Here is a 53,610-nt window from a genome sequence, read left to right as displayed (position 1 = left end):
TGGTGTAAAACGTGTACGTCCACTAATTGCTCCTGATTGACCATAATCCGCCGTTTTGTCCAACGAATGGATAGTTTGCCTCAGGTGGGTCAATTTTAAGTCGGCGTTAGTGGGCCAGTTTTACATCGGCGCGGACATCCTTAAGGGAGAGAATGGCAGTGCTAATTGACGAACCTGGCAACGGTTTCGGAAAGCGTGGTCATCGCTTCACGCCGTTCCTCCAAGTAGTCGTGCCGGTTGTAGATACCTTCAACCCCTTTGAGTTTGTGATTTAGGCAACGTTCGGCCACATCCCCGGAAGTGCCTTGTCTCGCTAGCAAGCTACGGCAGGTGCGTCTGAGATCATGTACGGTGAAGTGTGGGATTTCTCCCATTAGGTTTGGTGGTTGTGTCTTCTTGCCAGCTTCATGCCCGAAGAGCTTGGTAATCGCTCTGTTTAAGGTGTCTTTACCCATGTATGGATTTTTACTTGAACGTCGGCTAGGGAACACATATTCAGAACCACAAGCTCTTACCTTTAATTCCTGTATCCAGGTCATCACTATTTCAGGTAATGGAATCGTTATCCCCACTCCTGATTTACTGCGTTCTTTCGATAAGTTCCACACCTGCTTTTCTAAATCAAATTCCTTCCAAGGCGCTTCAGCCAATTCAGACTTCCTAATGCCCAATGTAACCAGCAATGCACAAGCGAGATAGTTTTCACGGCTGAAGCTGTTGTTATTTTCACGAGCAACTTTAAAGAATTGCTTTAATTCTTCAATGGTTAAGGCTCGATCCTTACTTTTTTCAATACCACCAGCATCGGTTACCGAAAAGGCGCTGGCCGGATTGAAGGCAATTAAGCCAAGTTTGATGCCGTGATTAAAAAGCTGTTTGCAGTACATCAGCGCATCGTTGGCAATGGTTGGACGACCACTTTCGGTAATCTTTCTCAGAATATCTCTGATATCCATGGGGGTTACATCATTAAGTGGGATTTTTCCAATTTTAGGCGCGATGTCCTTTGAGAATATCCTGAGTGGGATCTCGGGGTGTTTAAGGCGTTTTTCTAACCCTGAGTACCAATCATCAAACAGGTCCTGCACAGTGTCTACTCTGGTCTGGGCAGCTTGGCGCTTTACCTGTATCGGGTCACTACCTAATCGTACTTGCTTCATCTGCTCTGCAGCTTTCAGGCGAGCATCAGCAAGTTTGAGATCGCTATACTTGGCGAGCGTCATTTCCTTGCGTTTGCCTGCATAACTGTATCTCAGCATCCAGTATGGGTCACCAGACTTTGGGATCACCAGATAGAGCCCATCGCCATCGGCATGGCGGCCAATAGCTGATTGCCTCAGTTTTGTTTCAATTTCCTTTACCGTCAGTGAGCCCATTGTGGCGACCTCCCTTTGCACTGTATCAGCCGTGGTGGGTGAAGTTGACTGCTCATCATTTTACCCACCATCTCACTATTCTGTTAAGTCCTATTTACCCACCATTTTACCCACCAATTGGCTGTGGAGGTTGGTGGGTAATATTGGACGCTAATAGACGGTGTTTAACTTATAGTCCATTAAAAACAAGTGGTTAATGTAAATATTTGACTCGGGTGGATTCTATTCCACGTTCTGGATCTGCTCTCTCATCTGCTCAATCAGCACTTTAAGCTCGACTGCGGCGGCGGTGATTTCGCTGCTGATTGACTTGGAGGCCAGGGTGTTGGATTCGCGGTTGAACTCTTGCATCATGAAGTCCAGTCTGCGGCCTTCGCTGCCACCCTTGTTGAGGATCCGGCGGGCTTCGGCCACGTGGGCTTCAAGGCGGTCCATCTCTTCGGCCACGTCCTGTTTTTGGGCCAGCAATACCATTTCCTGTTCCAGTCTGGCCGGGTCCAGTTCGCCCTGGATTTCGGCCAGGCGGTTACTGAGTTTTTCCCTTTGCCATTCCATCACCTTGGGCATGTGCTCGCGGACTATGGCGATCTGGGCTTCAACGGCATCCAGGCGGGTCAGCAGCATCTCTTTGATGGCGCTGCCTTCACGGCCGCGGGCTTCGATAAACTGATCGACGGCGCAGTCGAAGGCTTTGAGCAGTTCGGCGGCAATGGCATCCATGTCTTGCTCGGATGAGGACATGACCCCTGGCCAGCGCAGAATATCCACCGGGTTGAGCTCACCTTGGCCGGCTTGCTGTTTTACCCAGTTGGCGGCCTGCAACAGTTGCAGTGCCAAGTCCTGATTCATATTCAGCTGGGTACCTTGTTGATCGCTCAGCTCGTAGCGCAGGTTGACTTCTACCTTACCGCGATTGAGACGCTTGCGCAGTCTGTCTCGCAGCACAGGCTCCAGGCTGCGGAACTGTTCCGGCAGGCGCAGATAGGTTTCCAGATATCTCTGGTTGACTGAGCGGATTTCCCAGGAGGCTGTGCCCCAGTCGGCTTTATGCTCGATACGGGCGTAGGCGGTCATGCTGTGGATCATCAGATATTCCAGTTGCTTGAAGACGGGTGTAGCAGAGGATTATAGACAGCTTGCCCCCGGGGTTAAAGTGAAGTGTATACACTTTGTCGGTTCGATACGGATCCGCCATGGCGTCAAGCGCCGCAAGGCCCTATAATATGCAGCCAATTCAGTCCAGACGACAAAATACAGGAATTCATTATGCGTCCCAGCAACAGAACTCCGGCTCAAACCCGCCCCATTTCAATCACTCGCCAGTTTACCGCCCATGCGGAAGGTTCTGTGCTGGTCGAGTTCGGCGATACCAAAGTACTCTGTACCGCCAGTTTTACCGAAGGGGTGCCGAGATTTCTCAAAGGCCAGGGCCAAGGTTGGGTGACGGCAGAATATGGCATGTTGCCCCGTTCTACCCATAGCCGTATGGATCGCGAAGCGGCCCGAGGCAAGCAGTCTGGTCGTACCCAGGAAATTCAGCGCCTCATCGGCCGTGCTTTGCGCGCTGCTGTGGATATGAAGCTGCTGGGTGAAAACACCATAGTGATCGACTGTGATGTGATTCAGGCCGACGGCGGTACCCGCACTGCGGCCATCACTGGTGCCTGTGTGGCTCTGGTGGATGCGCTTAATTGGGCTCGTGCCAAGGGTATTCTCAAGGCCAATCCGCTCAAATTCCTGATCGCCGCCGTGAGCGTGGGGATTTTTGAAGGTGAGCCTATCTGTGACCTGGAATATATCGAAGACAGCGCCGCCGAAACCGATATGAATGTGGTGATGACAGAAACCGGCAAGATCATCGAGATACAGGGCACCGCCGAAGGCGAGCCGTTCAGCCATGAAGAGTTGCTGAGTCTGCTGGAGCTGGCCAAGCATGGCATTCGTGAGATTATCGATGTGCAGAAGGCTGCATTGAGTTAAGTTTTTTTAAGGACCCCATGAGGGTCCTTTTTTTCGTACTCCAGAGAGTACTTGTTCGTACCCGTGAGCCTTAAGGGCTTACCCATAATCACAAGAGGAGAGATCGTGAAAGCCTATCAGCGCGAGTTTATTGAATTTGCCCTTGAGCGTCAGGTGTTGAGATTCGGTGAGTTTACCCTGAAGTCCGGCCGCAAGAGCCCATACTTCTTCAATGCCGGTCTGTTTAACACTGGCCGGGATCTGGCCCGCCTGGGCCGTTTTTATGCTGCTGCGTTGGTGGATGCCGGTATCGATTACGATCTCCTGTTTGGCCCGGCCTACAAGGGGATCCCCATCGCCACAACCACGGCTGTAGCCTTGGCCGAACACCATGATCTGGATATTCCTTACTGCTTTAACCGCAAAGAGAAGAAAGACCACGGCGAAGGCGGCAATCTGGTTGGCAGCGAGCTCAAGGGTAAGGTGATGTTGGTGGATGATGTGATCACCGCAGGTACCGCTATTCGCGAGTCCATGGAGATCATTCAGGCCAATGGCGCGACTCTGGCCGGGGTATTGATTGCCCTCGACCGTCAGGAGAAGGGCAAGGGCGAACTGTCTGCCATTCAGGAAGTGGAGCGCGACTTTGGTTGCCAGATAGTGGCCATCATCAAGCTGGCCGATTTGATTGCCTACTTGGCCGAGAAACCGGGGATGGAGCAGGAGTTGGCCGCCGTTAGCGCCTATCGTGAACAGTACGGTATTTAATGCCGTCCAGGATAGATATCGGCTCTTACAGAAGCTTGAGTAACTTTCTGTACAGTCCATAAAAAACGCTGCCTTGGCAGCGTTTTTTATGGCGGAGAGGCTATTTGGCCTGATGCAGAAACTCGGCGCGGGTGGCCGGGTTGGACTTGAATACGCCGCCAAGAGCCGTAGTGGTGGTGGAGCTGGTGGAATCCATCACACCGCGGGATTTAACGCAGTAATGCACCGCATCCATTTTTACCGCCACATCTTTGGTTTCCAGCAGGGTCTGCAACGCAACCAGTACTTGCTGGGTCAGGCGCTCCTGCACCTGTGGCCGCTGGGCAAAGAAACGCACTATGCGGTTGATCTTCGACAGGCCGATGATCTTCTTCCGCGGCAGATAGGCCACAGTAGCAGTGCCATCTATGGTCACCAGATGGTGCTCACAGGTGCTGGTGAGGCTGATGTCCTGCACCCGCACCATTTCATCGAAGCCCATCTTGTTGTCGATAACAGTGATCTTGGGGAAGTTGGCATAGTCGAGGCCGGAGAAAATTTCGTCGACATACATCTTGGCGATACGTTTCGGCGTATCCATCAGGCTGTCGTCGCTCAAATCCAGCGACATCAAGGTCAAAATGGCCTTCATATGGGCCTCTATTTTTTCCTTGCGCTCCTCGGCCGACAAGCCACAGGGTACCATGGGGGTCTCGAGTCCTCGCTCCAGGAGCGCGGTCTGAACCATCAAAGCTGCTTCACTCAATGCCATTGTTTTCCTCCGGCGGATAGGCGCCAAGCCAGTGCCTTCCGTTTGTTACTGTCCGCGCAAGCTGTGACGCTTTTCACATTTATCTGCGGGAAGCGGAGGATACCGCTATTTGCTGTAAATTCATACCAGAAAAGCCCCATAGCACGAAAAAAGCCGCTCCCTGGAGAGCGGCTTGGTTTACGGCTGTTAAACTTAAACGCCCAGATTCTGCTTCAGGAAGTTTAGCATTTTCTGATAATAGATGGCTCTGTGGCTTTCATCGTAGAAACCGTGGCCCTCATCATCCATGATGATTTTCTGGTAGGGGTAGTTACGCTTCTTGAGCGCATCTTCCAGGGCTTCAAACTGCTCTATCGGAGCGCGCTCATCATTGCCACCGTGCACAAGCAGCAGATTGGCCTTGAGCTTGTCGACGTTGCGAGTGGGCGACATGGCACGCAGCACGGCCTGATCCTGACCAAGCACAGTTCGCAGGTAGCTGGTCCCCGAGTCACGTTCCTGCACGTCACCTTCTTTAAACATCATTTCCAGGTCGTACACCCCGGCAAAGCCGATGGCGCACTTGAACAGATCCGGCTCCATGACCGAGCTTTGCAGCGCGCTGTAGCCGCCAAAGCTGCCGCCGACGATACAGATGCGCTTCTTGTCCACTATGCCTTGCTCTATCAGATGGCGGGTGGCGTCTATGATGTCGTACTGAATTTCACTGCCCCACTTGCGGTAGCCCGCTTGCTGGAAGGCTTCGCCGTAACCACCCGAACCGCGGAAGTTAACCTGCAGTACGGCTATGCCCTGATTGGCCAGCATCTGGTTTTGAGGATCAAAGCCCCAGCTATCCCTGACATAGTGTGGGCCGCCGTGCGGGTTGACCACCAGAGGCAACTGTTTGGGATCTTTGCCGGGTGGCAAGGTCAGGTAGGCTTGAATTGTCATGCCGTCACGCACCTTGATATCCATGGGTTTCACTTCGGCCATTTTGGCCGGATCTATGCTTCCCATGGTGCGCAGCAGGTGTCTGAGTTTGACCGCTTTGGTGTCAAACAGATAGTAGTCGCCCGGGTTGCGGTCGTTGAAGGCCAGAATGACCATCTTGTCGGCGTTACGGGTCTCGCTGACGATGCGTACCTGGTGCCCCGGCAGGCTGGCCAGCAGTTGCTTCAGATACACAGCATGCTGATCTTCAGAGTCAACAAAGGCGTAGGTTGGGTAACCGTTGGCAAATTCCACCGCGTAGAGCTGTTTGTTCTGGCCGTTGATCCAGAAGTTGTCCGGCTCGACTCTGGCATCACTGACTATCTGCTGCTTTTCACCGGTTTTCAGGTTGACCCGATACACGGCCTTGGGCTCACCGGCCAGGGAGGCGGAGGCATAGACACTGTTGGGATCTTCGGTAAAGGAGATAGGGGTAAAGTCCTTCAAACCTATGTTCAGCTTGTCTGTGTCAATCCATTCGCCGTCGTTACGGTAGAAAATACGGGTGTTGTTGCTTCTGTCCTGACCGGCAACAAAGCGCACTTCACCGTCATCATCTGTCATGAAGCTGGCCATACCTATGGGAGAGCGGGTGATTTTCTTGCGGGTGCCGCGGTAGACATCAACCTGATAGACATCCTGCAACTGTTCATAATCCAGGCTGCGACCGCCGTTCCAGGGGATGGCGTTGACCAACATGTAGCGGTCATCATCCGGCAGGGGATCGAGTACATAGGCAGTGGCCTGGATAGCGGTGTTTTTCTTCAGGTGGGAACCGGTTTGCTGCTGGCCCGAATTGTAACCGAACAGATAGGCGGCCTTGGAGCCATCGGCATTCACCGCCATCAACTCACCATAGTAGAGCGGGCGATCATCCCAGCCCTTGAGGTATTCCTTGGCGACCACGACACGTTCATCGTTGACCCAGGAATAACTGCCCACTTGGGCGTTGCCCGGGAAATAAACAATGTGCTTGGCACTGAGATCTTCAGTATTCAGGATCAGTAGCTTATCTTTTCCTTCGTGATTCATGATCACGCTGAGATAGTCACCTGAGGGGGAGATTTTGACATTGGTGTATTGCGCACCCTGGCTGAAAATTTCTGCCGGCGTGGGTGCTTGATTGCTCTGGGCCAAAGCGAGAGTGGGTGCCAGCAGTAACGTGCTAGCCAACAAAGGTTGGAACTTCATTTGACATCCTTGTATTTATTATTGGCGGTTTATGTTTGTTTGATGTTAATGAAATGCTTGGGTTTGGACAAGGCTAAATCCATAAAAAAAGGACGGTTTTTACCGTCCTTGATCCCGAAAATAGAGGGCTCAGCTCTGTAATAACTGGCTTTGAATAAACTGCCACTGCTCCTCGAAGTGAGCCGTTGGCTTGAGCTTGAATTCACTGCGAACAAACTGGGCAATACGGCCTTCGGCCACGGCCAACAGCAGGTTTGCCAGAATGGCTTCATCCAGGGCGAATTTTTGCCCTTCTCGCAGGGATTTTTCCCGCAGGATCTGCTTCAGATGGGTTTCCAACTTGGCAAACAACAGGTTGATCCTTTCTCTGAGACGCTCATTTTCGCCCAGCAGGGCATCACCGCTCAGTACCCGGGAGATCCCTGGGTTGCGCTCGGCAAACACCAATAACAGCTGCAGTGCCTGTTGGCAGCGTTTCATGGTGTCTTTCTCCTCATCCATGATGAGGTTGATGCGTGACAGCAGAGAGTCTTCAATAAACTCAATCAGGCCTTCAAACATCCGCGCCTTGCTGGGAAAGTGGCGATAGAGCGCCGCTTCCGACACGCCAACTTCCGAGGCCAGCTTGGCGGTGGTAATCCTTTGCCCCGGATTGGTTTCCAGCATTCTGGCAAGGGATTGGAGTATGTGTTCACGACGATTGATTTTTTCTTTTACAGCCATGTTTCGCTCTGTCAGTGGCAGGAATTATTGAGTGCCTGAATGGCCGAAGCCACCTTCGCCTCTGTCCGAGGTGTCAAATTCATCCACCAGTTTGAACTGGGCTTGAACGACGGGCACAAACACCAATTGGGCCAAGCGGTCACCTATCTCCAGGGTGAAAGGTGTCTGGCTGCGGTTCCAGCAGGAAACCATCAGCGGGCCCTGATAGTCAGAGTCGATCAGGCCGACCAGGTTGCCGAGTACTATGCCGTTTTTGTGGCCCAGACCCGAGCGGGGCAGGATCACCGCCGCCAGAGAAGGGTCGGCCACATGAACCGCAATTCCGGTCGGGATCAATACAGTTTCACCCGGGGCTATGGTGATGCTGGTGTCCAGCATGGCGCGTAGATCCATGCCGGCACTGCCTGGGGTCGCATAGCTTGGCAGCGGAAATTCACTGCCAATACGCGAGTCGAGAATTTTCAGTTCTATGGGTGTTTTCATGAGTTGTTTTTATGCTTCGCTATCAGGATCAGCAACTGTTTGGCCAGGCTCAACTTGTCGGTGGCCGGCAGTTCATCACAACCTGTTGCAGAAAATACTTTCAGGGCATTCCGGTCGGCGTTGAAACCCTGACCCGGAACAGACACATCGTTGGCGGCAATCATATCGAGTTTCTTGCGCTTGAGCTTGTCACGCGCATAGGTCTCCACCTCATGGGTTTCTGCCGCAAAACCCACGGTAAAGGGCCGGATAGGATGGCTGGCGACCGTTGCCAGAATATCCGGGTTACGCACCAGCGCCAATGCCATGGTTTCGGAAGATTTTTTTATCTTGGCTTCGGCGACATCGGCGACACGATAGTCTGCCACTGCGGCGCAGCCAATAAAAATATCCTGCTGTTCAACCCTTTGCATCACGGCATCGAGCATCTCTTTGGCCGATTGCACATCGACTCGGGTCACCCCTGCCGGGGTAGCTAAATTAACCGGGCCGCTGACCAGAGTCACTTCGGCGCCCATCTGCGCCGCCGCAGTGGCCAGTGCAAACCCCATCTTGCCAGAGCTGTGGTTGGAGATATAACGCACAGGATCTATCGCTTCACGGGTCGGTCCGGCGGTGAGCAGCAGCTTTTGGCCGGCCAAAAGCTGCTGCTCAAAGCAAGCGGCGGCTCGCTTGGCGATATCATTGGGTTCCAGCATACGCCCCGGGCCGACTTCACCACAGGCTTGGCTGCCGCTATCCGGGCCCCAGATACCATAGCCGCGCTCGGCCAGCACCTTGAGGTTCTCCTGAGTCGCTACGTTTTGGTACATCTGTTGGTTCATCGCCGGGCAGAGCATCACCTTAGCCGCCGTTGCCAGGCAGATGGTGGTGATCAGTTCATCGGCCATACCGGCACGAATACGGGCCAACAGGTTGGCGGTAGCGGGGGCAATGATAACCAGATCGGCCCAGCGGGCCAACTCGATATGCCCCATGGCTGCCTCGGCCGCAGGATCCAGCAGATCTGAGGCCACTGGATGGCCGGATAACGCCTGCAAGGTCAGCGGGGTGATGAATTCCATGGCGCTCTGGCTCATGACGACCCTGACTTCGGCACCTCTGTCCTGCAGACGCCGCACCAGTTCGGCACTCTTGTAGGCGGCAATGCCACCGCCAATCCCCAAGAGGATTTTTTTATGCTTCAGGCTCATAGAGACAATCAACTGATGGTAATTGGCGGCTAAGATATCACAAAGCTCCCCCGACTTGGCAGGATGCAGCTTCAAAAATCTCGACCATAATTGAAACAAAGTATAGGGCACAGGGACGGGAGCCAAGGATGGGGATCAGAGACTGGCCAACGGGCGAGGGACCGAGGGAAAAGCTGCTGCAGCAGGGAGCCAAGGGCCTGAGTGATGCCGAGTTACTGGCAGTATTACTGCGTAACGGCCTGGCGGGGCAGAGTGCGGTCGAGTTGGCCAGAGATTTGCTCGCGGCATTCGGTTCACTGCGGCAACTCTTGGTGGCACCGCTGAATCAGGTTGCTCGAATTCCGGGAATGGGGCCGGTAAAATATACCCAATTGCAGGCTGCTGCCGAACTTTCGAGGCGAATTTCCCGGGAAAAGCTGCAAAGAGGGGCGGTTTTGACAAATCCTGATTTGACTCGCGACTATTTAATGAGACAATTAGCGGACCGTGCCACCGAGGTGTTTGCGATTCTGTTGCTGGACAGCCAGCACCGAGTGATCCAATTCGTGGAGTTATTCCATGGCACCCTGGACTCTGCATCCGTCTATCCACGAGAGGTGGTTAGGCTGGTGCTGGAAAAACAGGCCGCGGCGGTCATAGTTTGCCATAATCACCCGTCCGGCGTGGCTGAGCCCAGCCAGGCTGACAGGCGAATTACTGAGCGGTTGAAATGTGCGCTCGCAACCATAGATGTTTCACTTCTGGATCATATGGTTGTAGGGGATTGCGAGATAGTTTCCTTCGCAGAACGCGGATGGATGGATTGATCCATCGCTTGATCTTTCCTCAGTTATCCTGTATAACATGCGCCCTCTTTGTGCCTCGGGCGACGGCCATACGAGGCACATTAATGCTCGAGCGTTAAAATTGTTTTTTGGAGAAGATTGACATGTCAAGAGTATGCCAAGTTACTGGCAAGCGACCAATGGTTGGTAACAACCGTTCGCACGCAAAAAACGCAACTCGTCGTCGTTTTTTACCTAACCTGCAGAACCACCGTTTCTGGTTAGAAGACGAAAAGCGTTTCGTACAATTGCGCGTTTCTACCAAGGGTATGCGCATTATCGACAAGAAAGGTATCGAAGTCGTTGTTGCTGAACTTCGTGCCCGTGGCGAGAAGGTGTAATAGAAAATGGCTAAAGCTAAAGGCAATCGTGAGAAGATCAAGCTGGTTTCAAGCGCCAAGACTGGTCACTTCTACACTACCGACAAGAACAAGCGTAACATGCCTGAGAAAATGGAGATCAAAAAGTTTGATCCCGTAGTTCGTCAGCACGTTATCTACAAAGAAGCCAAAATCAAGTAATTCACTTGGTATTTGAATTCTTGGAAAGCCCCTCTCGCAGGGGCTTTTTTTTGATTTGAATTTGGCCGCCGCGGCCGTAGTCGAGCCGGTTTGGCTCTCGTTGCCCTTAAGCTTATCTCCTTTGTCACCAAGCTGCCTCTATCACCTTCAATCCACTTTAGTCCTACCTCCAATCCACTTTAGTCCTGAGTTATTCCGCGTAAGAATCCGGCTGCTGGCCTTCTGCGGTTCAGGTGGATTCATACTTTCTAAACAGATCCCTGCTATACCTTTCTATGCAATCACTTGAACCGCAGCGGCGAATATTTACTCGGTTTGAGTCTCAGGGGGGAAGACGCTGGATATGGCTTACCCTTCATGTGAATAGTTAGAGATTTAAAATAAGTATTTGTGCAAATAAATTCTTTTTAAGTGAATTTAAATGCATTACTATGTTGTCCGTGCCACGGGGGTGGCATTCATTTTATGTCGGCTTTAACGAGTGTGAGGTAAATCCCAAGGTGCGTACCACAGAATTGGTTGATGGTTTTCGTCATTCTGCTCCCTATGTCAATGCTCACAGGGGCAAGACATTTGTTGTGATGTTGGGGGGCGAGGCGTTGGCTCAGCCTAAGTTTCGCTCCATCATCAATGATGTTGCTCTGCTGCATAGCCTGGGGATCAAGGTGGTATTGGTCTATGGCGCCCGGCCACAGATAGACGAAGCCTTGGCTAACAATCAGATTGAGCCTGCCTACCATCAAGGCGTGCGGATCACCGATGAAGCCACTCTCAAGGTCATTAAGCAGGTAGCCGGTTCTTTGCAGTTTGATATTACAGCCAGGTTGTCCATGAGCCTGTCGAACACGCCGATGCAGGGCGCGCAGATCAACGTGGTCAGCGGTAACTTTGTCATCGCCCAGCCTTTGGGGGTCGATAATGGTATTGACTATTGCCTCTCAGGCAAGGTGCGTCGTATCGATGTTCAGGGACTCAAACGGCAGATGGAAAACAACTGCATCATCCTGATGGGGCCGATAGCGGCTTCAGTCACCGGCGAGAGCTTTAACCTCACCGCCGAAGAAGTGGCGACTCAGGTGGCTATCAAGCTCAAGGCCGACAAGATGATAGGCTTCAGCTCCCAGAATGGTATTTTGGATCGCAACGGTGATGTGATTGCCGAGCTGATGCCCAACGATGCTCAAAAAATTCTCGATAAACTGGCCGGCCAGGGTGAAGGCTGTGTCGGCACCATGGCGTTTCTCAAGGCCAGTATTGATGCCTGTCGCAGTGGCGTGCCCCGCTGCCATCTGGTCAGCTATCTGGAAGATGGTGCCCTGTTGCAGGAACTCTTCTCCCGTGAGGGCATAGGTACCCAGATAGTCACAGAGAGTGCCGAGCGCTTGCGGCGCGCATCCATTGCTGATATTGGCGGCATACTCAACCTGATCCGCCCGCTGGAAGAGCAGGGGATCCTGGTGCGTCGCTCCCGCGAGCAACTGGAGATAGAAATAGAGCAGTTTATGCTGATTGAGCGTGATGGCCTGGTGATAGGCTGCGCGGCGCTCTATCCCTTTGAAGAGGACAACGCCGGCGAGTTTGCCTGTCTGGTGGTGCATCCTGACTATCGCGACGCCGATCGCGGTAGCCTGCTGTTGCAGAACATCATAGGCCAGGCCAAGGTGCGTGGTTATTCCAGGCTGTTTGCGTTGACGACCCGCAGCATTCACTGGTTCCTGGAACACGGCTTTGAGCTGGTGGAGGTAGATGCCTTGCCGAATAAGAAGAAGCAGCTCTATAACTACCAGCGTCGCTCCAAAATTTTGGCGCTTGACCTGTAAAAACCAGCCCCGCTCAGCGGGGCTTTTTGTAAGCAGGTATATTCCATTTGTTGACATATTATGTCTTTAGCTCCTAAGCTAAGCCCACTTATGCCTATCCATTAAGGAGCAAGAGATGAACAGTGGAAGTTACGAGTTGGCGCCATTGACCGGCATCGCCAGTGGCAGTTTTATCGCCTTGATACTGATGTTGGCGGCCATCTTGCTGCTGATCCGCATTCGGAAGATGCCGGCAACGGCCAAGAGCGCCGCCTCGGGTTTGCTGTTGGTAACACTGGCGGGATCTGTGTGGGTATTTTGGCAGGCGCAGGCATCCAAGGTGGAATTGACGGCTCAAAGCCTGGTGGTCGAGGTGCCATTCTACGGCCAGAGCCTGGCTCCAGAGCATCTGCGTATCTCAGAGGCGAAAGTGATTAATCTCGGCGATGCCAACGGCCCCAAGCTTGGCATGCGTACCCAGGGCATAGGCCTGCCCGGTTACACCCTGGGGTGGTATCGGCTCAACGATGGCAGCAAAGCGTTTGTGGCTCTGACGGAAAAAGACAGCGTCTTGTTACTGCCGACCGACCTTGGTTACAGCCTGCTGCTGAGTATGCCCGAGGCGGAGAGTTTGCTTAAAGGGCTGGGGCAGAACCTGCCGGGATAAACGTTGAATATTGCCAACCGGCCCGGAAACTCCATCCGGGCCGGTTGTATTTGTTACCTGCGAGAGCGTTTTCGCAGCATATCCAAAGTAAACAACACCAGGGCGGCCCAAATAAAGCCGAAGGTAATACTCTTTTCGATATCGAAGGGTTCATCGAACAGGGTCACTGCCATGATAAACATGATGCTTGGGCCTATGTACTGGAAGAAGCCCAGCATGATCAGCGGGATCCGCACTGCTGCACCGGCAAAGCACAGCAAGGGGATGGTGGTGATGATACCGGCGGCCATCAGCAGCAGGTTGAGATCCCAACTGTTGCTGAGCATATTGGCGCCGGCTTCACCGGTGCCCAGCAGTAAAAAGCCCAGCGCTGCCGGCATTAACACTGCAGTTTCGACCAAAAGGCCAGTCTTGGCGTCGACATTGACCTTCTTGCGCAGCAGAGCGTAGAAACCGAAGGAGGCTGCGAGCCCCAGGGATACCAGCGGAATCGAGCCGAAAGAAACCAGCTGGATCACCACCCCGGCAGCGGCAAGCGTTACCGCCACCCATTGTAGTCTCCCGAGCCGCTCCCCCAGAAACAGCATGCCGAGCAACACATTGAACAGCGGGTTGATAAAGTAGCCCAGGCTAGCATCCAGCATATGATCATTGTTGACCGCCCAGATAAACAGCAGCCAGTTGCCAGCGATAAGAATCGAAGTCAGCAGCAGTACCGCCAACTGTTTCGGGCGCTTGAGCAACAGCCTGAGCTGTCCGAAACCACCGATAAACTGCATCAGGATCCCCATAAAGACGAAGGACCAGATGATGCGGTGCAGCAGGATCTCGGGGGCCGAGACATGATGCAACAACTTGAAGTACAGCGGCGCAAAGCCCCAAAAAATATAGGCGCAAAGGGCGAGAATGACCCCCTTGCGGTATTCGGTTTCAGGCATAGGTACTACACAATGACGAAAAGGAGAGAAGGGCGATTGTAGGGGGCAAAGCCCCTCGGCTCAAGTTATCGACAACAGATTCAGTGTTTAGGTTTTAAACAGCTACTCAGCCGACCATGTAAGTCCCTGTACCAAAAGCGATATGGCTGCCTTTTTCATTATGCAGCTCCATTCGACAGACAGAGACCCTGTTGCCGGCACGGATCACTGTTCCTGTGCCGCTGAAGACTTCTCCCCAGCCGGGGCGCAGATAGTCGATCCTGAGATCTATGGTGCTCAGGGTTTGCAGTCGCTGTTGCAGCTGCTCCACTGTCCAGTTGTCGCGACTGATAACTAAGCCGGAGAATGCCGTTAGGCCGCCAACCACATCCAGCACGGTTGCGGTAACCCCGCCATGGAGTATTTTTTGATGTATGTTGCCGATTAGCTCCGGCTTCATTTTGATCTCCACTTCGACACCAGAGGCGTCGTATCGGCGGATCCCAAGGCCGAGAAGATTGTGAAAAGGCACATGTTTATCAAATACTTCTGCTACCTTGGCGAGTACCTCGGCTTGAATGTCCTGGCTCATAGGGCTTCCTGCTGTTGTTGTTTTTTAGAGCAATCAATCTAACGCTAATATGGCCGTTTGCCTAGTCCGGGCGGAAAAATCCCCTCTTGGCTGGCACTCTGGTGTTGGCTTCATTTAGAATAGCGGCCTCTTCTTTGGACACAGACAGTCATGGATCAGCCGCTGAGTATCGCTCCCGAGAGCCTAAATCATCCCCAAGACCCTATGCAGCAAGCCTTGCAGCAGGTATTTGGCTACCGCACTTTCCGTGAAGGGCAGCGCCAGGTGATTGAACGTGTGATGGCCGGGGAAGACTGCATGGTGATCATGCCCACCGGCGGCGGCAAGAGTCTGTGTTACCAACTGCCCGCATTGTTGATGCCAGGGCTGACCCTGGTGGTTTCGCCGCTGATCTCCCTGATGAAAGATCAGGTCGACAGCCTGCTGCAGACAGGGGTCAATGCTGCTTATCTCAACTCATCCTTGCCCAGGGAGCAGAGCCTCAAGGTGCTGCGCCAGTTGCATCAGGGGGAGATCCGCCTGTTGTATGTCTCGCCGGAGCGCTTGCTGCAACATGAATTTATTGAACGGTTGCAATCCCTGCCGCTATCGATGTTTGCCGTGGATGAGGCGCACTGTATCAGCCAGTGGGGCCATGATTTTCGCCCCGAATATGCCCAGCTTGGCCGCCTGAAACAGCTGTTTCCCGGCGTGCCTGTGATGGCGCTGACCGCCACCGCCGACAAGGCGACCCGGGATGATATCTGCCAGCGGCTCAATATCGCCCCCTATGTGCTTCTTTCCAGCTTTGATAGGCCGAATATTCGCTACACAGTGGCGGAAAAGCTCAACGCCGCCAATCAATTGCGCCAGTTTATCGCCGCGCAGAACGGCGCCGCCGGAATTGTTTATTGCTCCAGCCGCCGCCGGGTCGATGAAGTGGCCGAAAGGCTACGGTTACAGGGCTATGCCGCCGAAGGCTATCATGCCGGTATGAGCAGCGACGAGCGCGCCAGTGTTCAGGACAGATTTCTCAAGGAACAGTTGGATATAGTGGTGGCTACGGTCGCCTTCGGCATGGGGATCAACAAGTCCAACGTGCGTTTTGTGGTGCATTATGATCTGCCCAAGAGCATAGAGGCCTACTATCAGGAAACCGGCCGCGCCGGGCGAGATGGTCTTGAGGCCGAAGCCTTTATGCTGTTCGAGCCCGCCGATATCGGCCGGGTGCGCCACCTGATTGAGCAGGGTGAACCCGGGCCGCAGCAACAGGTGGAACTGCATAAACTCAATACCATGGCGGCCTTTGCCGAAGCCCAGACCTGCCGCCGCCAGGTGTTGCTGCACTACTTCGATGAGCCCGCGCTGGAGCCCTGCGGCAACTGTGACATCTGCCTGGATCCGCCCAAACGCTACAACGGCACCGAGGATGCACAGAAGGTGCTGTCCTGTATATATCGCTTGGGGCAAAAGTTTGGCATGAACCAGCTGATTGAGGTGCTCAGAGGCTCCAAATCGGCCGCTGTGGTTGACCGGGGGCACGACAAGTTATCCACCTGGGGTGTCGGCAAAGACAAGAGCCATGAACACTGGCTCAGTGTGACCAGACAGCTTATCCATTTGGGGCTGGCGAGCCAGGATATTACCCGCGGATCGAGTATTCGCCTGAATCCGGCCGCCAGGCCTGTGCTCAGGGGCGAAGTTGCACTGATGTTGGCCGAACCCAGAATTGACTTGCATGTTACCCGCAGGCGCAACGTCAGCAGCAAGGCGCCACTCAACTACGATCGCAAGCTGTTTGCCCGCCTCAAGCAGTTAAGGCGCAGCATAGCCGAAGAGCAGGACGTACCGCCCTATCTGGTATTCAACGATGCAACCCTGGCGGAAATGGCGGCGATTTTGCCTACCAGCCAGGGCGAGATGTTGGCGGTCAATGGTGTTGGTGAGCGCAAGTTGGCCCGCTTTGGCGATCAGTTCCTCGACGAGATAGAGGCTTATCTCGCCGGTGACTGATGTCGCTCGGCGGCTTTTTGCTGACTGAGTTGATTGACGCCGGCACGCTTCACCAGGCTATCCAGGGTATCGGGCTGCTGCAGCGAGGCCACTCCAATGCGCACGGCATGAGCCACTTGCCAGCTCTGCACTATCGGCTTGAGTTGCTCGCTGACCTGCAAGGCGCCCTGGACCGAGGTGTAGGGCAGCAGGATCACCATCTCATCCATACTGTAGCGCAGCAGTCTGTCTTGCTCTCTGAGCTTCTGTTCCAGCGCCCGCTGCAGGGCGGAAAGATCCACCTGACGTATATGGCTGGTACTCAGCAACAACAGACTCAAGGGGTAGTTGCCCTTCTTGGCGCTGCTGAGCATGGCATCCAGCTGCTGGGCCGCAGGCAGTTTTTCCAGTGCCTCGGTACTCGGTTGTTGCCAGCGGTTACGGCGACTGACCAACCAGATCAGCGCACCTATGATGGCGAGTGCCAGCACAGAGATGGTGCCGTAGGCCTGGCTCAGTTTGGAGCGCTGATCGGCACTGGCAAGACGAATGTTCTGCTGGGTTTCTACCTGCAACTGCTCTTGCTGGCTGAGCCTGGCCTTGTATTGCATAAAGCGGGTATTGTTGAGCTGCTTTTGGGCCTCGGCTGCGGCCTGGGCCGCCAGTTTCATCGCCTCGTATGCCGGTTTGAACTCTGCTCTTTCGGCGTAATAGTCACTGATAAGCTGTTGGGTATAGGCCACTTCATCGGCCAGTTGCAGCTGCTCGGCCTGTTGCGCCGCCTGCATCAACAGCCTTATGCCTTCATCGTCGTTGCGCTGGGCGAGACGTACCCTGGCCAATAGCCGGGTAGCACGCATATAGTTGTTTACTTTGCCTTGTTTTTCATAGGTCTGCAGGGCAATACCCACTAACTCGTCGGCAATCTCGGTTCTGCCCCTGGCGAGTTCTATCACGGCTATCTGGCTGTAACTGTTGGCAAGCTCCAGCGGTGAGCCTATCTCGGGCAGCAGTATTTTGGACTGTTTCAGCAGGCTGTCGGCTTGGGCCATATCCTCCTGCGCCAGCGCGACTCTGGCGGCCATCAATAACAGCACATGGCGAACCTTGCCTTTGGCTTCATCTGTGTCCAGTGCCAACTTGAGATAGTAGGCCGCTTGGCGCAGGTCGCCGGTGGAATACATCAGGCTGGCCATGTCGCCGTAAACATAGGCCAGAGGTGGCCATAGCCAGGACGGATTTTGACTGCTGATATCCGGGTAGATGTCCAGCGCCAGACGCAGATCTTCGATGGCGGTGCCATAGTTGCCAAGGTCGTTTTCCAGCTGGCCCTTGAGTCTCAGGGCGTTGACCAGAGCCTGGGGTTGGTTGTGGCGTTTGGCCTGCTCAATGGCGCCGTCGAGTAACAGCAGTGATTGTTTCAGATCGTCGAAATTGGCATAGGCATCGGCGCGGCAAATTTGAAAATAACTGTCTGCCTGTTCCAGCCTTAGCTGCTTGGCTCTGGCTTCTCCCAGTTCGGCCAGATTGATGGCGGCGCCGTTGTCTCCTAATTGCAGTAGTGCTTCACATTTAAATAACTGTAATCTCAGCACTTGAGCCTGGCTCAACTCTGAGGCCTGACGCTCAAGCTCGTTGATTTGGGTCAGCGCCAGCGTAGGATATTGATAGAGGGTGTTGGCCAGTGTGTCCAACCGCTCCGCGGCCCAAAGCACACAAGAAAATGACCACAGGAGCAAGCTCAGTGCCAAGAGGCGAAAATCCATTTTTTCTCCGCTGAGTGAAGGTGAGTTTTTCCGAGCGAAACCGTGTTGAGATAATAACTATTTTTTATCATTTTTGGCACAAAAAATGATGCTATCGGCAAGATTTTATTCATCTATTTAGCTTTAGATCACCAAGGCTTGAATGGTGCAAATCAGCACTTTAAGCCGAAATTTTCAACTGATGCTGAGAAATATAGGCTTGACAGCGAGCAAGGAGGCAGTTAATTATTGAACTTCTTGAACCCGGTGGGAAGAATATAAACCCACTTTTAACGAATTTTTATCTGGTATAGAACGGCTAAATGAACCCACAAATGCAACTGTCTCTCCTCCTCCTTACTCTCGCAGTCCCTGCGCGGAGGAGCTAGACTTGCACGTCGATTAGCAAGCCAGAACTCAAAACCCCGCGCCAGAAACCGCGGGGTTTTTTGTTTCTGGCACGGGAAAAATCAATCGAAACCCCTGAATGGAGAATCCAGATGTCTGACAGAGTGTTTATTTTCGATACCACCTTACGGGACGGCGAGCAGGCGCTGGCTGCCAGCCTGACAGTGAAAGAAAAACTGCAGATAGCCATGGCTCTCGAGCGCCTGGGGGTCGACATCATGGAGGTGGGGTTCCCGGTTTCCTCTCCCGGCGACTTTGAGTCGGTACAGACCATAGCACGTACCATCAAAAACAGTCGGGTCTGCGCCCTGTCGCGGGCACTGGAGAAAGATATCGACGCTGCGGCCCAGGCCTTGTCGGTCGCGGATCAGTTCCGCATTCATACCTTTATTTCAACGTCAAATATCCATGTGCAGAGCAAGCTGAAGCGCTCCTTCGACCAAGTGCTGGAGATGGCGGTAGGGGCGGTGAAGTATGCCAGGCGTTTTACCGATGATGTGGAGTTTTCCTGCGAAGATGCCGGCCGGACCCCGATAGATAATCTGTGTCGCATGGTTGAGGCGGCCATCGAAGCCGGTGCCCGCACCATCAATATTCCGGACACAGTGGGCTATACCATTCCCAGCGAGTTCGGCGGCATTATTCAAACCCTGTTCAACCGGGTGCCCAATATCGATCAGGCGGTGATCTCTGTGCACTGCCACGACGATTTGGGATTGTCGGTCGCCAACTCCATCATGGCGGTGCAACAGGGAGCCCGGCAGATTGAGTGTACAATCAACGGCATAGGTGAACGGGCCGGTAACTGCTCACTGGAAGAGATTGCCATGATCCTGGCGACCCGCAAAGACATCCTGGGGCTGGAGACAGGTATCAAGGCTCAGGAAATTCACCGCACCTCCTCCATGGTGAGCCAGCTATGCAATATGCCGATCCAGGCCAACAAGGCGATAGTGGGCGCCAATGCCTTTACCCATTCATCCGGTATCCATCAAGACGGCATGTTAAAGGCGCAAAACACCTATGAAATCATGACACCTGAGAGCATAGGCCTGAATCGCAATCACCTGAATATGACCTCACGCTCCGGCCGCCATGTGATCAAGCATCGAATGGAGCAGATGGGTTATTCAGAGCAGGATTATTCATTGGACCAACTGTACGACGCCTTCCTGAAACTGGCCGACAAGAAGGGCCAGGTGTTCGACTATGACCTGGAAGCCTTGGTGTATATGGAGGGCCGAGCGGCGGCCGACGACCACTTCCAGTTGCAGCAGCTGGTGGTGCAATCCGACTCTACCGAGGGCATGGCCACCGCCACTGTACGTATTGAAGCCGCCGGTGAGGTAGTGACCGAAGCCGCCACCGGCAATGGCCCTGTGGATGCCGCCTATAAGGCGATAGCCCGTGCCAGCGGCCAGAGCGTAGATATCTGCAGCTATAAGTTGAGCGCCAAAGGCGAAGGCCAGAATGCGCTGGGGCAGGTGGATATAACGGCTCAGTATCAGGGGCGCAATTTCCACGGTGTCGGCTTGGCTACCGATGTGGTCGAGGCTTCGGCCGCGGCCCTGGTGCATGTGATGAACCTTATTCAGCGCGCCGACCAGGTGGCGGATCATAAACAGAAAATACAACAGAGAAAGGAGTTGGGTGGCGTATGAGTTATCAGATAGCGGTATTGGCCGGCGACGGCATAGGCCCGGAAGTCATGGCCCAGGCCCGTAAGGTGCTGACGGCGGTAGAGCAACGCTTTGGTCTGGCAATGGAGTACGCCGAATATGATGTCGGCGGCATAGCGATAGATAACCATGGCTGCCCGTTGCCGGCATCGACCCTGGCCGGCTGTGAAGCGGCAGATGCAATTCTGTTCGGCTCGGTAGGCGGCCCCAAATGGGAAAAACTGCCTCCCAATGAACAGCCCGAGCGCGGCGCGCTGTTGCCACTGAGGGGCCATTTCGGCTTATTCAGTAACCTGAGACCGGCCAAGTTACATCAGGGGCTGGAACATCTGTCGCCGCTGCGCGCCGATATCTCGGCCAAAGGGTTTGATGTGCTGTGCGTGCGTGAACTGACAGGCGGTATCTACTTTGGCAAACCCAAGGGGCGTCAGGGGGAGGGCGAGAGCGAAGAGGCGTTTGACACCATGAGATACAGCCGCGCCGAGATCCGCCGTATCGCCCATATCGCCTTCGAGGCCGCCCGCGGCCGCCGCGGCAAGGTGACTTCGGTCGACAAGGCCAACGTGCTGGCCTGCTCGGTACTTTGGCGTGAAGTGGTCGAGCAGGTCGCGAGCGAGTATCCGGATGTGGAACTGGAACACATCTATATTGACAATGCCACCATGCAACTGCTGCGTCGCCCCTGGGACTTTGATGTGATGCTGTGCTCCAACCTGTTCGGCGACATACTTTCCGATGAAATCGCCATGTTGACCGGCTCCATGGGGCTGTTGTCATCGGCTTCCATCAACAGCAGTGGTTTTGGTCTCTATGAACCGGCCGGTGGCAGTGCCCCGGATATTGCCGGCATGGGGATTGCCAACCCGGTAGCGCAGATCTTGTCGGCGGCCTTGATGTTGCGCCACAGCTTGCAGCAGGAAGAGGCGGCGGCAGCGATAGAGCGCGCCGTAGGCAAGGCGCTGGCAGATGGCTTCTTTACCTGTGAGTTGTTGGCGCCGGAGCAGCGGGATAATGCCAAGACCACGGCAGAGATGGGCGACTATATCGCCAATGCGATTCGGGAGGGGGTGTAATGGGCAAGACATTGTATGAAAAGGTGTGGGATGCCCACCTGGTGGCGACGCCGGCGGGGGAAGCACCGATTATTTACGTCGACCGTCATCTGGTGCACGAGGTGACCTCACCCCAGGCCTTCAGTGGCCTGAAGATGGCCGGGCGCACACTTCGGGCACCGGATAAGACCTTTGCCACCATGGATCATAACACCTCGACCAAGAGCGCCAGTCTGGACGCCTTGAGCCCCATGGCGCGCACTCAAGTTGAAACCCTGGCACAGAACTGTCGCGAATTCGGTGTGCGTTTGTATGACATTCACCACCCCAATCAGGGCATAGTGCATGTGATGGGGTCTGAGCTGGGCATTACCCTGCCGGGTACGGTTATTGTCTGTGGCGATTCCCATACAGCTACCCACGGCGCCTTTGGCGCGCTGGCCTTCGGTATTGGCACCTCAGAGGTAGAGCATGTGCTGGCCACCCAAACGCTGCGGCAACTCAAGGCCAAGACCATGAGAGTCGAGGTCAAGGGGCAACTGGGTGAGGGCATTACCGCCAAGGATGTGGTACTGGCGATTATCGGCAAGATAGGCATGGATGGCGGCACCGGCTATGTGGTGGAGTTTTGCGGTGACGCGATTCGCACCCTGTCGATGGAAGGGCGCATGACGCTGTGCAACATGGCGATTGAGATGGGTGCCAAGGCCGGCATGGTCGCGCCGGATGAAACCACGTTCGCCTATCTTGAGGGACGTCAGTTTGCGCCCAAGGGGGCCGACTGGGATGCCGCCCTGACAGCCTGGAAGACGCTCAAGTCCGATGAAGATGCCATCTTCGATGCTTATGTGGAGTTGGAAGGCAGTGAAATCGCGCCGCAACTTACCTGGGGCACGAATCCGGGCCAAGTGGTGGCCATAGATAAACCTGTGCCCAACCCCGCCGAGGAGGCCGATGCCACAGTGCGCGGCAGTATGGAAAAGGCGCTGAATTACATAGGTTTGACTCCGGGTACCCTGATGACGGATGTGGCCATCAACAAGGTCTTTATCGGTTCATGCACCAATTCACGTATCGAAGATCTGCGTAGCGCCGCGGCGCAGATCCGCGGTCGACGGGTGGCTGACGGCGTGACCGCCATAGTGGTGCCTGGCTCAGGACAAGTAAAGGCTCAGGCCGAAGCCGAAGGCTTGGACAAACTGTTTGTCGAGGCCGGGTTTGAGTGGCGCTTGCCGGGCTGCTCCATGTGCCTGGCGATGAATGATGATCGCCTGGAAAGCGGCGATCGCTGCGCCTCAACCAGTAACCGTAACTTTGAGGGGCGGCAGGGACGCGGCAGCCGTACCCATCTGGTGAGTCCTGCCATGGCAGCCGCTGCCGCCATTGCCGGGCACTTTGTCGATATCCGCCACGCTGGCCAGGAGAAATAAAATGCAGGCTTTTACTATTCATCAGGGAATTGCGGTGCCATTGGATAGCGCCAATGTGGATACAGATCAGATCATCCCCAAACAGTTTCTGTCCAAGGTCACCAAGGATGGCTTCGGTGTCCATCTCTTTCACGACTGGCGCTATCTGGATGATGCCGGTGAGCAGCCGGATCCTGCCTTTGTGATGAACCAGCCCAGATATCAGGGAGCCTCTATTTTACTGGCGCGGGAAAACTTCGGTTGTGGCTCCAGCCGTGAACACGCGCCTTGGGCCCTGGCCGACTATGGTTTGCGGGTGATTATTGCGCCCAGCTTTGCCGATATCTTTTACGGCAACGCCATCAATAATGGATTATTGCCGGTGATCCTTGAGGCCGCTGAGGTGCAGCAGTTGTTTGAGGAGGTAACGGCGACCGAAGGCTGTGAAATCAAAGTCGACCTGCAGCAGTGCCAGGTTGTTTCACCATCCGGGAAACGCTTTGCATTTCAACTGGCTGAATCTGCCCGTCATAAGCTGCTCAATGGATTGGATGCCATCGGCCTGACTCTGTCCCATGAGCAGGCCATCGCCGATTATGAAGCCGGGCTGCCGGGCTGGCGCGCCTAATCCCGTCTATTATTTCAGCGTACACTTGTACAAGAGCAGACCAGTGGCTTGGTAACAGGTCTGCTCTCTTGTGTTCCAAACAAGCATGTTGACTGTAATTACCTATAATTTATTTTTTAAAAACATTTGGTTATAGGTTTTGTTCATAGGGAAGTAGACTGCAACTTTGAATGCTTAGTGATTTATGCTGTTTGTCTGACTTAAATTAAGTGAACAAGTGTTTTTATGGTGGATTGATGATTTATTCCTGTTTTTCAAGTTGATAGCTTTTTTCCTTTTGGGTTTCAATTCTTTTCAGCAAACATTAATGCCGTTTCCTCTCTGTTTTAAGCACTGATGGCGTGACTTGTGTCACTTTTACGTCTTTATTTGTTGATTTTTGTGGTTGTTTATCCTGTTTTTTGCTTGCTGCTTGCAAAGATATTCTGTGTCAGTAAACTGCGCCGCAACAAAATGGAGTTATTACTCTATTCAGAAATTGCTAAATAAACAGACAGAGAATAACAATGAAGAAACAACTTATTGCTGTCGCCATTGCGGCCAGCTTTGTGGGAGCAACGACTCAGGTTCAAGCAGCTGGTTTCCAACTGGCAGAATCTTCCGCGACCGGACTTGGACGTGCCTTCGCCGGTGAAGCGGCCATGGCCGATAACCCTGCGGCTCAGGGGCGTAACCCTGCCATGCTCAGCTATCTTGAAGGTCGGCAGATCTCTGCCGGTGCCATCTATGTGATGCCGGACGTTGACGCCACGGGGCGGGTGTCATTGACATCACTGTCAGATAAACTGCCATTCTCTGTAACCATGAATGCTGATGCGCTCGATGTGGCCGATAATGCCGCAGTACCTAACTTCTATTACTCCAATCAGCTCAACGACAGTTGGACCTGGGGTCTGGCACTGAACTCCAACTATGGTCTGTCTACCGAACTGCCGGCCGCTCACGCCGCCTCCATTTTTGGTAACAAGACCGCGGTGACTACTGTAGAGCTGAACACCAATATTGCTTACCGCATTGATGAGCACTTCACTGTGGGTGCCGGTCTGCGCGGTGTGTATGGTGACGGTGAGATAGGCGCATCTGTTCCTGGCTGGATAGAAGGCGTTCGTGCTATCCCTGGCTTGCCGGCAGAGGTAACTTCTCGTCTGCCTGCCGCCGGCACCGAGCTCAAGCATCTGGAAGGTGATGACTTTGGTTATGGTTGGCAGCTAGGTGCCAGCTGGCAGATCAATGCTAATCACCGCCTGGGTATCGCCTATCACAGCCACGTTGAGCTGGATCTGGATGGTCAGGCGCGCGGCCTGGTCTATACCGGCGGTACAGCCGAGGTTGAAGGCTACCTGCCATTGGAGCTGCCGGCATTTGCCGAGCTGGCTTCTTACCATCAGTTGACTGACAACTGGGCGATGCACGCCAGCATCAACTGGACCGACTGGAGTGTGTTCAACAAGCTGGTGGCTTATTTCCCTGGTGAGCAGAAGCCTATCGGCGGCCTGGAATCCGATCTGGTGAAGGAAGAAAACTTCAAAGACAACTGGCGCTTTGCTCTGGGTACCAGCTATCAGCTGAACAACGAGTGGTTGTTGCGTGCCGGTGTGGCCTTGGATAAGACAGCGGTTGACGATGAATACCGTACTATCACTATTCCAGATACCGACCGTCTCTGGTTCAGTGTGGGTGCCGGTTATGCCCCCAGCAAGAACCTGACAGTGGATCTGGGTCTGACCTATATCCGCGCCCACGGTGATGCTCCTATCAACGAGACTCAGGATCTGATGGGCCTGGCTAAGGTTGCCTTCCAGGGCGATGCCAGCGGCCACGTCTGGTTGGCGGGTCTGCAAGTGACCTACAAGATGTAATACCATTCCGGCCAAGGAATGAGACAAGAGCCCCGCCAAGCGGGGCTTTTTCATATCAGGCCTAGTCTGGCTCAAGGCGGTGTTAAACTTGGCGCGGCTGCACTCAAGGCTGTTTAATCGCTGGTGGGAGCGAGCTCAGGGCTGTTTAATCGCTGGTGGGAGTGCGCTCAGGGCTGTTTTATACTTGGCGTGGCCGAGCTCAGGGCTTATATTCATGCTATTGCCAACAAAAAATAATAAGCCCATGAAATATCCATTCCTGTTTGCCAGTGCTATCTCTCTGATTTCAATGCCGAGTTTGGCCGAGTCAGATCCTGTCAGTATGTTTATTCAAGGTTTCAATGAGCAAAAGATTGAGCTGATGTTGGCGCAAACCACGGAAGACGTGACTTGGTTTAATGTCAGCATCACCAAGGTCGATCTGCAGGCTTCCGGGCATTCGGAATTGGGCGCGGCTATGACCGACTATTTTCAAACTTTGCCGGGGGCCAAGGCCAGTATTCTTGGCTCGCTGAGCTCGGGTAACTATGTCAGTACCCTGGAAAAGGTCAGCTGGCAGCAGGATGGCGAGCAAAATAGCCAATGTAATATGGGCGTTTATACCTTGAGGGGCGATAAGATTGCCGCCGTCTGGTACTACCCGGCGCAGGAGTGTGATATTCCCGAAGCGGAAATCGGCTTACCCCGAGGCGATCAGCCTTGGCAGCAAAATTAATTCAGCCAACCCAAGAAAGCTTTCACGTGCAAAAGAAATATATTATTGCCCTGGATCAGGGTACTACCAGCTCACGGGCGATTATTTTCGATCAACAGGCCAATATCGTGGCCGTCTCCCAGCGAGAGTTCAGTCAGCACTACCCGCAACCCGGCTGGGTCGAGCATGATCCCATGGAAATCTGGGCATCCCAGAGTTCGACACTGATAGAGGTCATCGCCCGCGCCGGGATCCACAGTGACGAAGTGGCGGCCATCGGCATTACCAATCAGCGGGAAACCACTGTCATCTGGGATAAGCTCACAGGTAAGCCAGTTGCCAACGCCATTGTTTGGCAGTGTCGGCGCAGCAAGGAGATCTGTGAGCAGCTCAAGGCCGAGGGGCTGGAGGACTATGTCCGCGACAATACAGGTTTGTTACTGGATCCCTATTTTTCGGCCACCAAGATTAAGTGGCTGCTGGATAATGTCGAGGGTGCCCGCGAGCGGGCCGAAAGAGGCGAGTTGCTCTTTGGTACTATCGACAGCTGGCTGGTATGGAAGCTGACCGAGGGCAAGGTGCATGTGACCGACCCCACCAATGCGTCGCGCACCATGCTCTACAATATCCACAAACAATGCTGGGATCAGACCCTGTTACAGGCGCTGGACATCCCAGCTTCGTTGTTGCCCGAGGTCAAGCCGTCGATGGCTATCTATGGCACAACCCGGATTGCCGGTGAGGGCAGTGAAATTCTCATCGCCGGCATGGCCGGGGATCAGCAGGCGGCGCTGTTCGGCCAGCTGTGCGTCGAACCCGGCATGGCCAAGAATACCTATGGCACCGGCTGCTTTTTGCTGATGAACACAGGTGACAAGGCGGTGCGCTCAGAGCATGGGTTGCTGACAACTGTGGCTGTAGGCCCCAAGGGCGAGGTGCAATATGCGCTGGAAGGCTCGGTATTTATGGGCGGCGCGACCATACAGTGGCTGAGGGACGAATTGGGGCTTATTCGTGATGCCCAGGACACAGAGTACTTTGCCTCCAAGGTAGAAGATACCAATGGGGTTTATCTGGTGCCGGCATTTGTCGGGCTGGGAGCCCCTTATTGGGATGCCAACGCCCGCGGCTCTTTGCAAGGATTGACCCGCGGCGTAAACCGCAACCACATCATACGTGCGGCGCTGGAATCCATCGCCTATCAGAGCCGGGATCTGCTGGATGCCATGAGTAAAGATAGCGCTGTTGCACTCAAGCAGCTGAGGGTGGATGGCGGCGCCGTGAGTAACGACTTCCTGATGCAGTTTCAGGCCGATATCACAGATACTCAAGTACTGCGGCCGGCCTTGACCGAAACTACCGCCATGGGAGCGGCATTTTTGGCCGGTCTTGCCTGTGGTTTCTGGGACTCGGTGGAAGATCTTTCTCACCGGAGCGATGTTGAACGTTGCTTCGAGCCGGCCATGGATGAAGGACGGCGGGAGCTTTATTACCGCGGTTGGCAGAAGGCGGTGGACCGTTGTCGCCACTGGCATGAAACCGACGAACTGTGATGTGCCGGGCGGTTTCTTGTCGGCTGTTATTGTCTCCCATTGAATAGTGACTCAAAATAGTGCCCCAAAGACACCAAAGTGAGCCCGCCATGACAGTGACGACTGAAGCCGAATATCTGGCGCAATACAATATCCATGATTATCCGCTGCCGTTGACCAGTGTCGACAGCGTGCTGCTCTGTGTGCGAGAAAGGCAATTGTGTGTGCTCTTGGTCAAGCGTTCCGGGTTTCCCTACAAAGGGATGTGGGCATTGCCGGGAGGCTTTATCGATCTGCAGCAGGATGAGGATATCGATGCTTCGGCCAAGCGCAAACTTAAGCAAAAGACCGGGATAGTGCCGCCCTACCTGGAGCAGTTACAGAGTATAGGCAATGGCAGCCGGGATCCCAGAGGCTGGTCGGTCACCATCAGCTATTATGCGCTGATGCCTCATCTTGAACCTGTCATGGAAGGTTCTGAAGAGAGCCGCTGGTTCAGCTTGCAGTCGCTGCCCGAACACTTGGCCTTTGATCACGCCGAGATCATAGCCTTGGCACAGGAGCGCTTACGCCAAAAGGCGCTTTACAGCCTGGTGGCGGCTTTTGCCCTGCCGGAATTGTTTACCCTGGCCGAGTTGCAGCGAGTGCATGAGGCTATTCTGGGTAAGCCACTGCAGAAGAAATCTTTCCGGCGGCGAATCGAGCAGGCCGGCGTGCTCGCCCCCTGTGGAGAGGGCCAGGTCGAAGTCGGTCGCCCACCCCAGCTCTACCGGGTATTGCCTGAAGCTGCCGATTATCGCTTTGTACGCAACCTGGAAGCTTGAAACTTCATTTGAGCTTCTTTGGTTTACCACTATCTTATCCATTGTTTTAATTCTTCTTTTTAGATAAGTGTCCTTTTGACTCAAAATAAGCTTGACCACTCCAGCTCGTTGCTTTAGATTAAGTGTCACTAAGACACTTAATGGTGAGCGATATGGATATCAGTATTGAGCTAGTAAACAAAGATGCAACCCGACAGGCTTTGACTGTTGAGCAATGGCAGTTTGCTGGTGGTGAGCAGCATGTGCGTCTGGCGGGTTTTGATGGACAACAGGTACAGAGCGCGATTATCTACGCCAGGTTGCAGAGCAGTGATGCCATCATGCAGCTGCTGCTGATCAAAGATGCTTTGGACCGCGCCGCCCCCGGCATTCAGGTTTCACTGCAACTTCCCTATTTCCCCTATGCCCGCCAAGACAGGGTTTGCGTCGCCGGTGAGGCCTTTTCCGCCGCCGTGATGGCGGGGTTGCTGCGAAATGCCGGCTTCAGCCAGATCCGCTGCTGGGATCTGCACTCGGTGGTCAGTGAGCAACTGCTGGAGGCCGAGCAGGTACATCAGGCGCAGCTGGTTTGTCAGTTTGCGCAGCTGAAGCAGTGGCTGCAAACCCACCAGGCGGCACTGCTGGCGCCGGACAAGGGCGCTAGCCACAAGATAGCCACGGTTGCCGATGCGCTGAGTACCGCCGGGATTGAGGCCGAAGTGTTTCAGGCCAGTAAACGCCGGGATCCGGCGACGGGCGCCATATTGGCATCCGAGTTGGACGCCGATGTCGCTGGCCGCAGTCTGCTGATCCTGGATGATATTTGTGACGGTGGCAGAACCTTTATCGAGCTGGCGCGGCTTTTGAAACAAAAAGGCGCCGCCCGAGTGGGACTCTATGTGACCCATGGCCTGTTTTCCCGCGGAATCGAACCGCTGGAAGGTTTGATTGATGCCGTGTTTACCACAGATTCTGTGTGCCCATTGCATCCGTTTGAGTCGCAAATTGTCGAGCTGCACACCTTGAAACTGTTTGAATAAAAGGAGTTTATTATGAGTATCATCGCCCCCTCAATGCAGAAGGATGTCTACAAAGAGTTTCATGGTCGCGCCTATCATCCTCAGGTGACCGAGGTGTATGCCAACTTCACTTCCCGCAGCGGTCGCAATGCCAACATAGCAGACAATGACAAAGTCGCCTTTGTTGGACTGCAGTATTTTATCAAGAGCTATTTGATGGAGGAGTGGGACAGCTTCTTTCGTCAGCCCAAGGAGCAGGCCGTGGCCGCCCATAAGCGCATACTCAGTGCCATGCTGGGGTACAGCGTCGATGTTTCTTATCTGGAAAAACTCCACGACCTTGGGTATTTACCGCTGAGGATCAAGGCGCTGGAAGAGGGGACTCTGGTGCCTTATCTGGTGCCGCCGTTGACCATAGTCAACACCCATCCGGATTTCCCCTGGTTGACCAACATGATAGAAACTGTGCTTAGTTGTGAAAACTGGCCGATACAAACCAGTGCCACCACGGCCGTTGCTTACCTGCGTACCTTTAAAGAGTTCGCCGACAAGACAGGCCTGCCTGCCGAGATGGTAGCGTTTCAGGGGCATGACTTCAGTTTTCGCGGCATGTTCGGTAAGCAGGCCGCTGCCATGAGTGGTTTTGGTCATTTGGCCAGCGGTTTTGTTGGAACCGACACCATTCCGGCGGTGCTGTTTGCCGAGAAGTACTATGGTGCCGATGTCGATAAGGAGTTGGTCGGCGCCTCAGTGGATGCCACCGAGCACTCGGTGACCTGTTCCTGGATCCTCGAAGGGGAGATAGCCTTCTTCCGTTATCTGATGCAGACCCAGTCTCCCAAGGGGATCCTCAGTGTGGTGTCCGATACCTGGGATTTCTGGACTCTGGTGACTCAATACTTACCTGAACTCAAGCAGGAGATCCTCGAGCGTGACGGCACCCTGGTGATCCGCCCTGATTCCGGCGACCCTGTGACCATTCTCAGCGGTTATAAGCTGGCGCCTGAATCACTTATCCGCGAATGTGGCCTGGATGAAGCATTGCAAAAGGCGGCCGATAACGGTTATGAGGCGATAAGTTGGCATGGTGAGTTTATCGGTCTGCAGCGGCAAACCCTGATGGCCTGCGAGGTGAAGGGGCTTATCGAGTGCCTGTGGGAGATTTTTGGTGGCACCTTGACCGACAAGGGTTACAAGTTATTGGATAACCATGTGGGTGCCATTTATGGCGATGCCATCACGCTCGAGCGCCAACGACAAATACTGCAGCGTTTGATGGATAAAGGTTTTGCTTCCAAAGTCGTGCTGGGGATTGGCTCATACAGCTATCAATATGTCACCCGAGATACCCATGGCTCGGCAGTCAAGGCGACCCACGTGATAAAAGACGGCGAGCCGCTGGCGATTTTCAAGGCACCCAAGACTGATAGCCAAAAGCGTTCCGCCAAGGGGCTACTGCAAGTGGTTATGCAAGACGGTGAGCTGGTGCTGCGAGACGATGTTTCGGTGACTGAAGAAGCCCTGGGGCTGCTGCAAACTGTTTATGAGGATGGCAAACTGCTTCGTGAAACCAATTTGGCCGAGATACGTCAGCGGGTGGCGGCGCAGCTGTGAAGCCTTGATTCAATGACATTTATTGGCAGGGTCAGACATCGATATCTATGATCTGACCCTTGCCCTCTTCTTGCGCCCTGGACTCATCCCTTTCTTCATCTTCCTGGCGGCGGTTATGTTTACGCCGCTCGTGGGCAAAGCCTTTCTGCTCTTTGCGGCGATCAGCGACTTTTTCACGCTTGTCTATTTCGGGAGGCAGTTGCGATTGCGGGGCTTCGTGGCTGTCGGGCGCTATGGCGGAGCTGGTCTTGACCTGCTCCACTTCGCGTTTGGGCTGAAATATCGCCTTGACCGGGCGCGCCAACATGGCGTAAATGCTGTCCAATCCCATTAGAGTTCCCCGTGCCGGCGGCTTTTGCGCCGGTTAGATGCTTTAACTGTTAGCCTATTCTGTATCCTTTATCGGCCTGTTTCGCCTAAAAATTAGACTGAATTTATCCTTTGAGGTTCCGGCTGTATCAAAACAGTGCTGAAATCTTTGACTCAGGCTCTGAACACTATGTAGGAAAAGCCTGTTGTTCTGATATGGGCAAGAAATTTTAGTTAACCATGATTTAACATTTAACCCTCAGATACAGCTGTAAGGTTGGCATAGTGGTTTATCCTGGCCGAGTTTTGCCGCCACAGAAGTTTGCACTGGATCGCACTCCTGAATGCCCGGATCCGGGAAACTTCTCCACAATCGTTTCTTTTCACTGTGAAAATCTCCCCTGTCAGTGTTGAAATTTTCCACTGCCAGGGGCGGTAGCACCACTTTTTGCCACTTGGAATTCGGCTGTTCAAAAAATGTTGTGACACGCTGCTAACCCGCTTGGTGACTGGCTTTATTCGAGTTTGCATTGCTTGACAATCCTTGTTGACTATCCCTAAACTTAGCATCTGTGGGAATTTGTGGATCTTTGTGGATCTATTAACTGAGCAAGGATGAAACCAAGTGTTTTCCGGCGCAAGTGCTTTGAATCTGGATGCCAAGGGGCGGATCGCTATGCCAACGCGATACCGCGAGCCTCTGCATGCCGATCATCAAGGCAAGCTGGTAATCACTGTGGATATCCAATCTCCCTGCCTGTTGATCTATCCGATAAACGAATGGAACAAAGTCGCCGACAAGCTGCTCGGTCTGTCTGATTTTCAACCACAGGAGCGGGCGATGAAGCGCCTGATGTTGGGCTATGCCCAGGAATGTGAGTTGGATGCCAACGGCCGGGTTTTGTTGACTCCGCCGCTCAGGCAATACGCCTCTTTGGAAAAGAAGACCATGTTGGTCGGGCAGTTGAACAAATTCGAACTCTGGGATGAGCAGGTCTGGCAGCAGCAGCTGGCCGACAGCCTGGAGATGATTAAGAGCCAGGGATTGACCGCCAGTGAGCGGCTGGCTGATTTCTCACTCTGATGAGTGAGACCAGATTAAAGAAGAGAGTGATGAGCCAAAACTTTGCCCACCTGTCTGTCCTGCTTCAAGAAACGGTAGACGGGCTCAATATCCGCCCAGATGGCATCTATATCGACGGCACTTTCGGTCGAGGCGGACACTCACGTCAGATCCTTTCCCGCCTGGGTGAACAGGGGCGGCTGATTGCCATCGATAGAGACCCGGCGGCCATTGAAGCTGCCAAACAGTTTGCCGATGATCCGCGTTTCACCATAGTCCATGGCGGTTTTGGCCAGTTGGCCGACTATGTTGAGCAACTTGGGCTGGTGGGCAAGATAGACGGTGTCTTACTGGATCTCGGTGTGTCATCACCGCAACTGGACGATGCCGAGCGAGGCTTTAGTTTTCTGCGTGATGGCCCACTGGATATGCGGATGGATAACAGTCAGGGCGAAACGGCGGCTCAGTGGCTCGCCAGGGCCGAAGTCGAAGATATGGCCTGGGTATTCAAGACCTATGGTGAAGAGAAAAACGCCCGCCATATCGCCCGTTGTATCGCCGCCGACCGTGATGAGAAGCCGTTTTTGCGCACCAAAGATTTGGCCGGCTTGATCGAAAGGATCACCAAACACAAAGAGCGCAACAAGCATCCGGCAACTCGAGTGTTTCAGGCGATTCGCATCTATATCAACAGCGAGCTGGATCAGATAGATCAAGCACTGGAAGGGGCACTGCAAGTACTGGCGCCCAAGGGACGGCTGTCGATCATCAGCTTCCATTCTCTTGAAGATCGCATGGTGAAGCGTTTTATCCGCCGTCACAGCAAAGGCGAGGAAGTGCCCTACGGTTTGCCGGTGACCGAGGCCGAGCTCAACCGCTCGCGGCAGCTGTTGCCCATAGGCAAGGCGATGAAACCGTCGGATGAAGAGATTGCCGTTAATGCCCGGGCCCGCAGTTCTGTACTCAGAATTGCCGAGCGTTTGCCTTACTGAGGTTGACGGTGAGTAAGTCGCAACTCAATCTGGCGCGCATAGTGCTGCAGGATCTTTGGCAGCACAAATGGATCCTCTTGCTGGGCATGCTGGTACTGGGTAATGCGGTTGCCGTGGTATATACCAGCCACATCAGCCGTACCCAAACCAGTGAGTTGGACAAGCTGTTACAGGAAAGGGATCGCCTGGACATTGAGTGGCGCAACCTGTTGCTGGAAGAACAGTCGCAGGCAGAGCACAGCCGGATAACCCGGATTGCGACCAAGGAATTGGACATGATAAGGCCCTTACCCAATGAAGAGGTGGTAGTGAGACTCCCATGAGAAAACAGGCTAAAAGGATTCAAAAGCCCCAACTGATCCACTGGCGACTGCAAGTGGTGGTGGCTTTTGTTTGCCTGTTGTTTGTCTCGCTTGTTGGACGTGCCGCCTACATCCAGGTGATAGAACCGGAAAAACTGCGTCATGAGAGTGATATGCGCACTTTGCGAACCACCTCCAACGAGGTGCAAAGGGGGCTTATCACTGACCGCAATGGCGAGATGCTGGCCGTCAGCGTGCCTGTGCGTGCCGTCTACGCCGACCCCAAGGTGGTTCACGACAAGGATGGCTTCAATGATATGCGCCGCTGGCGGGCGCTGGCCGATGTATTGCACGAGCCGCTGGATGACCTGTTGGCAAGGGTGCAGTCCAACCCCAAGAAACGCTTTACCTACCTCAAGCGCCAGGTTACCCCGGCGGTAGCGCACTATATCGAGCAACTGAAGCTACCTGGTATTTACCTCAAGTCTGAATCACGCCGTTACTATCCGGCCGGTGAGATCAGCGCTCAGCTGGTCGGGATCACCAATATTGATGATGTTGGCATCGAAGGCATTGAAAACACTTACAACAGCTGGCTGACCGGCACCCCCTCCAAGCAGAAGGTGCGCAAGTCCCGCGACGGCCGGGTGGTTGAGCGGCTGGATATCATCCAGGAGGGCGAGAGCCCCAATGATCTGGTGCTCAGCATAGATCAGCGTATTCAGCAGTTGGCTTACCGTGAACTCAAGCGTGCCACCGAAATGAACCAGGCAACATCCGGTTCTGTGGTGGTGCTGGATGTGCACACGGGTGAAGTGCTGGCGATGGTCAACACCCCCTCCTATAACCCCAACTCGCGGGAAAACCTGCAGAGCCACAGGATGCGTAACCGCGCCCTGACAGACACCTTCGAGCCGGGTTCGACAGTGAAACCCTTTGTGGTGGTGGCTGCGCTGGAAGCCGGAATCGTCAAGAGCGATGAGTTGATCCCGACATCACCCGGTTGGATGCGTATCGGTGGTCGACAGGTGCGGGATGCCCGCAACTATGGCGATATGTCGCTGGCGAAGATTTTGATCAAGTCCAGTAACGTGGGGATCAGTAAGTTGGCACTGGAAATGCCGGTGCAGCAGCTTCTGGGCACCTATCAGTCCATGGGGCTCGGCAACTATTCAGGGATCAACCTGACCGGCGAGAGTGCCGGTTTGGTGCAGGACAGACACAGATGGTCCGACTTTGAACGGGCGACTCTGTCCTTCGGCTATGGCCTGACCGCTACCCCGCTGCAATTGGCGCGTATGTACGCCACTTTGGGCAGTGGCGGCATGCTTTACCCGGTATCGATTCTTAAACTGAAGCAACCGCCGGAAGGCACCCGGGTAATAGCCCCGGACGTGGCCCGCGATGTGATCAACATGCTGGTGGGCGTGACCGAGAAGGGCGGCACAGGCACTCGGGCGCACATTGAAGGCTATCCGGTCGCCGGTAAGTCGGGCACCAGTCGTAAGGCGATAGCTGGTGGCTATGGCGATGACTATGTTGCCCTGTTTGCCGGTGTCGCGCCGGCCAATAACCCCAGGCTCGCCATGGTCGTGGTGATCAACGAGCCCAAAGGGGACAGATATTACGGCGGCGTGGTGGCGGCACCTGTGTTTGGCAAGGTGATGTCCGGCGCGTTGCAGATGTTGAATGTGGAGCCTGTGAGTGATGATACTCGCGTGCAACTGGCTCAGGTACCTAGGAGAGCAGAATGATGTTATTGCGGGATCTGCTGGCTCCCTGGTTTCATTATTCCGGCGCGGAGGCGGTGGCCGAGCCCTGTCTAGACAGTCGGAAAGTGGTTGAAGGTGGCCTTTTCGTGGCCGTTCCCGGACATCAGGCCGATGGTCGGGAGTATGTTGCCGCCGCCTTCAACAAGGGAGCCGCGGCTGCCTTGCTGCATACGGACGATCCGGATGCCCACGGCAAGGTGGAGCGGGAGCAAGGCTTAACCATCTACTTTTTTCAACTGAGTCGGCAGCTATCGGCGCTGGCGGCCCAGTTCTATGGCATTCACGCAGTCAAGCCTCGCCTGGTGGGGATTACCGGCACCAATGGCAAGACTTCTGTCAGCCAGCTTGTCGCCCAGTGGGTGTCTTTGCTCGGCGAAAAGGCCGGTGTTATGGGCACTTTGGGGAACGGTTTGCTGGGGGAGCTCCAGGAAGCGACCAATACTACCAGTGATGCCTTGGCCGTGATGGCCCAGCTCAAGGCTTTTGAGCAGATGGATGTCAGCGTCTGCGCCATGGAAGTATCCAGCCACGGTTTGGTGCAGGGACGGGTAGAAGCCGCGCCCTTTGAAGTGGCTGTGTTTACCAACCTGAGCCGGGATCATCTGGATTATCACCAGACCATGGAGGCTTATGCCGCCGCCAAATTGAGGCTGATGCGATTTGCCTGTCTCAAACACGCGGTGATTAACCTGGATGACGCCACAGGGCAGGCCTGGTTCGAGGAGCTGCCCAAGGCCAAGTTGCTCGGCTATAGCATTAAGCAAGATCCCAGAGCGGCAGTTGTTGCCGTTAATCCTCAATATCACGCCAAGGGCGTGCGCGCCGAGATCCACTGGCCGGAAGGCAAAGGCGTGCTGGAGACCCCGCTGCTGGGCGAATTCAATCTCTCCAATCTGTTGGCGGCGCTGACGGCGCTCTATGCCATGGGGTATCCGCTGCAAAAGCTGCTGACAGTGTCACCGGCCCTGAAGCCCGTGCCCGGACGGATGGAGTGTTTCCCGTCGAGAAAAGGTTTTTCGCTGGTGGTGGATTATGCCCACACCCCGGATGCGCTGGAGCAAGCGCTCAAGGCGCTGCGGCTGCATACCGACAACCGCCTCTGGTGTGTATTTGGCTGCGGCGGCGATCGTGACAAGGGCAAGCGGCCGCTGATGGCCAGTGCTGCCGAGGCTTTTGCCGACCGCTTGATGGTCACCAGCGACAATACTCGCAGTGAAGAGCCACAAACCATCATTGATGAAGTCATGGCCGGGCTGACTCGCCCCGAGGCGGCATTCTCCTGTGTCGATAGGGTGACAGCCATTAAACAGGTTTGCGCCCAGGCAGAGGCGGGAGATGTGATTTTGCTGGCCGGCAAGGGGCATGAAACCTATCAGGAAGTTGCCGGAAGCCGTCATCACTACGATGAGCGGGCCTTGGCGCTGGAACTTAGCGGAGGCAAAGCATGATCCCTTTGACCCTGCAACAGATAGCCACGGCGCTGAATGCCAAGTTGATTCCAGCGACTGCCGCAGAGCAGTTGATTGAGAGTGTCAGCACAGATAGCCGCGATATAGGCACCCAAAGTTTGTTTATCGCCCTCAAGGGTGAGCGCTTCGACGCCCATGAGTTTGCGCCAACGGCGGTCAAAAATGGCGCCGCAGCGCTCCTGGTCAGCCGCGAGTTGGCACTCGATGTGCCGCAGCTGCTGGTGGCCGCCCCTCACCAGGCCCTGGGGCAACTGGCGGCCATGGTACGTAGCCTGGTATCACTCAAGTGTGTTGCCTTGACCGGCTCCAACGGCAAGACCAGCGTCAAGGAGATGTTGGCGACCATATTGTCGCAACATGCCAAGGTGCTCTACACCGCCGGTAACTTCAACAACGATATAGGCGTGCCGCTAACAGCCTTGCGACTGGAGCCTGAACACGAATACGCGGTATTTGAGCTTGGCGCTAACCACAAGGGTGAAATTGATTACACCTCGGCCATAGTGCGCCCGGATGTTGCCCTGGTGAACAATGTTGCCAGCGCACACCTCGAAGGGTTTGGCTCAGAGGCCGGTGTGGCGGCGGCCAAATCCGAGATTTTCAATCACTTATCTCCGGACGGCTGCGCCATTATCAATGCCGATGACAGATACGCCGAGGTAATGCGTCAGGCTGCGTTAGGCTACCGTCAGTTAAGCTATGGCATTGACGCAGCAGCCGAGTTGACAGCCAAAGATTTACAGGCCGATGCCTCGGGGCGTTATCGCTGCACTCTTTGCTGGCAGCAACAGGAGTATTCGCTGGCACTACCGTTGGCCGGCCGACATCAGGTGGCCAATGCTCTGGCGGCAACTTCGGTTTGCCTGGCGCTGGGCCTGGACATGGCAAGCATTATCTCAGGCTTGCAACAGATGCAGCCGGTCAAGGGACGCATGCTGCCCACTGAGCTTGGGCGAGTGCAGCTGATCGACGATAGCTATAACGCCAATCCGGCCTCGGTCAAGGCTGCGATCAACTGGCTTCACGAAATTCACGGAAATCGCATTCTGGTACTGGGCGATTTGGGGGAATTAGGCGACAATGCCCCCCTTTTGCATCGCGAGCTGGGTGAGTATGCCCGGGAGGCCGGGATAGATGCCCTGTTTTGCTGCGGTCAATTAACTCAGAACACCAGCCAGGGGTTTGGTACGGAACATCTGGATACCCAAGGGCGTTTGGTGGAAAGTTTAGTCAAATATATCAATCAGTTGTCAGGGAGTGTCACTGTATTGGTCAAGGGTTCACGCAGCATGCGTATGGAGCGTGTGGTCGAGGCCCTTAAATCAGCCTTCGGGCGTGGGGAGTTAGTGTAGATGCTGGTGTATCTGGCGGAGTATCTAACCCAGTTTTATACCGGGTTTAACGTGTTTTCCTATTTGACCTTCAGAGCGATTCTGGGGTTGTTAACCGCCCTCAGCTTCGCGCTCTGGTGGGGGCCCAAGTTGATTGAACGTTTGCAGCTTTTGCAGATAGGCCAGGTGGTGCGTAATGACGGCCCTGAGTCACATTTCAGTAAGCGTGGCACCCCAACAATGGGTGGATTGCTGGTGCTGGCGGGGATCTTTATCAGTGTCCTGCTGTGGGGCGATCTCGGTAACCGTTATGTCTGGGTGATGTTATTCGTTCTGGGCAGCTTTGGCCTCATCGGCTTCCTCGATGATTACCGCAAGGTGGTGCGCAAGGATCCCAAGGGCCTAGTAGCCCGTTGGAAGTACATTTTACAGTCGCTTGCAGCGATTGCTGTGGCCTTTTATCTCTACGCCACCGCGGCCCTGCCGGGTGAAACCCAATTGGTGGTGCCTTTCTTCAAGGATGTGATGCCGCAGCTGGGGCTGTTCTTCGTTGTTTTGGCCTACTTCACCATAGTGGGTTCGAGCAATGCGGTTAACCTGACCGATGGCCTCGATGGCTTGGCGATTATGCCGACCGTTATGGTCGCGGCGGCGTTTGCGCTTATTGCCTACCTCTCCGGCCATGCGCAATTTGCCGGCTATCTGCATATTCCGCATCTGCCTGGCGCCGGTGAATTGGTGATTGTCTGCACCGCGATAGTCGGTGCCGGTCTTGGTTTCCTTTGGTTCAACACCTATCCGGCGCAAGTGTTTATGGGCGACGTAGGTTCGCTGTCACTGGGGGCAGCGCTCGGCACCATGGCTGTGCTGGTACGCCAGGAAATCTTGCTGGTGATTATGGGCGGTGTATTCGTAATGGAGACTGTGTCAGTCATCCTTCAGGTTGGATCCTATAAGCTGCGTGGCCAACGGATTTTCCGTATGGCACCCATACACCACCACTATGAATTGAAAGGTTGGCCCGAGCCCAGAGTGATAGTGCGTTTCTGGATTATCTCTTTGTTCCTGGTTCTGCTGGGATTGGCCACCCTGAAGTTGAGGTAAACAGTCATGATGAGTCGCTGTTCGCACATAGTGTTGGGATTGGGGGCCACAGGCTTGTCTGTGGTGCGCTATCTGGTGGCTCAGGGGCATGCCCCTATGGTGATGGACAGCCGCCGCAATCCACCCGGTGCTGAGGCGCTGAAAAATGAGTTTCCGGATCTGGAGTTTTGCTTCGGTGGTTTCGATTGCCGTGGTCTGGTGCAGGCCGAGCAGATCATCATCAGTCCAGGGATCCCCATGGATACCCCCGAAGTAAGGGCGGCGTTGGATATGGGCATAGAAGTGATCGGCGATGTGGAACTGTTTGCCCGCGCCATCGCCGACAAGGGCCCATGTGTGCTGGCGATTACCGGTTCCAATGGCAAGTCGACTGTGACGACTCTGGTCGGTGAAATGCTCAAAGCCGGTGGCAAGCAAGCCGCCATCGGCGGCAACATAGGGGTGCCGGCGTTGGAGCTTTTGGGCGAAAACGTCAGTCACTATGTGCTGGAGCTATCCAGTTTCCAGTTGGAAACCACTCATAGTCTCAAGTGTTTGGCGGCAACTTGCCTGAACATTTCTGAAGACCACATGGACAGATACAGCGACCTGGAAGCCTATCGTCAGGCTAAACTGCGGCTCTATGAACTGAGCCGACTGGCGATTTTCAACCGGGATGATCCGCAAACGCAGCCCATGTCACCCATGAACAACAACAGCTTTGGTCTGGGTAACCCCGAAGGGGATGAGTGGGGGATCACCGACGGCAAGATTTTCCACGGCAGCAGTGAAATCATGAATCTGATGGATGTGGCGCTGCTCGGCAGCCATAACCACGCCAACCTGCTGGCCGCCATGGCGTTGGCCGATGCGGCCGGCGTGGATAAGGAAGCCATGGCCAGAGTGGCCCGCGAGTACAAAGGCTTGCCGCACAGATGTGAACTGGTGGCGGTCAAGAATGGCGCCACCTGGATCAACGATTCCAAGGCCACCAATGTGGGCGCTACCGTGGCTGCGCTCGAAGGGCTCAGCGACTACCTCGGTGATGTGATCCTGATTGCCGGTGGTGATGGTAAAGGAGCCGATTTCCGGCCGCTTGCCAATGCGCTCGGCTCTGTGACTCACCTTATTACCCTGGGGCGAGACGGTGACAAGATTGCGGCATTGAAAGAGGGCGCCATCAAGGTTGGCTCCATGGCAGAAGCCGTGAGCAAGGCCGCCGAGCTGGCGAGTTCCGGAGACATAGTCTTGTTGTCACCGGCCTGTGCCAGCCTGGATATGTACAGCAACTTTATGGCCAGAGGCGATGATTTCCGCCAACTGGTGGAGGCGCTGGATGAGCAGTGATGAACGACAACTCAGCCTGTTCGGGACCAGCCTCAAGTGGCGCTGGCCTGACTGGTTCGGTGAGAAGCAATCGCAGGGCATGCAACTGTATGACCGGCGTTTGCTGCTTGCCGTTTTGTCGTTGATCGCCTTTGGCTTTGTGATGGTGATGTCGGCTTCTATGCCGGAAGCCCAGAGCCTGACAGGTAATCCGTTTCACTTTGTTACCCGCCATCTGTTTTATCTGGTGGGTTGCGTGGTGATAGCCGCAGTGGTGTTGCAGGTAGAGATGCAGCGCTGGCAGCAACTGAGTCCGCTGATGCTGTTGCTGGTTGGGGTTATGTTGGTGGCTGTGCTGATAGTGGGCACCACGGTAAACGGGGCGACCCGCTGGCTGTCTCTGGGGCCGGTGAGAATTCAGGTAGCCGAGATAGCCAAGTTTGCTTTTGCGGTCTACATGGCCGGTTATCTGGTTCGGCGGCATCAGGAAGTGCGTGAAAACGCCAAGGGCTTTTACAAACCGATTGCGGTTTTTGCCGTCTATGCCTTCTTGATCCTGATGCAACCGGATCTGGGAACCGTGGTGGTGCTATTTGTCGGTACTGTGGGACTGCTGTTTTTGGCCGGCGCCCGTTTGCTGGACTTCTTTGCGCTGATCCTGACCGGGGTCATGGCCTTTGTGGCTTTGGTGTTGCTGGAGCCCTACCGGATGCGGCGGGTAACCTCCTTCCTCGACCCCTGGCAGGATCCGTTCGGCAGTGGTTACCAGTTGACTCAGTCGCTGATGGCCTATGGCCGTGGTGACTGGTTTGGTCAGGGGCTTGGCAACAGTATCCAGAAACTGGAATACCTGCCGGAGGCGCACACTGACTTTATCTTTGCCGTTATAGGGGAAGAGCTTGGATTTATGGGCATTATCGCTGTGCTGGCGGTACTGCTGTTTGTGGCGCTGCGGGCAATTCGTCTCGGCAGTCAATGTCTGGCCATGGACCGGGCATTTGAAGGTTATCTGGCCTACGCCATAGGGATCTGGATCTGTTTCCAGACTGTGGTGAACGTGGGCGCCAGTATCGGCATTTTGCCGACCAAAGGGCTGACACTGCCCTTTATCAGCTATGGCGGCAGTAGTCTCTGGGTGATGACGGCTGCGGTCATGATGCTGATCCGGATAGATCATGAGCGGCGTCTCAGCCTGATCCAGGCGGTACAGGGAAGGCTGAAGTCATGAAAGGTAATAATGTGAATAACAAACGTATTTTGGTGATGGCCGGTGGTACCGGCGGTCACGTTTTCCCGGCGTTGGCAGTGGCCAGACGCCTGGCACAGCAGGGCTGGCAGGTGCGTTGGCTGGGCACGGCAGACCGGATGGAGGCGCGCTTGGTGCCTCAACACGGCTTTGACATAGATTTTATTGACATCAAGGGCGTGCGCGGCAACGGCATAGTGCGCAAGCTGGCAGCGCCTTTCAAGGTACTGCGCTCGATTATCCAGGCGCGCAGGGTCATCCGCGAATTTCGGCCGGATGTGGTGTTGGGCATGGGTGGCTTTGCCAGCGGTCCGGGCGGCGTTGCCGCCAAGCTCAGTGGTATTCCGTTGGTGTTGCATGAGCAAAACGCCATTCCGGGGATGACCAATAAGCTGCTTTCCCGTATCGCCACTAAGGTGCTGTGCGCCTTTGCCAATACCTTCGAGCCGGGTAAGGCCGAAGTGGTGGGCAACCCTATTCGCCAGGAGCTTATCACTCTGGGTGGGCAGCCCAGAGCCCAGCATCAGGATGCGCTGAAAATTCTGGTCGTCGGTGGCAGCCTGGGGGCCAAGGTATTCAACGACCTTATGCCGGCCGTGGTTGCCGAGGTCAGCAAGTCACAGTCGGTGACGGTTTGGCATCAGGTGGGTAAGGGCAATCAGGCACCGGTGGAAGCCGAATATCAGCAGCTGGGACAAGACGGCAGAGTCAAAGTCGCTGAGTTTATCGATGATATGGAAGCTGCCTATCGTTGGGCCGATGTGGTCATTTGCCGCGCTGGTGCCCTAACCGTTTCCGAGTTGGCGGCTGTTGGCCTGCCCAGCCTGTTGGTGCCTTATCCCCATGCGGTGGATGATCACCAGACCCGCAACGCCCAGGTGTTGGTGGATGCGGGCGCGGCCTTCCTGTTGCCGCAGCCGATTGTCGATGTGCCCAGGCTGGCGAATAAGCTGGCCCTGCTTGGCAGTGATAGAAATGAATTGGCCCTGATGGGGCAAAGAGCCAGAGCGGCCGCCGTGCTGGATGCGACCGATAAAGTCGCCCAAGTCTGTATCGAACTGGCAGAGAAAGGAAATAGATGAATAACAGAGCAGAGAAATACGCCCAGCTTCGCGCCATGATCCCGGAAATGCGCCGGGTGCGTCGTATTCACTTTGTTGGCATAGGTGGTGCCGGCATGGGGGGCATTGCCGAGGTTCTGGTCAACGAAGGTTATCAGGTCAGTGGTTCGGATATTGCCGAAAATGCCGTGACTGAACGTTTGGCGGCTCTGGGTGCTCGCATTATTATCGGCCACAGTGCTGAGGCTGTGGTGAACGTTGATGTGGTGGTGGTTTCCACCGCGATTAAAGCGGATAACCCGGAAGTCGCGGCCGCCAGAGCCAGCCGCACTCCGATAGTGCGCCGTGCCGAGATGTTGGCCGAGTTGATGCGTTACCGTCATGGGGTGGCGATTGCCGGCACCCATGGCAAAACCACTACAACCAGCCTTATCGCCAGTGTTTATGGCCAGGCCGAGCGGGATCCGACCTTTGTAATAGGTGGCCTGCTCAATAGTGCCGGCACCAATGCTCGCTTGGGGCACAGCCGTTACCTTATCGCCGAGGCCGATGAGAGTGATGCCAGCTTCCTGCATCTGCAGCCCATGGTGAGTGTGGTAACCAATATTGAAGCCGACCATATGGATACTTATGGCGGCGATTTTGAGAAGTTGAAAACCACCTTTGTGGACTTCCTGCATAACTTGCCGTTCTACGGTGTGGCCGTGCTCTGTATCGATGATCCTGTGGTGAAAGAGATCATGCCGCGTATTGGTCGCCACATGGTGACCTATGGCTTCAGTGATGAGGCCGATGTGCAGGCACTCAACTTTAGCCAAGAAGGACATCAATGCCGTTTCACCGTGCGTCGCAAGGGGCGGGACGACTTGGAGCTGCTGCTGAATCTGCCGGGACGGCACAATGTGCTGAACGCCTTGGCGGCGATTGCCGTGGCCAGTGAAGATGATATAGATGATGCCGCCATAGTGCAGGCGATGGCGGAGTTCCAGGGAATTGGCCGCCGCTTCCAGCACCTGGGGGCCTTCGATACTCCCAAGGGCGAGGTGATGCTGGTTGATGATTACGGCCATCATCCCAGTGAAGTCGCTGCCACTATCAAGGCGGCTCGTGCCGGTTGGCCTAATAAGCGCCTGGTGATGGCTTATCAGCCACACAGATATAGTCGCACCCGGGATCTGTACGAGGACTTTGTCGAGGTATTGTCTCAGGTCGATGGCCTATTGCTGCTGGAGGTCTATCCCGCCGGTGAAGCACCTATCGCGGGAGCAGACAGCCGCGCGTTGTGCCGCAGCATCAGATTGCGTGGTCAGGTCGACCCTATCTATGTCGCTACGCCGGAGCAGTTGCAGGAGATACTGCCGGATGTGCTCAAGGACGGCGATCTGCTGATGACCCAAGGCGCCGGCAATATAGGCGCCCTGGCGCGCCAACTGGCGAGCAGCAAACTGGGGTTTAGTGATGATAAGAAAGATACGATTACTGAATAGATTTTCGCCGCTTAATGGCTTGAAAACAGTATCTTTTGACCAAGAAAACCAGCCCTATATAATGGCCGGTTTTCCGCCAAGCTAACGGGCAGGACCATGGCGCTGAAGGACAGGTTGCACAAGGGCCGGGCAAGGCTAGCCGGAGTCAATTGGTATCTCTGCAGCGGGATTGGCTTTCTGCTGTTGGTACTGGCGGCATTCGGCATGGCGGCTTGGAAACTGGGACTGGTGCTGAATGATGCCGAGGCCTTGCCCATTGAGGCAGTGGCGATTAAAGGCGAGCGCCAGTACACCACGGATGCGGAAATCCGTGGCGCCTTGCAGGACTTGATGCAGCGTAGCTTTTTCAGCGCTGATGTGGCCGAGGTGCAGCAGGCGCTGGAGGCCCTGCCTTGGGTATACCGGGCCTCGGTTCGGCGCGAATGGCCGGCCAAGCTGAAGGTTTATCTGCAGGAGCAGGTCGCCGTGGCGCACTGGAATCAGGATGAATGGCTCAATGAACACGGCGAGGTGTTTCTGGCGCCACCGCAACCCGGGCTGGAAAATCTGCCTTGGTTGGCGGGACCTGAACCTATGGCGAAGGAGGTATTAATCTCCTTTCGGCAGATGGATGAACTGCTGCGGATAAACAGCTTCAAGCTGGATAGATTGAGTCTCAGCCCGAGACATGCCTGGGAGGCGACTTTGGGCAACGGCATCATGCTGGAGTTGGGACGAGAGGACAAGATGGCGCGGATACAGCGTTTTATCAACGTGTATCCCGAGTTGGTTAAACAGGAAAAGAGTGTCGCCAGAGTGGATCTACGCTATGACACGGGTCTGGCAGTAGGCTGGGAAGACGCACAAGAAGAGAGCCGTTAATTAATGACCAAGAACCAAGATAGAAATCTGATCGTCGGATTGGACATAGGGACATCCAAGGTCGCTGTGATCATAGGTGAAGTCTTGCCCGATGGCGAAATCAGTGTCGTCGGTCTGGGTAATCATCCATCACGCGGCATGGATAAAGGCGGGGTCAACGACCTCGATTCTATCGTGCGCAGTGTGCAGCGGGCCCTGGATCAGGCCGAGCTGATGGCAGACTGTCAGGTGTCTTCGGTGTATTTGAGCATTTCCGGCAAGCATATCGATTGTCAGAACGAAAACGGCATGGTCTCCATCAATGATGAAGAGGTGACCCAGGAAGACGTGGACAACGTCATTCACACGGCCCGTTCGGTGAAGATCCCCACCGAGCGCCGCATTTTGCACGTACTGCCGCAGGAATATGCCATAGATGTTCAGGAAGGGATCCGCAGCCCTATTGGCATGTCCGGCATGCGGATGGAAGCCAAGGTGCATATAGTCACCTGCGCCAATGATATGGCTAAGAATATCACCAAGAGTGTTGAGCGCTGTGGCCTCAAGGTGGACGACCTGGTGTTTTCCGGTATCGCTTCGGCCGATGCGGTACTGACCAATGATGAAAAAGATCTGGGTGTTTGTCTGGTGGATGTCGGTGGCGGTACCACAGATATTGCTGTGTATACCAATGGCGCTCTGCGTCACTGCGCCGTGGTGCCGGTGGCCGGCAATCAGGTAACCAGTGATATCGCCAAAATTTTCCGCACGCCGCTGTCGCATGCCGAGCAGATTAAAGTGCAGCATGCCAGTGCCCGCAGCTCCATGGTGAGCCGTGAGGACAGCATAGAGGTGCCGTCCGTAGGTGGCCGGCCATCAAGAACCATGTCGCGTCATACACTGGCCGAAGTGGTTGAACCCAGATATCAGGAACTGTTCGAGTTGGTATTCAAAGAGCTCAAGGACAGTGGCCTGGAAGATCAAATTGCCGCCGGCATAGTGTTGACCGGTGGCACCGCCTCTATCGAAGGGGCTGTGGATGTTGCCGAAGCCACGTTCGGCATGCCGGTAAGGGTGGCATCACCACTGCCGGTGAAAGGTTTGTATGAATATGTGGATCAGCCCATCTACTCCACAGGTGTTGGGCTGTTACATTACGGCGCGCGCAGGGTTATCGAACGTCAGTTTGAACGACCCGAGCGTCAAGGGGTGACCAGTCTCTGGAATCGGGTTCAGAGCTGGTTTAAAGGTGAGTTTTAACTTACGTAAACGCAGGTAATACGGAGAATTCAACCATGTTTGAGATCATGGATACTCATTCTGACGAGGCGGTGATAAAGGTCATCGGCGTCGGTGGTGGCGGTGGTAATGCCGTCGAACATATGGTGAAACACAACATCGAAGGTGTTGAGTTTGTTGCCACCAATACAGATGCCCAGGCACTGCGTAAGTCTGCCGCGGGCACCACAATTCAACTGGGACGTGATGTCACCAAGGGCCTGGGTGCCGGTGCCAATCCGGAAGTCGGTCGAGCTGCTGCCGAAGAAGATCGTGAAAATATCCGTGAGGCCATCAAGGGCTCGGATATGATCTTCATCGCTGCCGGTATGGGCGGTGGTACGGGGACAGGTGCTGCTCCTGTGGTGGCGCAGATTGCCCGCGAAGAAGGGATATTGACAGTGGCCGTGGTCACCAAGCCTTTCCCATTCGAAGGCAAGAAGCGTATGGCCTATGCCGATCAGGGTATTGGAGAGCTGGCCAAACATGTTGACTCGCTGATCACTATCCCCAACGAGAAGCTACTCAAGGTCTTGGGCCGTGGTACATCATTGCTGGATGCCTTCGCTGCCGCAAACAACGTACTCTTGGGTGCGGTGCAGGGTATCGCTGAGCTGATCACCCGTCCCGGTCTGATTAACGTCGACTTCGCCGACGTGAAAACTGTTATGTCCGAAATGGGTAACGCCATGATGGGCACAGGGGTGGCTCGTGGTGAAGACCGCGCCGAAGAAGCTGCCGAAGCGGCCGTAGCCAGTCCGCTGCTGGAAGATATCGACTTGGCAGGCGCCCGCGGCGTACTGGTCAACATCACTGCCGGCATGGATATGAGCATTGAAGAGTTCGAGACTGTGGGTAACCACGTCAAGGCTTACGCTTCTGACAACGCGACAGTGGTAGTTGGTGCTGTTATCGATCCGGAAATGAGCGATGAGCTGCGAGTCACTGTAGTTGCTACCGGTATAGGTTCGGAAAGAAAACCTGACATTCAGCTGGTATCCAAACCTGCTCCACGTCAGGAACCTGTGCCAGAGCCTAAGGTCGAAGCATACGTGCCTCAGGAAGAAGCCGTTGCGCCTGTATCTCACAAGAGCAATGCGGTTCCTGCGTCACAGCCTGCGCCCAACCCGCACAAAAACGAGCTTGATTATTTGGATATTCCGGCGTTTTTGCGTAAGCAAGCCGACTGATACTGGCGGTTATCGCTGGTGTAAATTGGGTGATCTCCTTTGTTTCTGTTAAGCAAAGGCAGGTAAATTTTTGTGAAATTACCAATTTATGCTAGGATATCCGACCAGCCGCGCCTGACGAGTGTCGATTTTATCGTCAAAGGCAGGGCTTTTTGTTGAGATGAATACGGGTAACTAAATGATTTTTCAAAGAACTGTTGAAAAAATGGTAAAGACCACCGGTGTCGGTTTGCACTCCGGCAATAAGGTGACTTTGACTATCAAGCCCGCACCAGTCAATACAGGGATCGTACTCGTGCGCACCGATATGCAGCCGGCAGTGGAGATTGCTGCCAAGGCAGAGCAGGTGCGTGAAACGACTATGTGTACGGCTCTGGTCAATGATGAAGGTGTTCGCATCTCAACGATTGAGCATCTGTTTGCTGCACTCGCGGGTTTGGGAATCGACAATGCCGTTATTGAAGTGGATGCTCCCGAGATCCCTATCATGGATGGCAGTGCCAGCCCTTTTGTATTCCTGCTGCAAAGCGCGGGGATCAAAGATCAGTCAGCGGCCAAGAAATATCTGAAAATCAAGCGCACAGTGCGTGTTGAAGACGGTGATAAGTGGGCTGAACTGCGACCTTTCAAAGGTTTCAGAGTCGATTTTGCCATCGATTTCAATCACCCTGAAATCGCCCGTAGTCAACAGCATATGGTGATGGATTTTTCCTCTTCTGCCTTTGTGAAAGATATCAGTCGTGCCAGAACCTTTGGTTTTATGCGTGATATCGAGTATCTGCGTGCCAACAACCTGGCATTGGGCGGCAGTATGGAAAACGCGGTTGTGCTTGATGAATATCGTGTCCTCAACCCCGATGGCCTGCGTTATGAGGATGAATTTGTTAAGCACAAGATTCTGGATGCGTTTGGTGACCTGTATGTGGCGGGTCACGCCATAGTCGGAGAATTCTGTGCCTACAAGACGGGGCATGCCCTGAACAACCAGCTGGTGCGGGCATTGCTTGCCCAGCAGGATGCCTGGGAGTTGGTCAGCTTCGAAAAAGAAGCGGATGTGCCTGTCAGCTTTATGATGCCATCCAATGTCGTGATGGCTTAATCGTAAAACTAGGACTGCCTTTTACGGCTGGCTAATGCAGCCAGCCGTTTTAGTTTCTGGCCCAGCTCGCCCTCGGTGTGTTCGGCCAGTGCATTAATATGTGAAGCTGCAGTTTCACTCAGCTGTCTGTGAACCACTTGGGGTTTTGCCCCCGATGTTGCCAGTGCCGGGTTGACTTTAACCTCAATAGCGGTAAGCATTGGGAGCGTTTCTGCCTGAAGTTGGGCAAGCAGTTTGGTTTTTTGAAAGTTAATCCTGGCGGCCCAAGCGGCGGAAGGGGTCTCAATAACCAACACACTTTGGCGCAGATTGGCAACTTTCAGCTGTTCGCTGACAGGGCCTGACAGCAGTTGTTTGACATGCTGGTTCAGATACAACAAAAGCTCCGCTTTCTCGGCCAGATCGGGCAGACGTCCCGACTGATGCAGTAATTGGCTGAGGTGCTGAGGGAGCTTCTTCATTACGATAATAAGATGGCTGAATTAGGCTATGAGTGTAACAGTTTTTATTCAAGGTCGGAATGGCGTGACGCGCTGGCAACCGGGCAAACGCTGGTTGCTGTTGCCTATTTTGCTCCTCGCTGCGGGCACTGGGCTCTATCATTACAACGCCGAGCGATTTGAGTCGCAACAGGCTAACGTCGACAACGAGCGTCAGGCTCGTGAGCAGCAACAGAAACAAGTCAAAGAACTCAAGCAAGCAACAGAGACTCAGTTGGCAACTCTGGTGGCGCATGTCGCCAGAATGCAGGCCAAACTGACCCGGCTTGAGGCTCTCGGGCAAACTCTTGCCCAGAATTACCAACTTGAAGAACAGTTCGATTTTGGCGCCGAGGTAGGTCTGGGTGGTCTAAGCGAGTTGGGTACCAGCATAGAGCTGGAGCAGCTGATCTCTGATATGGATCGGCTGGCATCAGGAATTGATAGCAATAATGCTCAGTTGTCACTGCTTGAAACAGTGGCTTCCAATCTCCATATAGATGAAGAGCGTTATATATCAGGGCGGCCAATCAATAAAGGTTGGTTATCTTCGCCCTACGGTTTACGTAATGATCCTTTCAATGGCCGCAGAACTGTGCATAAAGGCATAGACTTTGCGGGTACAGAAGGAGCCGATGTGATCGCCACCGGTGGTGGTGTGGTGACATGGGCCGGGAATATGTTTGGCTATGGTGAGTTGGTGGAGATAGATCACGGTAACGGATTGCGCACCCGCTATGGCCATAATAAAGCTTTGTCAGTAACTGTAGGTGATGTGGTCGCCAAGGGCGAGAAAATTGCCACCATGGGAAGCTCTGGGCGTTCGACAGGACCCCATGTGCATTACGAAGTGTTGCGGGGTGGACAGCAGATAGATCCCAAGAAGTACGTCTACCGCAAAGCAGGTTAATTGGAACTGGCCGCCAGACTCGCAAGAGGCTTGGCCTACAACAGAATAAGTGATTCAGATGTTAGGTAAATTACTGACAAAAGTATTTGGTAGTCGTAACGACCGCACCCTTAAAGCCCTGGGCAAGATAGTCAACAAGATCAACGCGCTCGAAGGTGAATATGAGCAACTCAGCAATGAGCAGCTCAAGGCCAAAACCCAGGAGTTCCGTGATCGACTCGAAAAAGGGGAAACTCTTGACGACATCATGGCCGAAGCCTTTGCCACTGTACGAGAGGCTTCCAAGCGGGTGTTCGAGATGCGCCACTTCGACGTGCAGTTGATAGGTGGTATGGTGCTGGACAGCAACCGTATTGCTGAGATGCGCACCGGTGAAGGTAAGACACTGACCGCCACGCTGCCGGCCTATCTCAATGCACTGACCGGTAAGGGCGTTCACGTTATTACAGTGAACGACTATCTGGCTCGCCGTGACGCCGACACTAACCGCCCACTGTTTGAATTCCTTGGAATGACGGTTGGGGTTAACGTCGCCGGTCTTGGTCAGCTGGAAAAGAAAGCTGCCTATAACTCAGATATCACTTACGGTACCAACAACGAATTTGGTTTCGACTATCTGCGCGACAACATGGCGTTTTCACCACAGGAGCGGGTACAGCGTCCATTGCATTATGCTCTGATAGACGAAGTCGACTCCATCCTTATTGATGAAGCCCGTACACCGCTGATCATCTCCGGCGCCGCGGAAGACAGCTCTGAGCTCTACATCAAAGTCAACACACTGATCCCTAATCTGATCCGCCAGGATAAAGAAGACTCGGACGACTATGTCGGTGAGGGTGACTTCAGTGTTGATGAAAAGGCCAAGCAAGTTCACATGACTGAACGTGGCCAGGAAAAAATTGAACTCCTGTTGATCCAGGCCGGACTGCTGGCCGAAGGGGATTCGCTTTACTCGGCCGCTAATATCTCACTGTTGCACCATGTTAACGCTGCACTGCGCGCTCACACCCTGTTTGAACGTGATGTTGACTACGTTGTGCAGGACGGCGAAGTGATCATCGTCGATGAGCACACTGGCCGTACCATGCAGGGGCGCCGTTGGTCTGAAGGTCTGCATCAGGCGGTGGAAGCCAAAGAAGGCGTGAAGATCCAGAATGAAAACCAGACTCTGGCTTCTATCACCTTCCAAAACTACTTCCGTCAGTATGAAAAACTGGCCGGTATGACAGGTACTGCCGATACCGAAGCCTTCGAATTCCAGCATATCTATGGTTTGGATACCGTAGTCATCCCCACCAACCGGCCGATGATCCGTAACGATATGGCTGACTTGGTGTACCTCACTGCCAAAGAAAAGTACGCCGCCATTATTCAGGACATCAAAGGGTGCCGTGAACGTGGTCAGCCGGTATTGGTTGGTACAGTTTCCATCGAACAGTCTGAACTGTTGTCCAACCTGTTGGACCGGGAAAAGATCCCTCACAAGGTACTGAATGCCAAATTCCACGAAAAAGAAGCTGAAATTGTTGCTCAGGCCGGACGTAGTGGAGCGGTAACCGTAGCCACCAACATGGCCGGTCGTGGTACGGATATCGTCTTGGGTGGCAGCTGGAAAGCGGAAGTTGAGGAACTGGAAAACCCAACCGAGGAGCAGATCGCCAAGATCCGTGCCGACTGGCAAGAGCGTCACGATGCCGTGGTTGCTGCCGGTGGTTTGCACATTCTGGGCACAGAACGTCACGAGTCCCGTCGTATCGACAACCAGCTGCGTGGTCGTTCCGGCCGTCAGGGTGATGCGGGTTCATCACGTTTCTATCTGTCGATGGAAGACAGCTTGATGCGGATCTTCGCTTCAGATCGCGTTGCCAACATGATGAAGAAGTTGGGCATGGAAGAAGGCGAAGCCATTGAACATCCTTGGGTATCTCGTGCGATTGAGAATGCCCAGCGCAAAGTGGAAGCCCGTAACTTCGATATTCGTAAGCAGTTGCTGGAATTTGATGATGTCGCCAACGACCAGCGTCAGGTGGTTTACGCTCAGCGTAACGAACTGATGGATGCCGAAAGCATTGAAGATACCATCAAGACTATTCAGGAAGACGTGATCACAGGCGTTATCGATCAATACATTCCACCACAGTCAGTTGAAGAGCTCTGGGACGTTCCCGGCCTCGAGCAGCGACTCAAGCAGGAATTTGTTCTGGACTTGCCGCTGCAAGAGTGGCTGGATAAAGAAGAAGACCTGCACGAAGAGACCCTGCGTGAGCGGATCATCGAATCCTGGCTCAAGGCCTATGAGGCCAAAGAGCAGATGGTAGGCCCTGAAGTGCTGCGCCAGTTCGAAAAGGCCGTGATGCTGCAGACCCTGGATGGTTTGTGGAAAGAGCACTTGGCTGCCATGGACCACCTGCGTCAGGGAATTCACCTGCGTGGTTATGCTCAGAAGAACCCCAAACAGGAATATAAGCGTGAGTCCTTTGAGCTGTTCCAGCAGATGTTGGAGTCACTCAAGCACGATGTGATCAGTATTCTGTCCAAGGTTCAGGTACAGGCTCAATCAGATGTAGATGAAATGGAAGCCCGTCGCCGTGAAGAAGAAGCACGGATCCAACATCAATATCAGCACGCTACATCTGAAGCTTTGAATGAAGCCGAACACGATGCTGAAGTTGCTGCACATACTCCAGTTGTGCGTGATGGTGAGAAAGTTGGGCGCAACGATCCTTGTCCTTGCGGCTCAGGTAAAAAATACAAACAGTGTCATGGCAAACTGAGCTAACACACTGTAAGTCATTAAAGGCAATCTTCGGATTGCCTTTTTTGTTACTTTAAAAACGCATTTTTTGCTCCACAAACTCACAAATGTGGATAACTCTGGGGGTAAAAAGTGCTTAACGTGTGACTAACCCTATGGCCTCAAAAAAGATCGCAAAATACTGAAAAAAGCCCTTGCGCAAAAGTTTTGGCTCCCTATAATGCGCACCCACTGACACGGCGAACGAGAACAAATATCTGTTCAAATTCAAAGTCGGTAACGCGGTAGCAAGCCTGGGTTTCAACGGTGTGAAGTTAAAAACATCACTCGCTCGAAACCAGATAAAAAAGGGCTTGACGCTGAAAAAGGGATGTGTAGAATACGCAGCCCTGACCCGATGAGAATCATCGCGGTCCTGCTCTTTAACAATCTATCAAGCAATCTGTGTGGACACTCACAGGCATTG

Annotated in this window: 47 protein-coding genes; 35 read left to right on the top strand and 12 right to left on the bottom strand. The window is 54.3% G+C overall.

Translation table 11 applies throughout. The features are described from left to right. Window positions 1–161: 161 nt before the first annotated feature. Both ON072_RS17130 and ON072_RS17125 read right to left on the bottom strand, forming a co-directional pair. Window positions 162–1,376 (bottom strand): tyrosine-type recombinase/integrase, encoded by a 1,215-nt coding sequence (locus tag ON072_RS17130; RefSeq protein ID WP_274626111.1) that lies wholly within the window; start codon window positions 1,374–1,376, stop codon window positions 162–164. 222 nt (window positions 1,377–1,598) lie between these two features. Further along, window positions 1,599–2,462 (bottom strand): YicC/YloC family endoribonuclease, encoded by an 864-nt coding sequence (locus ON072_RS17125; RefSeq protein ID WP_144379697.1) that lies wholly within the window; start codon window positions 2,460–2,462, stop codon window positions 1,599–1,601. A gap of 180 nt (window positions 2,463–2,642) precedes the next feature. Between ON072_RS17125 and rph the strand changes: the two genes are divergently transcribed. Continuing rightward, a complete protein-coding gene (gene rph / locus ON072_RS17120) occupies window positions 2,643–3,356 on the top strand; it encodes a ribonuclease PH (protein WP_025010865.1) in 714 nt (237 codons plus the stop codon). Between the two features lie 105 nt (window positions 3,357–3,461). After that, window positions 3,462–4,103: an orotate phosphoribosyltransferase gene (gene pyrE, locus ON072_RS17115; RefSeq protein ID WP_025010866.1), complete on the top strand. Its 642-nt coding sequence runs from the start codon at window positions 3,462–3,464 to the stop codon at window positions 4,101–4,103. 100 nt (window positions 4,104–4,203) lie between these two features. On the opposite strand, the gene folE is transcribed toward pyrE, so the two are convergent. The 5 genes from folE to coaBC all read right to left on the bottom strand — a co-directional run bounded on the left by folE (window position 4,204) and on the right by coaBC (window position 9,416). Further along, a complete protein-coding gene (folE, locus tag ON072_RS17110) occupies window positions 4,204–4,854 on the bottom strand; it encodes a GTP cyclohydrolase I FolE (protein WP_025010867.1) in 651 nt (216 codons plus the stop codon). Between the two features lie 192 nt (window positions 4,855–5,046). Next, window positions 5,047–7,017, bottom strand: coding sequence for an alpha/beta hydrolase family protein (locus tag ON072_RS17105; protein ID WP_144379698.1), 1,971 nt, complete (start codon window positions 7,015–7,017; stop codon window positions 5,047–5,049). Between the two features lie 129 nt (window positions 7,018–7,146). Then, window positions 7,147–7,740: a nucleoid occlusion factor SlmA gene (gene slmA / locus ON072_RS17100; protein WP_025010868.1), complete on the bottom strand. Its 594-nt coding sequence runs from the start codon at window positions 7,738–7,740 to the stop codon at window positions 7,147–7,149. 24 nt (window positions 7,741–7,764) lie between these two features. Beyond that, window positions 7,765–8,223: a dUTP diphosphatase gene (dut, locus tag ON072_RS17095; protein ID WP_025888140.1), complete on the bottom strand. Its 459-nt coding sequence runs from the start codon at window positions 8,221–8,223 to the stop codon at window positions 7,765–7,767. Beyond that, the gene (coaBC, locus tag ON072_RS17090) at window positions 8,220–9,416 is read right to left on the bottom strand and encodes a bifunctional phosphopantothenoylcysteine decarboxylase/phosphopantothenate--cysteine ligase CoaBC (protein WP_261752988.1); all 1,197 of its coding nucleotides are present in this window, start codon (window positions 9,414–9,416) and stop codon (window positions 8,220–8,222) included. The genes dut and coaBC overlap by 4 nt, the downstream gene beginning before the upstream one ends. A 128-nt stretch (window positions 9,417–9,544) precedes the next feature. On the opposite strand from coaBC, the gene radC reads away from it, so the two are divergent. The 5 genes from radC (at window position 9,545) to ON072_RS17065 (ending at window position 13,227) form a co-directional block, all read left to right on the top strand. Continuing rightward, complete coding sequence (radC, locus tag ON072_RS17085; RefSeq protein ID WP_093983855.1) at window positions 9,545–10,222, top strand: RadC family protein; 678 nt, start codon at window positions 9,545–9,547, stop codon at window positions 10,220–10,222. A gap of 122 nt (window positions 10,223–10,344) precedes the next feature. Then, window positions 10,345–10,581, top strand: a complete 237-nt coding sequence (gene rpmB / locus ON072_RS17080; protein WP_028769274.1) for a 50S ribosomal protein L28 — start codon at window positions 10,345–10,347, stop codon at window positions 10,579–10,581. A 6-nt stretch (window positions 10,582–10,587) separates the two neighbouring features. Further along, window positions 10,588–10,761, top strand: a complete 174-nt coding sequence (gene rpmG, locus ON072_RS17075) for a 50S ribosomal protein L33 (protein ID WP_025010872.1) — start codon at window positions 10,588–10,590, stop codon at window positions 10,759–10,761. Between the two features lie 500 nt (window positions 10,762–11,261). Beyond that, on the top strand, window positions 11,262–12,581 hold the full coding sequence (gene argA, locus ON072_RS17070; RefSeq protein ID WP_028781111.1) for an amino-acid N-acetyltransferase: 1,320 nt from the start codon (window positions 11,262–11,264) through the stop codon (window positions 12,579–12,581). A 115-nt stretch (window positions 12,582–12,696) separates the two neighbouring features. Beyond that, entirely contained in the window at window positions 12,697–13,227 is a 531-nt protein-coding gene (locus tag ON072_RS17065; protein ID WP_144379699.1) for a PH domain-containing protein, read from the top strand. Window positions 13,228–13,280: 53 nt separating this feature from the next. Here the strand turns inward: ON072_RS17065 and rarD are convergent, their stop codons facing one another. Continuing rightward, on the bottom strand, window positions 13,281–14,165 hold the full coding sequence (gene rarD, locus ON072_RS17060) for an EamA family transporter RarD (protein ID WP_144379700.1): 885 nt from the start codon (window positions 14,163–14,165) through the stop codon (window positions 13,281–13,283). 106 nt (window positions 14,166–14,271) lie between these two features. Next, the gene (locus ON072_RS17055; RefSeq protein WP_025888143.1) at window positions 14,272–14,736 is read right to left on the bottom strand and encodes a thioesterase family protein; all 465 of its coding nucleotides are present in this window, start codon (window positions 14,734–14,736) and stop codon (window positions 14,272–14,274) included. A 204-nt stretch (window positions 14,737–14,940) separates the two neighbouring features. Here ON072_RS17055 and recQ point away from each other — a divergent pair, with 204 nt between their 5' ends. After that, window positions 14,941–16,728 (top strand): DNA helicase RecQ, encoded by a 1,788-nt coding sequence (gene recQ / locus ON072_RS17050; RefSeq protein ID WP_372239372.1) that lies wholly within the window; start codon window positions 14,941–14,943, stop codon window positions 16,726–16,728. On the opposite strand, the gene ON072_RS17045 is transcribed toward recQ, so the two are convergent. Continuing rightward, window positions 16,710–18,473, bottom strand: a complete 1,764-nt coding sequence (locus ON072_RS17045) for a diguanylate cyclase domain-containing protein (protein ID WP_261752979.1) — start codon at window positions 18,471–18,473, stop codon at window positions 16,710–16,712. The genes recQ and ON072_RS17045 overlap by 19 nt on opposite strands. A 479-nt stretch (window positions 18,474–18,952) precedes the next feature. Between ON072_RS17045 and leuA the strand changes: the two genes are divergently transcribed. The 10 genes from leuA to ON072_RS16995 all read left to right on the top strand — a co-directional run bounded on the left by leuA (window position 18,953) and on the right by ON072_RS16995 (window position 31,149). Continuing rightward, a complete protein-coding gene (gene leuA, locus ON072_RS17040) occupies window positions 18,953–20,521 on the top strand; it encodes a 2-isopropylmalate synthase (protein WP_025888145.1) in 1,569 nt (522 codons plus the stop codon). Continuing rightward, window positions 20,518–21,612, top strand: a complete 1,095-nt coding sequence (gene leuB / locus ON072_RS17035) for a 3-isopropylmalate dehydrogenase (RefSeq protein WP_025888147.1) — start codon at window positions 20,518–20,520, stop codon at window positions 21,610–21,612. Before leuA ends, leuB begins: the two co-directional genes overlap by 4 nt. Further along, window positions 21,612–23,021 (top strand): 3-isopropylmalate dehydratase large subunit, encoded by a 1,410-nt coding sequence (gene leuC, locus ON072_RS17030; RefSeq protein WP_261752980.1) that lies wholly within the window; start codon window positions 21,612–21,614, stop codon window positions 23,019–23,021. The genes leuB and leuC overlap by 1 nt, the downstream gene beginning before the upstream one ends. A gap of 1 nt (window position 23,022) precedes the next feature. Beyond that, the gene (leuD, locus tag ON072_RS17025; protein ID WP_261752981.1) at window positions 23,023–23,628 is read left to right on the top strand and encodes a 3-isopropylmalate dehydratase small subunit; all 606 of its coding nucleotides are present in this window, start codon (window positions 23,023–23,025) and stop codon (window positions 23,626–23,628) included. Between the two features lie 506 nt (window positions 23,629–24,134). Further along, window positions 24,135–25,487, top strand: coding sequence for an outer membrane protein transport protein (locus ON072_RS17020; RefSeq protein ID WP_261752982.1), 1,353 nt, complete (start codon window positions 24,135–24,137; stop codon window positions 25,485–25,487). Between the two features lie 244 nt (window positions 25,488–25,731). Beyond that, entirely contained in the window at window positions 25,732–26,202 is a 471-nt protein-coding gene (locus ON072_RS17015; RefSeq protein ID WP_044733539.1) for a nuclear transport factor 2 family protein, read from the top strand. A 26-nt stretch (window positions 26,203–26,228) separates the two neighbouring features. Then, the gene (gene glpK, locus ON072_RS17010; RefSeq protein ID WP_261752983.1) at window positions 26,229–27,734 is read left to right on the top strand and encodes a glycerol kinase GlpK; all 1,506 of its coding nucleotides are present in this window, start codon (window positions 26,229–26,231) and stop codon (window positions 27,732–27,734) included. A gap of 89 nt (window positions 27,735–27,823) precedes the next feature. Beyond that, complete coding sequence (locus ON072_RS17005) at window positions 27,824–28,537, top strand: NUDIX hydrolase (protein WP_261752984.1); 714 nt, start codon at window positions 27,824–27,826, stop codon at window positions 28,535–28,537. 152 nt (window positions 28,538–28,689) lie between these two features. Then, window positions 28,690–29,556 carry a ribose-phosphate diphosphokinase gene (prs, locus tag ON072_RS17000; RefSeq protein ID WP_159352547.1) on the top strand — a complete coding sequence of 289 codons (867 nt, stop codon included), beginning with the start codon at window positions 28,690–28,692 and terminating at the stop codon, window positions 29,554–29,556. Between the two features lie 12 nt (window positions 29,557–29,568). Next, window positions 29,569–31,149 (top strand): nicotinate phosphoribosyltransferase, encoded by a 1,581-nt coding sequence (locus ON072_RS16995; protein WP_261752985.1) that lies wholly within the window; start codon window positions 29,569–29,571, stop codon window positions 31,147–31,149. Between the two features lie 31 nt (window positions 31,150–31,180). On the opposite strand, the gene ON072_RS16990 is transcribed toward ON072_RS16995, so the two are convergent. Beyond that, complete coding sequence (locus tag ON072_RS16990) at window positions 31,181–31,480, bottom strand: hypothetical protein (protein ID WP_144218867.1); 300 nt, start codon at window positions 31,478–31,480, stop codon at window positions 31,181–31,183. A 603-nt stretch (window positions 31,481–32,083) separates the two neighbouring features. Between ON072_RS16990 and mraZ the strand changes: the two genes are divergently transcribed. The 15 genes from mraZ (at window position 32,084) to lpxC (ending at window position 48,997) form a co-directional block, all read left to right on the top strand. Continuing rightward, on the top strand, window positions 32,084–32,542 hold the full coding sequence (mraZ, locus tag ON072_RS16985) for a division/cell wall cluster transcriptional repressor MraZ (RefSeq protein ID WP_025010885.1): 459 nt from the start codon (window positions 32,084–32,086) through the stop codon (window positions 32,540–32,542). A gap of 29 nt (window positions 32,543–32,571) precedes the next feature. Beyond that, window positions 32,572–33,513, top strand: a complete 942-nt coding sequence (rsmH, locus tag ON072_RS16980) for a 16S rRNA (cytosine(1402)-N(4))-methyltransferase RsmH (RefSeq protein ID WP_025010886.1) — start codon at window positions 32,572–32,574, stop codon at window positions 33,511–33,513. Between the two features lie 8 nt (window positions 33,514–33,521). Then, window positions 33,522–33,836, top strand: coding sequence for a cell division protein FtsL (gene ftsL / locus ON072_RS16975; RefSeq protein WP_025010887.1), 315 nt, complete (start codon window positions 33,522–33,524; stop codon window positions 33,834–33,836). After that, on the top strand, window positions 33,833–35,569 hold the full coding sequence (locus ON072_RS16970) for a penicillin-binding transpeptidase domain-containing protein (RefSeq protein ID WP_025010888.1): 1,737 nt from the start codon (window positions 33,833–33,835) through the stop codon (window positions 35,567–35,569). The genes ftsL and ON072_RS16970 overlap by 4 nt, the downstream gene beginning before the upstream one ends. Further along, window positions 35,566–37,035: a UDP-N-acetylmuramoyl-L-alanyl-D-glutamate--2,6-diaminopimelate ligase gene (murE, locus tag ON072_RS16965; protein ID WP_144218869.1), complete on the top strand. Its 1,470-nt coding sequence runs from the start codon at window positions 35,566–35,568 to the stop codon at window positions 37,033–37,035. The genes ON072_RS16970 and murE overlap by 4 nt, the downstream gene beginning before the upstream one ends. Beyond that, on the top strand, window positions 37,032–38,408 hold the full coding sequence (locus tag ON072_RS16960) for a UDP-N-acetylmuramoyl-tripeptide--D-alanyl-D-alanine ligase (protein WP_261752987.1): 1,377 nt from the start codon (window positions 37,032–37,034) through the stop codon (window positions 38,406–38,408). The genes murE and ON072_RS16960 overlap by 4 nt, the downstream gene beginning before the upstream one ends. Beyond that, on the top strand, window positions 38,409–39,491 hold the full coding sequence (mraY, locus tag ON072_RS16955; protein WP_071237737.1) for a phospho-N-acetylmuramoyl-pentapeptide-transferase: 1,083 nt from the start codon (window positions 38,409–38,411) through the stop codon (window positions 39,489–39,491). Between the two features lie 6 nt (window positions 39,492–39,497). Then, window positions 39,498–40,817 carry a UDP-N-acetylmuramoyl-L-alanine--D-glutamate ligase gene (gene murD, locus ON072_RS16950; protein WP_025010891.1) on the top strand — a complete coding sequence of 440 codons (1,320 nt, stop codon included), beginning with the start codon at window positions 39,498–39,500 and terminating at the stop codon, window positions 40,815–40,817. Further along, window positions 40,807–42,024, top strand: coding sequence for a cell division protein FtsW (ftsW, locus tag ON072_RS16945; protein ID WP_208139772.1), 1,218 nt, complete (start codon window positions 40,807–40,809; stop codon window positions 42,022–42,024). The genes murD and ftsW overlap by 11 nt, the downstream gene beginning before the upstream one ends. Further along, on the top strand, window positions 42,021–43,124 hold the full coding sequence (gene murG / locus ON072_RS16940) for an undecaprenyldiphospho-muramoylpentapeptide beta-N-acetylglucosaminyltransferase (RefSeq protein WP_037437115.1): 1,104 nt from the start codon (window positions 42,021–42,023) through the stop codon (window positions 43,122–43,124). The genes ftsW and murG overlap by 4 nt, the downstream gene beginning before the upstream one ends. Next, a complete protein-coding gene (gene murC / locus ON072_RS16935; RefSeq protein WP_096142773.1) occupies window positions 43,121–44,590 on the top strand; it encodes a UDP-N-acetylmuramate--L-alanine ligase in 1,470 nt (489 codons plus the stop codon). Before murG ends, murC begins: the two co-directional genes overlap by 4 nt. 96 nt (window positions 44,591–44,686) lie before the next feature. After that, on the top strand, window positions 44,687–45,451 hold the full coding sequence (locus ON072_RS16930) for a cell division protein FtsQ/DivIB (RefSeq protein WP_106408513.1): 765 nt from the start codon (window positions 44,687–44,689) through the stop codon (window positions 45,449–45,451). 3 nt (window positions 45,452–45,454) lie between these two features. After that, a complete protein-coding gene (gene ftsA / locus ON072_RS16925; RefSeq protein WP_025010894.1) occupies window positions 45,455–46,690 on the top strand; it encodes a cell division protein FtsA in 1,236 nt (411 codons plus the stop codon). 35 nt (window positions 46,691–46,725) lie between these two features. Continuing rightward, window positions 46,726–47,898, top strand: coding sequence for a cell division protein FtsZ (ftsZ, locus tag ON072_RS16920; protein ID WP_025010895.1), 1,173 nt, complete (start codon window positions 46,726–46,728; stop codon window positions 47,896–47,898). Window positions 47,899–48,076: 178 nt separating this feature from the next. Continuing rightward, window positions 48,077–48,997 carry a UDP-3-O-acyl-N-acetylglucosamine deacetylase gene (lpxC, locus tag ON072_RS16915; protein ID WP_025010896.1) on the top strand — a complete coding sequence of 307 codons (921 nt, stop codon included), beginning with the start codon at window positions 48,077–48,079 and terminating at the stop codon, window positions 48,995–48,997. Window positions 48,998–49,005: 8 nt separating this feature from the next. Here lpxC and ON072_RS16910 read toward each other — a convergent pair whose 3' ends face one another. Beyond that, on the bottom strand, window positions 49,006–49,458 hold the full coding sequence (locus ON072_RS16910; RefSeq protein WP_025010897.1) for a DUF721 domain-containing protein: 453 nt from the start codon (window positions 49,456–49,458) through the stop codon (window positions 49,006–49,008). A gap of 28 nt (window positions 49,459–49,486) precedes the next feature. On the opposite strand from ON072_RS16910, the gene ON072_RS16905 reads away from it, so the two are divergent. Both ON072_RS16905 and secA read left to right on the top strand, forming a co-directional pair. Then, window positions 49,487–50,386: a M23 family metallopeptidase gene (locus ON072_RS16905; RefSeq protein ID WP_144379714.1), complete on the top strand. Its 900-nt coding sequence runs from the start codon at window positions 49,487–49,489 to the stop codon at window positions 50,384–50,386. A gap of 58 nt (window positions 50,387–50,444) precedes the next feature. Beyond that, window positions 50,445–53,168 (top strand): preprotein translocase subunit SecA, encoded by a 2,724-nt coding sequence (gene secA / locus ON072_RS16900; RefSeq protein WP_109247708.1) that lies wholly within the window; start codon window positions 50,445–50,447, stop codon window positions 53,166–53,168. Window positions 53,169–53,610: the final 442 nt, after the last annotated feature.

The sequence above is a fragment of the Shewanella sp. K8 genome (assembly GCF_028823715.1).
GTDB lineage: Bacteria > Pseudomonadota > Gammaproteobacteria > Enterobacterales > Shewanellaceae > Shewanella > Shewanella algae.
The sequence above is the reverse complement of the archived record's forward strand: the minus strand, read 5'-3'. Positions and strand labels throughout refer to the sequence as shown.

Bases quoted from the DNA above. Each gene is read 5' to 3' on its own strand.
- ON072_RS17130 (WP_274626111.1), bottom strand. From the start codon at position 1,376: ATGGGCTCACTGACGGTAAAGGAAATTGAAACAAAACTGAGGCAATCA.
- ON072_RS17125 (WP_144379697.1), bottom strand. From the start codon at position 2,462: ATGATCCACAGCATGACCGCCTACGCCCGTATCGAGCATAAAGCCGAC.
- rph (WP_025010865.1), top strand. From the start codon at position 2,643: ATGCGTCCCAGCAACAGAACTCCGGCTCAAACCCGCCCCATTTCAATC.
- folE (WP_025010867.1), bottom strand. From the start codon at position 4,854: ATGGCATTGAGTGAAGCAGCTTTGATGGTTCAGACCGCGCTCCTGGAG.
- ON072_RS17105 (WP_144379698.1), bottom strand. From the start codon at position 7,017: ATGAAGTTCCAACCTTTGTTGGCTAGCACGTTACTGCTGGCACCCACT.
- slmA (WP_025010868.1), bottom strand. From the start codon at position 7,740: ATGGCTGTAAAAGAAAAAATCAATCGTCGTGAACACATACTCCAATCC.
- dut (WP_025888140.1), bottom strand. From the start codon at position 8,223: ATGAAAACACCCATAGAACTGAAAATTCTCGACTCGCGTATTGGCAGT.
- coaBC (WP_261752988.1), bottom strand. From the start codon at position 9,416: ATGAGCCTGAAGCATAAAAAAATCCTCTTGGGGATTGGCGGTGGCATT.
- radC (WP_093983855.1), top strand. From the start codon at position 9,545: ATGGGGATCAGAGACTGGCCAACGGGCGAGGGACCGAGGGAAAAGCTG.
- rpmB (WP_028769274.1), top strand. From the start codon at position 10,345: ATGTCAAGAGTATGCCAAGTTACTGGCAAGCGACCAATGGTTGGTAAC.
- rpmG (WP_025010872.1), top strand. From the start codon at position 10,588: ATGGCTAAAGCTAAAGGCAATCGTGAGAAGATCAAGCTGGTTTCAAGC.
- ON072_RS17065 (WP_144379699.1), top strand. From the start codon at position 12,697: ATGAACAGTGGAAGTTACGAGTTGGCGCCATTGACCGGCATCGCCAGT.
- rarD (WP_144379700.1), bottom strand. From the start codon at position 14,165: ATGCCTGAAACCGAATACCGCAAGGGGGTCATTCTCGCCCTTTGCGCC.
- ON072_RS17055 (WP_025888143.1), bottom strand. From the start codon at position 14,736: ATGAGCCAGGACATTCAAGCCGAGGTACTCGCCAAGGTAGCAGAAGTA.
- recQ (WP_372239372.1), top strand. From the start codon at position 14,941: ATGCAGCAAGCCTTGCAGCAGGTATTTGGCTACCGCACTTTCCGTGAA.
- ON072_RS17045 (WP_261752979.1), bottom strand. From the start codon at position 18,473: ATGGATTTTCGCCTCTTGGCACTGAGCTTGCTCCTGTGGTCATTTTCT.
- leuA (WP_025888145.1), top strand. From the start codon at position 18,953: ATGTCTGACAGAGTGTTTATTTTCGATACCACCTTACGGGACGGCGAG.
- leuB (WP_025888147.1), top strand. From the start codon at position 20,518: ATGAGTTATCAGATAGCGGTATTGGCCGGCGACGGCATAGGCCCGGAA.
- leuC (WP_261752980.1), top strand. From the start codon at position 21,612: ATGGGCAAGACATTGTATGAAAAGGTGTGGGATGCCCACCTGGTGGCG.
- leuD (WP_261752981.1), top strand. From the start codon at position 23,023: ATGCAGGCTTTTACTATTCATCAGGGAATTGCGGTGCCATTGGATAGC.
- ON072_RS17020 (WP_261752982.1), top strand. From the start codon at position 24,135: ATGAAGAAACAACTTATTGCTGTCGCCATTGCGGCCAGCTTTGTGGGA.
- ON072_RS17015 (WP_044733539.1), top strand. From the start codon at position 25,732: ATGAAATATCCATTCCTGTTTGCCAGTGCTATCTCTCTGATTTCAATG.
- ON072_RS17005 (WP_261752984.1), top strand. From the start codon at position 27,824: ATGACAGTGACGACTGAAGCCGAATATCTGGCGCAATACAATATCCAT.
- prs (WP_159352547.1), top strand. From the start codon at position 28,690: ATGGATATCAGTATTGAGCTAGTAAACAAAGATGCAACCCGACAGGCT.
- ON072_RS16995 (WP_261752985.1), top strand. From the start codon at position 29,569: ATGAGTATCATCGCCCCCTCAATGCAGAAGGATGTCTACAAAGAGTTT.
- ON072_RS16990 (WP_144218867.1), bottom strand. From the start codon at position 31,480: ATGGGATTGGACAGCATTTACGCCATGTTGGCGCGCCCGGTCAAGGCG.
- rsmH (WP_025010886.1), top strand. From the start codon at position 32,572: ATGAGCCAAAACTTTGCCCACCTGTCTGTCCTGCTTCAAGAAACGGTA.
- ON072_RS16970 (WP_025010888.1), top strand. From the start codon at position 33,833: ATGAGAAAACAGGCTAAAAGGATTCAAAAGCCCCAACTGATCCACTGG.
- murE (WP_144218869.1), top strand. From the start codon at position 35,566: ATGATGTTATTGCGGGATCTGCTGGCTCCCTGGTTTCATTATTCCGGC.
- ON072_RS16960 (WP_261752987.1), top strand. From the start codon at position 37,032: ATGATCCCTTTGACCCTGCAACAGATAGCCACGGCGCTGAATGCCAAG.
- mraY (WP_071237737.1), top strand. From the start codon at position 38,409: ATGCTGGTGTATCTGGCGGAGTATCTAACCCAGTTTTATACCGGGTTT.
- murD (WP_025010891.1), top strand. From the start codon at position 39,498: ATGATGAGTCGCTGTTCGCACATAGTGTTGGGATTGGGGGCCACAGGC.
- ftsW (WP_208139772.1), top strand. From the start codon at position 40,807: ATGAGCAGTGATGAACGACAACTCAGCCTGTTCGGGACCAGCCTCAAG.
- murG (WP_037437115.1), top strand. From the start codon at position 42,021: ATGAAAGGTAATAATGTGAATAACAAACGTATTTTGGTGATGGCCGGT.
- murC (WP_096142773.1), top strand. From the start codon at position 43,121: ATGAATAACAGAGCAGAGAAATACGCCCAGCTTCGCGCCATGATCCCG.
- ON072_RS16930 (WP_106408513.1), top strand. From the start codon at position 44,687: ATGGCGCTGAAGGACAGGTTGCACAAGGGCCGGGCAAGGCTAGCCGGA.
- ftsA (WP_025010894.1), top strand. From the start codon at position 45,455: ATGACCAAGAACCAAGATAGAAATCTGATCGTCGGATTGGACATAGGG.
- ftsZ (WP_025010895.1), top strand. From the start codon at position 46,726: ATGTTTGAGATCATGGATACTCATTCTGACGAGGCGGTGATAAAGGTC.
- lpxC (WP_025010896.1), top strand. From the start codon at position 48,077: ATGATTTTTCAAAGAACTGTTGAAAAAATGGTAAAGACCACCGGTGTC.
- ON072_RS16910 (WP_025010897.1), bottom strand. From the start codon at position 49,458: ATGAAGAAGCTCCCTCAGCACCTCAGCCAATTACTGCATCAGTCGGGA.
- ON072_RS16905 (WP_144379714.1), top strand. From the start codon at position 49,487: ATGAGTGTAACAGTTTTTATTCAAGGTCGGAATGGCGTGACGCGCTGG.
- secA (WP_109247708.1), top strand. From the start codon at position 50,445: ATGTTAGGTAAATTACTGACAAAAGTATTTGGTAGTCGTAACGACCGC.